This is a genomic window from Arcicella sp. GW821-FHT09D11 (genome assembly GCF_059416265.1).
Map to the genome: position 1 here is coordinate 230,685 of NZ_JBWKOV010000006.1, position 43,291 is coordinate 273,975.

The following is a 43,291-nucleotide window of genomic DNA, read 5'->3' on the forward strand; positions in this document are numbered from 1 at the left end:
AGAATGATTCTGTAGAACGACTTAAAAAGCTGTTTCCTAATAGGAAATTGAAATCATGTTTACCCAAGGTTTTAAGGTAGGTCAAAGTATTCTCCCATGTATAATTTAACACATTAGCACTTTCTATACCTGATTGAGAAATATTGCCAGCCCTAGTGATGGTTTGAGCACCATAGTAATATCCTCTTCTACTATTCTGAATATCTAGCCCCAAAGACGTTTTGAATGTAAGGTTTTTGATAATTTCCCAGTCTAAATACGAAGCATTAAAAATCCTTTTTTCTAATAAATTATTGGTGTAAACCCCTGGCACTTCATCAGCCAATGGCGTAATGTTAAAGCTTTGTCCAGCTATAGGATAAATAATAATATTTCCGTTAGCATCGTAAGGAGTACCATAAGGATTTATTTTATTGGCCTGATTCAAAGGATCTTGTCGGATGTCGTTATCGCGATAAGTATAGAAAATCTTCGAACCAATTTTTACATGTTGGAACAACTGATGATTAATGCCCACACTTCCGTTATAACGGGTCAATTGATCATTTTTAAACAACCCTTTTTCGCCATAAGCACCGAATGAAATATTAAAAGTTGTTTTTTCATTACCACCATTCAACGAAATTTCATGATTTTGTATAGAACCTTTCTTTAAGATTTCTCCTCGCCAGTCTACAAACTTACGGTTTTTGATAGCATCTAATTCTTCAGGGTTAAATATGGCTGCATCATCCGTAATTCCTCTGGTGCGGAACGCCTCTCTTTTGAAAGTAGCATATTCTTCACCATTTTGGATAGCTCCTAAGCCAGCATTGTCTTGTACACCATAATATGAGCTAAATGAGATTTTTGTTTTGCCTGATGTTCCACTGTTGGTTGTAATCAAAATAACTCCATTTGCCCCACGTGTACCATAAATAGCGGTTGAAGAGGCATCTTTCAATACCACCATCGTTTTAATATCCGATGGATTAATTTCTAATGCAGAGGCACTATAAGGTACACCATCTACTAAAATCAAAGGTGAGTTAGAAGCACTTAATGAACGGTTTCCACGTAAAGTAAAGCTCAGTGTTGACCCTGCTTGACCATCGTTTCTGGTTAAATCTAACCCTGCAATTTTTCCTTGTAATGATTCTAAGGCATTACTCGTTGGCGTAGCAACGATATCAGCAGATTTTAATACTGAAACCGAACCCGTTAAATCTTTCTTTTGTACAGTACCATACCCTACTACCACTACTTCACTCAAGGTTTTGTCATCGACTTGTAAAGAAACGTTGATGTTCTTCTGGCCACCTACTAAAACTTCTTTATTTGTATAACCTACAAAACTGAATACCAAAACTGCCTTGTCGTCTGGTACTGCTATTTTATAATTACCATTCGCATCTGAGTTTACTCCTTTATTTGTTCCTTTAATAACAATATTCACACCGGGTAACCCCATGCCTTTTTCATCAATTACCTTTCCTGAAACGGTTTGTTCTACAATGGCTACACTTTCGGCTTGTGCATCAGACACGGAATTATTAGCCGTATTATTAAGTTCTACACTTTTCTGGTTGGAAATATTCTCGGAAGAGGGCGTTACCGAATCACCTCTTCCTTTTTCTTTTTTTCCGTCCATAACCAAATAAGAAGTTTTGTTTACTTTTTTATAGGTCAGCCCGAATGGAGAAAGTAAATGGTCGAGATTTTTTTCGATACTCAAATTATTATTGATGCTTCCAGCTTGAACCATGTAGCGTTCAACCGTCTTTAGTTCAAACATGATTTCTACTTTATACTGGTTTTTTAATTCCGATAAAGCATCTTTAAGTTTCTTACTAGATGAAGGAGCTCTTTCTGCCTGCGAATTTTGAGGCATTTGTTGCACCATAGCAAGGGCTTGCGACAAACCTATTTGCTTACCAAGAAGCATGAGAGTGACCATAAGCCCCATTTTTGAGGCTTTTTGTAATCGTTTTTTCATAATAAATGGAGGAGATGTTTTTAGAAAATGTTTTTAATATTCCGACAATTGCACATGTGTTCCTTGTCTGACCACATTAATGTTTAATAATTCTGAGATTGATTTTAAAAGTTCATCTACATTTTCTGCCCTGAACGAGCCCATCAGCACTCTTTTTGAAAGCTCTGAACCTTTTATTTCTACTTGTAATCCATAATTTTCTTCTAATAAATAGGCGACTTCTTCTAAGGTAGTTTCTTCAAAAACAAAGCGTTTCTCTTCCCATGCCGAATAGGCTTGTGGTTCGGCAGTTTCTTTGATTTGTATATGATTGTGGCGGTCCAGTGTTAGCAATTCACCTGGCTTCATCATTACATTTTTGCTTAGTTTTCCTTCTTGATAACGTAACTGAACTTTGCCTTTATTCAAAATAACTTTTGAGCCTCTTTTTCTAGCATACACCATAAATTCAGTACCTAGAACAACTACTTCAAAATTATTAGCAGACTTTACGATAAACTTCTGATTGTCAACCGTATGCTTTACTGAGAAATTAGCTTCTCCGTTTAAAAAAACCTCTCTGTTAGTTTGGCCAAAACCCCAGCGAAGTAAACGAAGTGATGAATTTGAATTAAGGGTTACTTTACTACCATCTGGCAAAACCAAAGACTGTGTTTCTCCAAAAGTAGTCTGGTAGTTTTGATAGATAATTTTATCTTGAAAAATAAAAGCCGTTAAACCTATCAGCAATACAATTGAAGCGGCAATTAGCCAATTCATTCTTCGACGATTATTCTTTTCTGATACTAGTTCAGTTATTTCTTCTTCATCAAGCAATTCGTCGTGAGGATTACTCTTGATAAAACTAGTAAAACCAGTCAAAGCTTCATCGCTTTCAGCTAAATACTGCGGATGTCTTTTCTCCCATTCTTCTAGCCATTGATAATACAATTCCTCATTGGCTTCATCCTTTAGCCATTCTTCAATAAGATTGCGTTGCAAAGGTGAGGTCTTCCGAGCAAAATGGTCAAAAATTAATTCGTATGTTATTTCTAGTTTCATTGTATTTCAAGACTTTAATAGAATCGGATAATAGTATTAGAAGTTGGTCTATATTATTAAGACACTATTTTTAAAAAATCCCCTTAGTTTTATCTTGTTGAAGCATTTATAATCAGGATATGAATGACCCGACTTTAACGCTGCATTAGGAATAAGACAATACTAATTAACCAATGTTCCTTTAATCCTTTCCGAATAATTGCCAATGCTTTACCAATATGAACTTCAACGGTTTTAATAGAAATATTCAATTCGGTGGCGACTTCCTGATATTTTTTTCCTTCAAATCGATTTAACAGAAATACTTTTCTACATTGTGGTGAGAGCGATTCTACTAATTCTTCTACCTGATGGAATACTTCTTCAAATTGCGTGATGCTATCAGGTCGTTGTCCAAGGGCTGATTCAAAATGGATGGCAGAATCAAGCTCATCTAACTGTTTAAATTCAGACCGAATGTGATTGTAAGCCTCATTCCGAACACATCTAAATAGATAAAAACGATAAGAAGAAGTGATAGTGAGGTAGGCTTTTGTTTTCCAAAATCTACAAAATACTTCACTTACCAAGTCTTCTGCAAGCTCTTTTGAATACACAAAACGCACCGCATGGCTACAAAGAATTTTATGATAACGCCTGAACAACATCTCGCAACCTTTTTGTGGAGATTCCTCAAATGCCTTACGAATAAAAAGCTCAGAATCATTGAACGCAGTTTTCCCTTCAAGTGTAATATCTTGTGCTTCCTCGTCTAAAGCTTTTATCTGAGGAATCGTAAGATTACTTAATTCATCAATGGATTCATGTATTTTTGAGGGACTCATAAGCTATGATTTTAACAAAAAATTCTTTGAATTATTCTATCGTATATAAAGGTAAGACACAATCTATCAAAAAACCCCTTAGTCATTTGGAGATTTTTTTTGAAAAAATTTTAAAATTGGAAGAATTGAAGGAAAAGATAGGGAAATAAATAAGAAAAAATTTATCACTAGTCAGGGACTTAAGTCCCTGACTAGTGATAAGAATAAGAGAGAGAAATTAATCTTAAAGCTTAGGTTCAAGCCATAAGGCTGTTAGAAGCAATACGATTAAAACATACCAAAACCATTCAGGAAGGCTTGTTGAAATACTTTGAGCAGTATTGCCTGTACTATCGATACTTTCTTTTATATATGGCTTGATGCTTTTTGCATTGGCAATATCATTTTGATTTTCTTCCACATATACTGCTAAACTATCTTGAAAGGTGTTCCATCCAGTTTTTCTAAAAGTATATTTTGCTTCCGCAGATAAGGGATTAATGCCCGATTGAGTACTAAAAGCGGTATCATTTGTAATGGCAATCCTATTTTCAGTATTCTGTATCGTTTTAAGGTTTTCTACAACATCTGGGTAAAGAGGAGCATCAATACGGATAGCATTGTCAGAAGATGGATAGAGTGCCTGAAATGTACTCTGCCAGATTTTAGTGTAAGCAATACTATCTCCACTGAGTATTAAAGGAAAGCTTTCGTTCAAAAGGCTAATGCCCACTTTGCCATAATGTTTTTGGATAGCAATAGGATATTCAAAAACGACTTTTTGAAATGCGACAGGTTCAAACTGATAAGGATGAGCCGTCAGGTCTTGCGAAATAACAAGGTTTTCTTGTGTTGAAGTTCTTCTTACTTTCCATTTTGTCCCTAAATGCTGATTAATACTTTTAATAGCAACATCGGGCTCTTCTACATTGATAAACAGAATGCTTTTACCATCTGCAAAGGCCTTTTTTACCAAACTATTCCCTGCATTTGAAGGATCTGTAACGATAATATCTGGCACAAATTTCTTGGTAGCATTAATTGAAAATGTACTTTGTGTATTCTTAGCTACTGTTGTAATGGTTTCCACTTGATTACCATTTTTCCCGAGCCAGTCTGCTAGAGTCTTACTCTCAAAGTCAGGATTTGATAAGATAAACTGGAAATGCTTAGGGTTATTTTTAAGACTAAAAAAATTAATTTCTTGCAAAGGTTTCTCTTCTAGCACTAATGTTAACGCTGTTTTTCCAATAGAAAAATTAGTAAAACGTAACTCAAAACCGTTGAATCCTTTCGTTAATTTTAGACTGTCTACTACTTGATTACCATATTTCAATCGAAGCATTTGTACTTTTGAAGAGTTAATTTTACCATTTATCTGTTGTATTTCTCCTTTATTAAGTACGCCTTTCCAATGTATTTCTTGTAATTCATCGGGCTGAAAATAAGGAATCCAATAAATGGTTTTTTGATTGAGTTTACTTAGTAATTCTGGCGTTGCATCTTCACCAAACAGATAAATTTTTCCAAGCTGACTAATCAATGTTGGATTATCAATTACTTGTCGATTGAAAGCTTTTTGAGAAAATACTTCGCTAATCTTTAAACTATCTTTTACTGCTTGAATGGCTTGTTGAGGAATATTATCACTCACTAATAATATCTTATTTGAATCAATAGATTTTTCTATGGTAGGATTAATGAAAAATAAGCAGACAGTGAGCCAAAGCAACAAATTCAATCCAGTTTTTAACCAAATTCTTGACATTGAAACTGATTTCTTTTGCCATATCGCCACAATTTGTACTAACAGTAAAGCCAACAAGGCTAGTATTATTAGCCAGTCGAAAGTACCGAAAGTATTGAACGTAAATAGATTTAATATCATTGATGAATTTTATTTTTTATAAACTAACATTCTTCCAAAAGGCTTTTTCTAGCTTCTTTTCTCCTAAATATGATGGACTTGAAAGATTGTTTTTACTTGGAAGTGTTTTGTTAAGCAATTGATAGAGCTTATTCTGCAAAGAAATTGTTTCAGTTTTTGATAAATTTTTATCATTAATCATTTTTTGCAAAGCCGTCAGAATAGACCAATTGTTCAAACTACTATTGATGATTTTTGAACTCATTATCGTACTTAGCACCAAAACTTTCTGCTTATTTATCGGGGATAACTTTTGGTTTTCTGCCTTTGTGCTGGCAATGCCTATTACTTCGGACACCAAGCTTTCAATTTGTTGTTGAGAGTAGTTTTTTTCAAATGAAAACTTCTCATTAAACTTTGTCAATTCTCCCGTTAAACGTTTTTCTTTTTCTTTAATCGGCGGTGGGTCAAAACTAGTCTTTTTTACAAAAGTACGCGCCTTATGTTGTGCCGATTTCAGATACTCCAATGCCTTCTTTTCAAACGGAATTGCTTTTTCAGGTTCGTACATCCGTAAGTGTAATTCCGATTGCCACATTTGCTCTAAAGCCATTTTCAATAAACTTCTAGTAGATTGCTCATAAAAGGTATTCGCCTCACCATCATCGTGCGAGTGTACATAATCTGCTAGTAAACCAGCTAATGGGTCTTTATTATCTGTATCTGGTTTATTCCCACCGTGGTCATGTTCTTCATGTTTTTCACCGGCTTCTTGGTCATGTTCGCCTTCGTCGTGTGCGTGGCGGAATCCTTTTAATAAATCTCCCCCTGCTTCGTTTTCATTAGGCAAAGCATTGGCAGAACCAATAGAATTTTCAAATTCTTCTCCTAAGTATTGTCCATAACGTAATCTAAGGGCTTTTTGATCAAACCCAATTTCATTAGAAGTACTATTGAATTCTTTTGAAGGAAGCTTTTTTCTTTTAGCGATTAACTTTTCAGTATCAATAATAATTTGTCTCTGACTTCTGAAATACTCTGGCATGATGTTCATTGCCATTGTTGCCAAATCTGCTTCCTCGACTTGAGTGGTATCTTTGTAAACAATAAAATAAGTATCTGATTTTGTATAGTTTGGCGTTGGGCGTTTATTGTCAAATGCAGCCCAGTAATAATAAAGCTCGTCGCCAGGAGCAAAATTTAAAGCCTTTAAATCAATGTTTTTAATGACATTGGTTTGCTTAAAATTAGTATTGGTAATCGGAATTTTTACTTCTCTGAATTTTACATTTTCACCAGAACCTCTTGCCAAAGTAGCTACAATAAATGCCTGACTTACCAAGAAATCATCTGAAATCTTGGCTGAAATCTGTACATTCTTAGGGTCTTTTAAATAATGTAATTTGTATAGTTCTTTAGACGCTGGCTCAATTTTAGGAGCTAAATCAGGAATGGCTTCCAATCGATAATAGTCAGATTGATAAATCAATGAATCATTCCAATAGGCTTTAAAAGCGTATAAGCCCGAGCTTAAGAGCTGGTCGGAATGCTCAAACAATCCTTTATTATTATTAAAAGCAATTTCATCTCCCTGATTATTAATCAGTTTTACAGAAAGGTGTTCGGTATTAGAAAATTGTATTTGCCACTTTAATAATGAACCTACCATGGCAGATGCATTCATGTTCTGACTTTCAACAATTCCTAAGCTCGTATAAGCAGGTGCTTGAACAATTAGTTTGGCCTTTGAAAAAACAGGAATACTAATTTGTTGAGATGCATGTGGGGCACTTTGTTTTTCTTCTTCAACGCTTTGCGCCTGTTTCTTTAGTAAACTCGGTACAAAAGCATAACAAAGCCAAGAGAACATAAAAACTACAAAATAGGCTATCAAGTTTTTCTTAAAAACCCACGGAGTCTGATAATGGTTCTGTGAAAAAAGGCGTTCTAATTGTAATTGTTGAGCCAAATTAGGCCTTTCTATTTGCAATAATTCAAGGCTGTATTCTGTATTTTCAATTTTTTGATGAATCAAATGAATCGTTTCTGTGCTTTTGTTCTGAAAAAGTTTTGTGATAAATGCCATTACAAGCAAGACTACTACAAAACCAACTATTGCTAAAGCCGAAGACTTTAGTAATAATAACAAACAGAAATATACCGAACCAGCCACCAATAAGCACATCAAACCAGCCATAAGGTATAGCTGAATCTTGACTTTTGTGATAATTTGTTTTAGTTGATTCATGAGTTTTTATAAATGGCAATCCATCTTTCTAAAGCTAACAGTAAAATAAAAATCAAGAGCAATGACTTTGGAAACCAATCATTTGATAATGCTTTAAAGTACTTCTGTGCCTTAAATAATGAATTGAGTTGTTGATGACTTAATGCTTTGTATTCGTTTTGTAACTCAAAATGTTGAATAATTTTTTCTCCTAAAAACTCAGGAAGTAAGCCATTATAAACCATTTCGGTCTTTTGTGGATTTAGCAAATCAGGAATTAATATCTGATTAGACTGTGGCGCTGTTACCTCCCACTTATTGGTATTTGAGAAAAAATACAGAGTATTATTTGTAAGTCCTTTTTTAAGAGGATGGTTGCTAAATACGATGTCGTAAGAAACATTATCTTCTGCTTTTTCACTTAACTGAAATGCCAATTGGTAGGTTTGTGATAACGCTGTAAGCGAAGCCTTTATGTATTGCTTTTCACTGTCATCATTGTTTTCAAGTAGCACCTTTATCAAACCAGTATGCTTTACTGTTCCATTTGCAATGTTATCAGATGTAGCGGTTAATAATTTATTCGAACCAATGAAGACTTTCTTATTATCTGCAAATGCGAGATAAGGATTAGTTTGTTGTTGACTTGAATCTGTTAAGCTGTGTATAGAAAATGTATTTGGCACAAAAATATGTGGCAAATCCCTTAAAGTAGCAGCATTAACGAAATATATATTAATCTGTTCGTTATCAATCAGTTCGCTTAATTGATTTAAGCTATTTTGTATTGTTATACCATCTATCTTTTCATTTTTAGAAATTTGGTTGAAGTCAGTAACAGGTTCCAAGTGTGTATTAAACCAATAGCATTTTTCCCCTTTTTTTAACGCTTCTTCTAGTTCAAATTTATAGTTATTAACAACAAAAGTATTTGCCTGAACCAAATGGACTTTATGAGCTACCTGATGACTGTTTAACACATGTAATAATGGTTTGCTTAATAGCAAACTGAGTATAAGCAATAATAAACACCTGAGTATAAGCAAAAAGATATTGTCTAATCGAATACCTCTAGATTGTTGAAGATTTTTCTCGATTAGCCAATTGGTTGCTGCCCAATCTATAACTTTTCCTTTTTTTTGATGCCAAAAGTGAATGATAATTGGCACTGCAATTGCCAATGCTCCCCACAGCATCAAAGGATTTAATAATTCCATTTTTTTTGCTTTATGCAATAAGCTTTAGGCTTTATGCAAATCAAAGTATATTAAAATTCCAATTCAGAGCAAGATGTTTTAGCCTAAAGCTAATAACCAAAATCACCCTTACCTTCTTTTCAAAGATTCACTGATTACATTAGCAATAGGCTCTTCAAGACTGGTTCTGAGTAGATACACAAAAGGAATTTGTAAAGCCAATGTCAGTTTTTTCAGATAGCTTTCCGCATTTTTCAATACTTCAGCTTTGATACTTTCAGCTTGCAACTCTACTTCCTTCCCTGTTTCTAAGTCTTTAAAGCGAAAAAAGCCTTTCAAATCAAAATCTATTTCTTGTTTGCCCAATACCTGAAAAACCATTACTTCTCGATGTGGATTGGCTAGATTCTTAATCAAATTCAACCATTCTTCATTGATTTGTAAAAAGTCGGAAACAAAAATGACGACCTCTTTTTGCTTTTGTTGAAAGATGGGAAATTTAGGATTTTCGTTTAGCCAATCTCCACTTGCTTCGGCTTTTTCTAAAGCATACAAAATTCTTTGAAAAGACTCTTTCCCTGAACTGACCAATGTTTGTACTTCTCCATTTTGCAAGGCATACAAACTCATCATATCTCCTTGACGATAACCCAGATATGCCAATGAAGCCAATAGGATTTTAGCATATTGCAACCTACTTACGCCATTCTCTGTATAATTCATCGACCCTGATAAATCGATGATAAACCTAAGGTGATAATTACTTTCGGTTGAAGATTCTCTGACTAAATGCTTTTGGGTTCTTGCATACAATTTCCAATCGATTCGCTTAGGGTCGTCGCCAGCTTGATAATGCTTATATTGTTCAAATTCTATTCCGTAACCAAAGCGTTTACTATGATGAATCCCCAACATCAGCTCTTCACTGACCAATTTACCAGCCAGTTGTAGGTTGTTGAGTTTTATTAATTCGGTGGATAATAATGCCATAATTATTTTAAATTTTTCAATAATTCAGCAATCACATCATCCGTAGTAATTCCTTCGGCATCGGCTCTGAAATTGAGTGATACACGATGTCTTAAAATCGGGAATGCAAGGGTGTTGATATCTTCTGGTAAAACGGCAAAACGTTCGTGCAATACTGCTCTAGCTTTAGCACATAATACTAATGCTTGTCCTGCTCTTGGCCCCGCTCCCCATTCACACCATTGTTTAACAAAAGCTGAATCTGAATTAGCGGGACGCGTTGACCTTACGAGTTGATTAATTTTTACAATCAATTCTTCACTAATATGTACCTGACGTGTTAGTTGCTGTAAAGTAATAATATCTTGATCAGTCATGATGGTTTGCAAAGTTTGCTTACCTATGCCTGTTGTACTTTTTAATACTTGTAATTCCTCTGTTTCAGAAGGATACCCCAGTTTGATATATAACAAAAAGCGGTCTAACTGTGCTTCAGGAAGCGGATAAGTCCCCGCCTGTTCGATGGGGTTTTGCGTAGCGATAATTAAAAAAGGCTTGGGCAAATCATAGTTGGTTCCTGCATACGTTACCTTGTATTCTTGCATGGCTTCTAGCAAAGCGGCCTGTGTTTTGGGGGGTGTACGGTTAATCTCATCCGCCAAAACAATGTTTGCAAAAATAGGACCTTTATTGAATTTGAAGAATTTCTTACCAGTTTCATGGTCTTCCTCCAAAATTTCTGTTCCTACAATATCACCTGGCATTAAATCAGGTGTAAATTGTACTCTTTTGAATGACATCTCCAAAGCCTCTGAAATGGTTTTTACCATCAGCGTTTTTGCTAGGCCAGGAACACCTTCGAGTAAGCAATGTCCCCCTGCTAAAAGAGAAATAAGGATTTCATCAATCGCTTCTTCTTGTCCAACAATTACTTTAGCAATTTCTTTTTTTAGTAATGGCAATTTAGCCACCAATGTTTTATAATAAGTAAGGTCTTTATTTTCCAATGTCTAAACTGTTAGTGCGTATTGAATGATATTTACTCCAAATTTTGTATTGTCTTCTGCGAGCCACCGTTTATTTCGGAAGTCATAATCCCATTCACATCCATAATCTTTGTTGCTATACAAAACCCCAATTCGTCCATTAATAGTGATGGCTTTTAGGTAATCATGTACAAGGTCGTCGCCCCAACCATTTAGTTCAAAACTTGTTGTTGGAGGACCGTCAAAGTGAAAGAAGCAATTGTAAATTGGATGAGTATTCGGAATTTTCTGTAAGGCTTTTTCTCCAAATGTTCTTCCCATTTCTTGTTCAAACGATTTGGCGAAAAGTCCATCAATATCATGGTTACAATCATCCACAAATACAAAACCTCCGTTTTCTACATATTTGCGAAAATTGTCTCGTTCTTTACTAGAGAATTCTACTAATTTATGCCCACTCAAATAGCAAAAAGGACTCTTGAAAAGCTCGTTACTGCTCAATAGGACTACTTTCTCTTTATCATCAATGGGTATGGTTGTATATTCTACCAAAGAATTAAGGATATTTGAAGGCATTCGTTGGTCTGTATCCCAATCTCCAGAAGCATATTGAATTCTTGTAAAAATAAATGGTTTCATATTGTTAAGTTGGCTTTCGGATGTCAGCCGTCGGAAGTCGGTTACCAGACATTAGATTTGTTTTTAAATTAATCTAATGTCTAAAATTAGATAACCGATAGCCGACGCCCGAAATCTGAAAGCTAAATATTATACCGCATCCGAAAGTGATGAGAAAGTAAACTCTCTGATTTTCATTGGCGGTACCATGTAATTTTGATTCGATTCTGTGCTGACTACACGCTCAGTTTTACCCAACATCTCAAGGTTATTAAGCATGATAATCGGACTTTCGTTGAATCTGAAATTTTTGATAGGATACTTGATTTTTCCATCTTCAATATAAAAAGTACCGTCACGTGTAAGCCCCGTTTGTAATAACGTTTGTGGATCCACTGAACGTATATACCAAAGTTTAGTAACCAAAATACCTCTTTGTGTACTTTTAATCATCTCTTCTAAAGTAGCCGTTCCTCCTGGCATAATCATGTTATTAGGAAAAGGAACAGGTTTTACACCTTTCTCTTTTGCCCAATACCTTGAATAAGAAAGGTTTTTAACCACTCCTTTTTCAATCCACATTAATTTTTCTTGTGGTTGACCATCACCAGCCCAAGGTGAAGCAGGTAATTCTGGATGGGTTGGGTCAGAGAAAAACGTTACTCTTTCATCTACAATCTTCTCACCTAGTTTTGTTTTGCCACCGGGTTTACTAAAAAATGAACGACCTTCGTCAGCACTACGGGCATCCATATCGTAGTAAATGTTTTCCAATAATACTACAGCTGCCGTAGGTTCTAAAATAACAGTATATTTCCCAGGTTCTAACGCCTTCGCTCCTTTTGACCCTATTGATTTTTGTATAGCAACTTTAGTAGCAGCGGCAGTATCTAATTTATTCACATCACTATACCCCTTGGCTACATAACCAGAACCCGTACCGTCTTCTGTACGAACCGTCAATGAAAAATTCACATTGGTACTTTTGTAATAAGCAAAAAGTCCTTTTGAATTCATCATGGCAGTATAGCCTTTTTGGTCTTCTAAAAAGCCTGCGGCAACTAGCTTTTGTTCTCTAGATAGTTTCAGACTTTTTGCAACGGCCTCTGCACGCGTATCGGGCGTAACGCTACCTGTTGACTCAAAATATCCTGTAGATTTAATATAGGTTTGTGGCCCTAATAAACCTACATATTCAGGGTTTTCAGGGGCAAGCTTTGCTAATTCTTCTGCCCGACGTACTACTTTTTCTAATGAAGCATCATCAAATTCATCAATGGTTGCTACTCCTACTTTTTTCCCATAAGCCGACTGAACAGTAAGGTTTTGGTTAGTCAAAGCTCCACTGGTTGATACTTCATTGCGAGCATAGCGAAGATTCCCACGGGTTTCTCCTAGCAGATTGACCTCGCATTCATCTGCTTTTGAATAGCTTAAAACCTTTGTTAACAAGGCTTTAGCTTCACTTTCAGTTAATATTATTGACATGTTGATTTCGAGATTAAAGAGTTTGATAAGCTGGTTGGCTTTCGGGTATCGGATTTCAGATGTCGGTTTTTAAAAGAATTATTAAATCCGAAGGCTGAAGACCGAAAGCTGATAGCTATATTTTACGTGCTGTATTAATTACATTCACACCATTAAAACGAGCCGTTGAACTACCATGAGAAACTGCACTTGATTGCGAAGGCTGACCTTTACCATCAAAGAACGAACCACCCAAACGATAATCACGATCATCACAAACCTTTACGCAAGAATTCCAGAACTCTTGTGTATTAGATTGATAGGCTACATCTTTTAGCATTCCTACAATTTTTCCATCTTTAATCTCATAATACAATTGTCCGCCAAATTGGAAATTATAACGCTGTTGATCAATCGAGAACGAACCATCACCAACAATATAAATGCCTTTCTTAACATCCTTAATCATTTCATCTACTGACAACGCTTCTTTGCCCGGAGCAAGCGAAACATTTGCCATACGTTGAAATTGTACAGACGACCAGCTATCGGCATAGCAACAACCATGAGATTCTTTTTCGCCAATAATATGTGCTTGGTCACGAATGGCTTGATAATTTACCAAAGTACCTTCTTTTACTAAATCCCATTGTTTGGTTTTTACTCCTTCGTCATCCCAACCTACAGCACCTAGCGAACCTACCTGTATTTTATCAGCAAATAGATTTACTTGTTTACTACCATAATTGAAGTTTTTACTTTGCCATTTGTCAAGCGTAGCGAATGAAGTACCCGCAAAATTGGCTTCATATCCCAACACACGGTCAAGCTCTAATGGGTGACCCACAGATTCGTGAATGGTTAACCATAAGTGTGATGGGTCTAATACTAAATCGTATTTACCTGCTTCAACAGACTTGGCAGTAAGTTTTTCTTTAGCTTGTTTTGAGGCCGCGATAACATCCTCCAACATATCATAACCCTTGTTGTAGCGGGTAGTGATGCCTGTTATTTTATCGCTTGGGTTGGTTTGTAGGTATTCATAACCCATTCCCATCGGAGCACTTAATGTTCTACGCGTCTCAAATTTCCCAGACTTAGGGTCGATAGCCGTCACATTAAAGATAGGCCAAATTCTATGAATATCTTGGTCAATATACGAACCATCCGAAGAAGCAAAATACTTTTGCTCATTTACCAAAAAAAGTACCGAGTTTACATAATTAGCACCATTTTTCATGGCAGCATCATTCACTCCTAGTAATAAATCTACCTTTTCTTTGATAGGTACTTCAAAAGCATTTTTTTGAATAGGAGCTTTCCAGCTTACTTCGCCATAGCCATTCTGAGGAGCCAATTGTACAGGCTGAGTCATCAATTTAGCATTCGCCTTGGCAATAGCAACGGCTTCTTCAGCGGCTCTTGCTGTATCAGCTTCTGATTTGGCATCCACTACGGCTGCAAAACCCCAACATCCATTGGCAATTACTCTCACGCCTACGCCATAAGATTCTGTGTTGACAATGTTCTGAACTTTGTCTTCACGTGTTACAACATATTGATTCAGGTAACGCCCAATTCTTACATCTGTGTAAGTTGCTCCTTTAGCTTTGGCGGCATTGAGTGCAGCGTCAGCTAATCTTTTTTTGACTGCTACATCTACGTAGCCATCCATAAGAGCCTCAGCGGAAACAGGCCTTCCGACGATTGGAATATTGGGAAGCATCAATGCTCCCATACCCAAGCCTGACATTTGAATAAAATCTCTTCTTTTCAAAGCTTTTAGTTTTTTTAGTTGAATAGATAGAGGAAAAGTGCTTAGGAAACAAATAAGAATTTATACTTATTAATGCTTTTGGCTATTACCAAAATATCAATAAATAATCCCTCAAACCTGTTCGATAGGTTTTTCCAAATACCTAAATATATTGTTTTTGATGAAGATATAAATACTTTGAAAAGTATGATTTTGATGAATGGTTAAATAAAGAAGGTGAATGGCTGACAATTCAGACCATCCACCTTCTATTAACTATACAGCATCAGATAAACTACTGAAGGTAAAGTCTCTTATTTTTAATGGAGGAACCAAACTACCTCCTACACGCATCGGAGCACCCATTGCTTCTAAATTATTAAGCATAATTACTGGGCTTTCGTTGAAACGGAAATTTTTGATTGGATACTTAATTTTTCCTTTCTCTATGTAAAAAGTACCGTCACGTGTAAGTCCTGTATACAATAATGTTTGAGGATCAACGGCACGGATATACCAGAAACGAGTAACCAAAATGCCTTTTTCAGTGCCTTTAATCAAGTCAGCTAATGATTCTGAACCGCCAGCCATGATAAATCCTGATGGTGGTGGTGTAGCTTTCACCCCTTTTTTCTCTGCCCAGTATCTTGAATAAGTTAGGTTTTTAACTACGCCATTTTCTATCCAATAGATTTTTTCTTGTGGACGACCATCACCCGAAAACCCTGCTTTAGGAATTTCAATATTAGCTGGGTCTGAAAAAATACTTACTCTTTCGTCAAACAATTTTTCTCCTAGACGTATACCCCCGCCTTTTTTACTCAAGAAACTTCTTCCTTCGTCTGCACTTCTGGCATCCAAACTTCGCATCATGTTTTGCAATAAATCAATCGATGCCGCAGGTTCAAGGATTACAGTATATTTTCCTGGTTCTAATGCCTTTGCTGAACTTGAAGCCAATGCTTTTTGCATGGCTACTTCAGTAGCCGATTTTGTATTCAGTTTTGAAGCATCGTTGAAATCACGAATCGCATAACCAGAACCTAAACCATCTGCTGTACGAACTGTAATTGAAAAGTCGATGGAAGTAGATTTGTTATAACCAAAAAGTCCTTTGCTATTGCCAATGGCATTGAAACCCGAAGAGTCTTCTAAATACCCTGCGGCTGTCAAATTCTTTTTAGAGCATGGATCAATGCTTTCAAAAGCAGCTTTTGCACGGTAATCAGGGTCAATACTTGCTGTACTTTGTGAAAACGTACCAGATTCTATGTATTTCTGTGGACCGAGCATCGGTACATATTCAGGGTTTTCTGGTGCCAATTTGGCTATTTCCTCTGCTCTTCTAACAGTTTTTTCTAATGATTTATCATCAAATTCATTGATGGTTGCTGTACCAGCGCGTTTGCCAAATACTGCTGTTACTGCCAAAGAGAGGTCTAGTGACTCCCCACTTGTAGAAACAGAATTTCGAGCATAACGAATATTTCCTGTGCGACTTCCACTTAGTGCCACACTCATTTCATCAGCTTTTGAAAATGCCAAAACTTTGTCTATTATCTTTTTAGCTTCTTCTTTTGTTAATATAATTGACATTTTTTTTCGAGATTAAGTTGAAAGCTGTAAGCTTCGAGCAATGAGCTTTGAGTTTTAAAATCTCGTAGCTGATAGCTCATGGCTCATAGCTGAACTAAACTATATTTTACGTCCTGTGTTAATCACATTTACACCGTTGAAACGAGTCGTGGCACTTCCATGCGAAACAGCACTTACTTGCGAAGGCTGCCCTTTCCCGTCAAAGAACGAACCGAATGTACGATAATCGTCTTTATCACAAATCTGTGCGCAAGAATTCCAGAACTCTTGTGTATTTGATTGATAAGCTACGTCATCTAACATTCCTACAATCTCTCCGTTTTTGATTTCATAGAATAACTGACCCCCAAATTGGAAATTATAACGTTGTTGGTCGATAGAATATGAACCACGACCAATGATATAAATACCTTTTTCAACGCCCTTAATCATGTCAAAAACACTCAACTTTTCTTTACCAGGACGTAAAGACACATTTGGCATTCTTTGGAATTGTACCGAGTTCCAGTTGTCGGCATAACAACAACCGTGCGATGCATTTTCTCCTAGAATATTTACTTGGTCACGTATAGCTTGGTAGTTTACCAAAATTCCATCCTTAATCAAATCCCATTCTTTACAAGGTACGCCTTCGTCATCATACCCTACTGTACCCAACGTATATGGCTGTGTCTTGTCAGCTACAATATTCACTTGTTTGCTACCATAATTGAAAGACTTCGTTTTCCATTTATCTAATGTTGCAAAGCTAGTTCCTGCATAATTGGCTTCGTAGCCCAATACACGGTCAAGCTCAGTTGGGTGACCTACCGACTCGTGAATAGTCAAACCTAAGTGGTTAGGGTCAAGTACTAAATCATACTTACCAGCCAATACCGATTTAGCCGTCATTTTTTCTTTAGCTTGCTTAGCTGCCATGATAGCATCTTCTACCATGTCGTAAGAATTACGATACCCTATTAAGCCGTTTGGTGCAGCAATTTTTTCGCTTGCTAAGCCATCTAAATATTCATAACCCATACCCATCGGTGAACTAATGGCATCACGTGTTTTGAATTTACCAGCTGCTTTATCAACCGCAGTTACAGTAAAAGTCGGCCAGATACGGTGTACATCTTGGTCAATATAAGAGCCATCTGAAGATGCAAAATATTTTTGCTCGTTCACTAAAAACAGATTGGAAGTAACAAATCCTGCACCATTTTTCAGGGCTTCGCTGTTTACTTTCATCAACAAATCTATTTTTTCTTGAACAGGTACTTCAAATGCATTTTTCTGGATAGGTGTTTTCCATGAAACCTCACCAACACCTTTTTGTGGAGCAAGAATTACAGGCTCTTTCTGGATTTTAGCATTCGCTTTAGCAATGGCTACCGCTGTTTCTGCACATTTGGCAATACCTTCGGGTGTAACATCACTTGTTGCGGAAAAACCCCAAGTTCCGTTAGCAATTACACGGATACCCACGCCATACGATTCAGCATTGACAATGTTCTGAACTTTGTTTTCACGGGTAAACAAGAATTGTTGTAAATATCTACCGATTCGAACGTCGGTATAAGTAGCACCACGAGATTTGGTAGCATTCAAAGCGATGTCTGCCATTCTTTTTTTAAAGGCTACATCTGCAGCAGGTTCTAGCAAACGTTCTGCTGTAACCATATTTCCCAAAACAGGAACGGACGAGCCCATCATGGTTCCTAAGCCCATACCAGATAATTGGATAAAATCCCTTCTATTCATATTGGGGTTTGTTGATTGAAGTTAAAATTAAATGAGGTAAAAATCGTGATAAAATAGACTATTTAACCCTGTTCTAAAAAATGGATAAAACAGTACAATCTAAAAATAGTAAATAAAAACGCAAAAACCATCTCTTTATTCGACAAAAAGCTAAAGTTTATCGACATCTGTTTGCGATTTTATTTAATTTGGCAAAAAACACCATTTTCAGAACAAAAATTTGTCTTTCAAGTTTTCAAGAAAACATCTAGTAAATGATCTTAATAAACCACCTTTTAAAATGATGCTCTTCTTTCAAAGAACATACTATTGATTAATTATTTTAGTAAATCATTTGGATATTTGAAATCAATAAATCAACTTTGCCTATCGAAATGATAGACTTATATTTATTAGCCACCAATAAATATAACCATAACCAAATTTAAATTATTTGAAATGACCTTACAACGAGTAAAGATTAATCAAAGAAGGGAAAAATCTTTCCCTCAAAAAGTGGCATACTCCAATTTATTCACTTCTTGCTGTTGTTGCAATTAAGCAAAATACTACAACTCTTTTAAATAGCTGACTTATTCATCTTATTCATAAATGATGTGTCGATTCTCCATGTCATCTATAAAATCTTGTGATTAAAAAAATACTGTTAAATTGATAGGATTTAGTCCTATAGAAAAAATAGATTATTAATATTCATGAAAATTAAACAAATACTCTTACTAAGTCTTTTCTCGCTAAGTTTTGCCTCGTTTAGTCAAAATAAGAAAAGTAACACCCCTCCGAATATCATTTTAATTATGGTAGATGATATGGGTTATTCAGATATCGGAGCTTATGGCTCAGAAATCAGCACACCTAATATCGACAAATTAGCCTTTGAAGGTTTACGCTTGAAGGAATTTTATAATAATTCTATTTGTGCTCCTACGCGTGCTTCATTAATTACGGGTCAATATCCACATAAGGCAGGCTTAGGCTATTTTAATGTCAATTTGGGTTTGCCTGCTTACCAAGGCTTTTTAAATAAAGAGTCTCTGACTTTTGGGGAAGTACTTAAAACAGCAGGATACAACACTTTTCTTTCTGGCAAATGGCACGTAGGCAACGATAGTTTGTATTGGCCCAACCAGAGAGGGTTTGATAAATTCTATGGCTTCATCGGCGGTGCTAGTAATTTTTATGCCGACGCAAAAGATGCGCCAGTGGAATTGGTAGAAAATAATAAAAGAATCACATTAAAAGATGGAGAATATCTGACCAATACCATTACAGATAAAGCGCTGTCATTTATTGAAGAACAAAACAAGACTTCTAAACCGTTTTTCTTGTATTTAGCTTTTAACGCTCCGCATTGGCCTCTACAAGCTTTACCAGAAGACATTGCCAAATACCGTGGCAAATATAAATTAGGGTGGGATTCTCTAAAAGTCATTCGTCATGCTAAACAAGTACAATTAGGATTGGTAGACCCTAAACAACCTATTGCTACACGTGATGAAGAAGTGCCTAGTTGGGATGCCTTTACGTATGATGAGCAACAATTATGGCAAAAGAAAATGGAAGTATATGCCGCCATGCTCGACCGTGTTGATCAAAATGTAGGAAGAGTATTAGCCAAATTAAAAGAGCTTAAAAAGGATGAAAATACATTAATCATTTTTATTTCCGACAATGGTGCTCAGGGTGGTTTTTCTCCTTTAGGTAGAAAACGTTCTAGAAATTCTGGCCCTATTGGGTCGTCAGGTTCTTATGAATACCAAGACCAAAGTTGGGCTTCATTATCTAATACACCATTTCGTTCTTACAAAAACAATTTCCATGAAGGCGGTATCAGTTCTCCATTCATAGCTTGGTTTCCTAAAAAAATCAAAGCTGGGGGTATCGCTCGTGGTACAGGACATTTAATCGATTTAGCTCCTACTTTTTATGATGTAGCAGGTGCAAAATATCCAGAAAATTATAATGGTGTAAAAACCAATGCTTTAGCAGGTGTCAGCTTGAAAAAGTTATTATTTGAAGGTACAGAAGTAAATCGTGAACAACCCATCTTCTGGGAACGTGGTGGTAACAGAGCCGTAAGAAAAGGAAAATGGAAATTGGTTTCTACTTACCCGCAAACAAATTGGGAATTGTTCGATGTAGATACTGACCGTGCCGAAACAACCGATTTGGCAACAAAAAATCCTGATATAGTAAAAGCATTAATTGCCGACTATGAAGCATGGACAAAGAAAAATAATGTAGAAAATTATGATAAAATAAAGCCTGCGGTTCAAATCGGAAATGGAACGAGGTTTTAAGAAGCTGTGAGCTTTTAGCATTGAGTATTTTACTACAAATATTAAAATATCTTAGGCGTTAGCAGTTTCCGAAATTCCACTGTTTGAGCGGAGCGAGTTTGGAATTTCTTGACTTTCTTTTGTTACTTTTCTTGTGTCAAGACAAGAAAAGTAAGGCCTACATGAGGAAAAATCTTTTTATAGGCATTTGTTAAGGGTTTTAAATATTCTCGCTCACTTACAAATTTTAAAGACGATAAATTAGCATAATCATTCTTATGAAAAATAAAGCATTTACTTGGATAGGGATTTTATTTGCCTTGAGCCTATCTACTCAATATACTTTTGCCCAAAACAAAAAGCCCAATATTATTTTAGTAATGGTAGACGATATGGGTTATTCTGACCTTGGTGCGTATGGTTCAGAAATCAATACACCTAATATCGATAAACTGGCTTTTGAAGGTATCAGACTTAAAGAATTTTACAATAATTCTATCTGTGCTCCTACACGTGCGTCATTGATTACGGGACAATACCCTCATAAAGCTGGAGTTGGCTATTTTGATATAGATTTAGGCTCGCCTCCTTACCAAGGTTTTTTAAACAAAGAATCATTGACTTTCGGAGAGGTACTTAAAACAGCGGGCTATAATACTTATCTTTCTGGCAAATGGCACGTTGGTAAAGACAAATCAGTATGGCCTACCCAAAGAGGCTTTGATCAGTTTTATGGTATTTTAGGTGGTGGCGCTAATTATTTTGATGCGGAAGATATTCCACTTGGACGACCATATCCTGTAAGCTTGATTGAAAATAATCAACAGATTCATCCAAAACCAAACTCATATTATTTTACGGATGAAGTTACGAATCATGCTATAAAATTCATTAGCGAGCCCGCTAACCAAGAAAAGCCTTTCTTTTTATACTTAGCCTATACGGCACCACATTGGCCATTACAAGCTTTGCCAGAAGACATTGCTAAGTATAAAGGCAAATACGATTTGGGGTGGGATGCTCTCAGGAAGAATCGCTTGGCTAAATTAAAATCATTAGGCATTCTAGACGAAAAACAAACCATTGCCGAAAAAGATGTAGAAATTCCTGAATGGGATAATTTAACCTATGATGAAAAAGAACTTTGGAAAGCCAAAATGGAAGTGTACGCTGCCATGTTAGACAGAGTGGATCAAGGCATCGGGAAGTTAATCGCAAGTCTGAAGGCACTTAAACAAGATGAAAACACTTTAATTGTTTTTATTTCTGATAATGGTGCTCCTGCGGAAGATGTAGCACATTTGGGCAATAAAGTAGGCAAAAATGCTGGTCCTGTAGGAACTTCTGGCTCATTTGAATCCCAAGGTAAAAACTGGTCATTCTTATCGAATTCACCTTTTCGTTCATTCAAATCTTTTGCTTTCGAAGGAGGTATCAGTTCTCCATTTATCGCATGGTTTCCAAAGAAAATAAAATCGGGTACTATCAGCAAAGGCACTGCACACTTAATTGACTTAGCACCTACTTTTTACGAATTGGCAGAAGCTAAATATCCTGAAACATTTAATGGGGTAAAAACCAATCAATTACCGGGAAAAAGTTTGACAGGGCTGCTTTTTGACAACAAGGAAATACAACGTGAAGAAGGTATTTTCTGGGAAAGAGCAGGCAACAGAGCCGTAAGAAAAGGCAAATGGAAATTAGTTTCTATTTATCCTTCTTATCAATGGCAATTGTTTGATTTAGATAAAGACAGAGGCGAAACGCAGAATGTAGCAGCCAAAAATCCATTGATAGTAGATGCGCTTTCTAATGACTATTTCAAATGGGCTGCCGCCAATGGGGTAGTAGATTATGATACTATTAAACCAAGTGCTCCGCTTTTACCAGTTAGAAAAAACAAATAATAAATGAAGCGGTGAGTTTTGGGTGTGAAATTTAAAAGTACTTTTGTAAAGTAATCTCAAAGCTTAATATTCAATGCTAAAAAGCTACTATTCAACATGAGAAAAATAATTTATACCGCTTTAGGAGTGAGTGGTTTTGCTTGGCTAATGCTCCAAAGCAATGCCCAGACTGTTCAACAAAAACCTGCTACTGGAGATAAAATTGCCGTTTGCAAAGTAAAAAGTCCAACTTTTGTTAAAAATAAATTTGCTTCTGATAAAACCAATGTTACGACAGGCAAGGCATTAAGCTATCAAAATATGGTAGAAATTGCGGGAGGGACATTTACGATGGGTACTGATGAATATCCAGATGCGCAACCTAAACATGCGGTAACTATAAAAAGTTTTTTGATGGACGAGCATGAGGTAACCAATGCTGAATTTGCAAAATTTATAAAAGCTACTGGCTATAAAACAGTAGCGGAACGTCCTTTAGACCCAGCAGATTATCCAGGAGTACCGATTGATAAATTGGTAGCAGGCTCAGCCGTCTTTACTCCTCCTACTGAAAATGTAGGATTGGATAATCACCTTCAATGGTGGGATTATGTGGCTGGTGCTAACTGGCAACATCCTAAAGGTCCTTCGAGTACTATAAAAGGACATGAAAATGAACCAGTTGTACAGGTTTGTTATGAAGATGCGCTAGCTTATGCTAAATGGGCAGGTAAGCGATTGCCTACTGAAGCTGAATGGGAATTTGCTGCAAGAGGGGGAAAAACTGCTAGTAAATATTATTGGGGAAATGTATTAAAGCCTAATAATAAATGGATTGCTAATATTTTTCAAGGGAATTTTCCGAGTGGAAATACGTTGGAAGATGGTTATAATGATGTAGCACCCGTAAAGTCTTTCCCGAAGAATCCTTATGGATTATATGACATGGATGGAAACGTTTGGGAATGGTGTAGTGATTTGTACAGACCAGATTATTACAAGAATAGCCCGAAAGTTAATCCTAAAGGGCCAAGTTCAAGCTATGACCCTGAAGAACCCAACGTAGTAAAGCACGTGCAAAGAGGTGGCTCATTCCTATGCAGTGATCAGTATTGCATACGCTATATAGCAGGAAGTAGAGGCAAAGGAGAAACGAGTAGTGCTAGTAATAATTTAGGATTTAGATGTGTAAAAGATAAAAACTAATAATCATTGTAATATTAGAAACAATATTTGTACTTTTTGAATATTATTTTTCCATTGCATTGATTATCAGTAAATTAATATTTTTAGACCGAATATTTTTCTAAAAATATTTGGTTTTTTAAAAACATTAAACCATCTTTGTCTATCGAAATTATAGACTTATAATTTCACCGCAATTATCTTGTTAGCCACCAACAATGCATGATTGCCTAATTTACCATAACTTTTAATTAAGCGTTAATCACATGGAATGCTCAAAAAATAATGGTCACGACTTCACACTCAAGGTGGTTCAATCTCTTGCTTCCTTTTCTTGCTGTTGCTGTTGTTGATAGCCAAAAAATCAAATTATTTTCTTAAATAAGATTTACAGTACTTTATATGCTTTATGATTAGAGCACTTAGTATTGGTATGCTTATTCCTTACAATTATTTACATGTAACGTAAACAGATCAAAAAAAAATGAAAGCAAAACTAACAGGACTTTTCCTTTTATTAGGTACGCTTGCAAGCCAAGCCCAAGATAATAAAGTAAGTTTAGGCGGAACTCGCTTTACCTATCCCCTTATCGAAAAATGGATTACTGAGTATAAAAAGATATATCCTAAAGCGGATGTACAATTAGCAAAAAATGTTGGTGAATCTGTTACCATTCAGATCATCGCATATCATGCTGAACCAACTGCCTTTGGTGATGACAAAGAAATTACTCCCGTAAGCAGATTTGCCTTATTACCCGTTGGTAATGAAAAGACTCCTTTAGCTCAGAACTTAGCAAAGAAAGGTGTTAAGAAAGAAGAATTGAAAAAATACTTCTTAGAAGACCCTGAAGATGCACTTGAACAAGACAAAGACGCTCCGAAATATCAAGTATATACGCGTGCTAGCAAAGTTTGTTCTTCAATTTCTTTCGCTAGTTACTTAGGAGACGATGCTGAAAACATTGTAGGAAAAGGAATTACGGGTGATGACAAAAATCTATTAGAAGCTATTAAACGTGACCCACTAGGCATTACGTATAATAACCTAGGTTACTTGTATGATTTACAAACAAGACAGCCTTTGAAAGACTTTACTATCTTCCCGATTGATTTAAACAACAATGGAAAATTAGATAAAGAAGAACAAATTTATGGCAACTTAGATTTGCTTATTTCTTTCCTTGAAAAAAACCCTACCAGCAAAGCTATTCCTACAGAAAACGTCTATTTTATCACGCATAAAAATGCTGAAAATGAAGAATTGAAGCGTTTTGTGAACTGGACAAAACACGAAGGACAAGCTTATGTCAAAGAATTAGGCTTTGTAGGCTTGAATGATGCAAATGATAATAAAAGTGCTTTTGTAGAATCAAACAATTCATTTAAAAGCAAAAACTAGCCTTTTCGTTGTCTTACTTCTTTTCATATCGCTACATCAGCCTATTTTAGGCTGATGTAGTTGAACCTAACTTATACTCAGATGATGACTCTTCAAGATTTTAGCACTATTGGGAAAAAAGTGCTTATCAGTATCCTTGTATTCTTAATTCCAGTGACTATCCTAACAGGAGGTATTCTATTGATAGAACATTTATTAAATTAATCAGCCATTTCCTAAAATCACTCAAAATGACCTTAGAAAAAAGTCTTGCTCGTAAAATTTTTCGAGACTCATTAGTTAGTCTATTCATTTATGCTCTCCCTGTTATTTTACTTTGGGGATGGTTTTATTATAAAGGTGAAAGACCTTGGCTTAATAAAGTAAAAAACACCACAAGTACTTCGGCAAGTGCCAAGGAATAGATAGAGATATGAAGACATGAGATGCTAGACGCTAGACAAAAGATATAAATAATATTTAATCATTGAAAATATTTTGGTTCGTTCCAGATTTCTTGTAATAAGTAAATATTCTCGCCTTTTAATCTATTAAATCTATGTGTTAATATGACTAAACATTTACCTTAAAAATAACAAATAATATGGTACATTTTATCGAAGCAATTTTTAAAAACCTTAACGGTTGGGGACTTACAGCACTAACATTTATTTTAGGCTTTGCAGAATTCTCATTGGGCTTATATGGCAAAAAATGGAATAATAATGAAAAACTATTAGACATCGCTTGCTATACATTACCCAAATTAGTAGTTGGTCCAGTTGTCGCATATTTTGGTTTGAAAATATTGCCATTTGTTTTACCTCATGCTAAAAACGAATTCACTTGGATTCCCTTCGTTTTCGGTGCGTTAATTATTACGATTTATGATGATTTAACACAATATTGGTATCATCGTTTACACCACCAAGTACCCTTTATGTGGCGTTTTCATCGTACCCACCATTCTGCCCCATACATGGGTATGGCTATGGCTTCGAGACAAAATATTATTTACACGATTTTCTTTTCTCAGTCGTATGTAACTACCGTTTTGGTTTACTTAGGCTTGGGATATCCAGCCTTATTCGTAAAAGGGCTGAAATCGTTGATTACGAAATTGGCTCACTCAAGTATTAAATGGGATAAGCCATTTTATGAAAACAGATGGTTACATCCTGTAGCATGGGTATTAGAACGTACTATTTCAACACCTGCTACTCACCATGCACACCATGCTGATTCTACAGATGATGGTGTTGGTCATTACAAAGGAAACTTCGGGAATATGTTCTTTTTATGGGATATTATTTTCGGTACGGCACTCATTACCCGACAATATCCAGCAGCTTATGGTATTAAAAACTATCAAAGTGAAGAATGGTATGCACAGTTATTGTGGCCAATTTTAAAATCTAAAAAAGAAGGAAGTGAATTATCAGCTAATGGACCAGAAGTGGCAGACGAAGAACCAATACCAGTACCAGTAGCATTAGAATACGCTTAATTGATAATCGTTATTCAAATCATAAATCCATAAAAATGATTAAGACCTTAAAATTTATCGTACTATCACTAGTACTGAGTACTACTGTATTGGCACAGAAAAGCGATACAGAGACAAAAAATTTAGTTTCAGCAGATGTTTTTGCTTCAAAAATTCAGCAACAAACAAAGCCACAGATTATTGATGCCAGAAGTGCAGAAGAGTTTACTCAAAACCATATCAATGGCGCAACGAATCTAGTTCCTCAAGATGCATCTTTTATTGAAAAGCTTAACCCTAGCCAACCAGTGTTTGTTTATTCAATCGCTAATGGCAGAAGTGTAGTATTTGCGAAAGATTTAGCCAATAAAGGTTTCAAAGAAGTGTACGTATTGGATGGTGGCATTGGTGCATGGGTAGGACAAGGTAAAACTGTTTTTACAACTGCTAAAAAAGGATTAACTATCAATGATTTCAACAATATTTTAGCCTCTAACAAACTTGTTTTAGTAGATGTTGGGTCAAGATATTGTGGGTCATGTAAAAAGGTAAAGCCAGTATTGGAAACCTTAAGAAAAGAGCATGGTGATGCATTGAAAATTGTGGAAATAGAGCTAGAAGAAAGCCCACAATTAATTGCATCCTTGAAGAAGGTTACTTCATTTCCTTATCTGATTCTATATAAACAAGGAAAAGTGACTTTTGAAAAAAGTGGAATTGCTGAATTGAAAGGTGTTTTGGATACTGCTCTGGCACAAGCCTTGTAGTATTTTCTTAAATCATCGGATAGGTAGTAATTGCTATATCCGATGATTAAATTTTATTAAAATCAAATAACCCTTACTGTTACCCCCCAGTCTTCATTTTGTATAAATGAAACCCTTTAATAGTATATATAATCCATAGAATAAAAATGAAAAACAAATTACTAAAATTAATTTTTATGTTGATGTTAGCTTTCATCTCGATGAAGGCTCAATCTCAACAATTGACAGGAAAAATTATTGATTCCAGAACGAAAGAACCAATCATAGGAGCTGCAATAGCCATAAAGGGAACCTCGATAGGGGTAACTACAGATGTCAATGGTAAATTTATCCTCAAAACCTCTCAAAAACCTCCTTTTACCGTTATTGCTACGTTTGTAGGGTATAAGAAAAAAGAAATAGAAATTATTGAATTTGAAAATCTTAACATTTCTTTGATAGAATCAAAAGGACAACGCCTTGATGAGGTAATTGTAGTTGGATACGGTACTCAGAAAAGAAGTGATATTACAGGTTCAATTGCGTCAGTACCTTTAGAAATAAAATCTCAGCCAGTGGCTTCTGTAGAACGTCTTTTACAAGGTTCTGTTGCTGGTGCAATTGTTACTCAAACCTCAGGACAGCCAGGTGGTGGTGTTAGTGTTCAAATCCGTGGTAATAACTCCATTACGGCTGGTAGTGACCCGCTATACGTAATCGATGGTTTCCCTATCAACAATGATTATTCATTGAATGATGCAGGTGTAACCAATGGTTCAAAAATCAACCCATTGTCATCCATTAATACTGCTGATATAGAATCAATTGATGTATTAAAAGATGCCTCTGCTACTGCCATTTATGGTTCACGTGGTGCTAATGGAGTTGTGATTGTAACTACTAAAAATGGCTCAAAAGGAAAATCTTCTATTAACTATGATGCTTATTATGGTGTTCAAGAAGTAATCAGAACATTACCTGTTTTGAATGCAAGAGATTGGTGGTCACTTAGAAAAGATGCTGCTAAAAACTCAGGTAAGACAACTTCTTTACCTTCGGTTACAGGTTATTCTTTAGATACTTCGGGTGTTGGGACAGACTGGCAAGCAGCCGCTTTCAGAAAAGCTGCTATCCAAAGTCATAGTTTATCAATTCTTTCTGGGTCAGATAAAACAAGATTATCGATTTCAGGAAACTACTTTAAACAAGACGGTGTACTTCAAAATACTGACTTCATCCGCTACTCTGGTAGATTTGGCTTAGACCATGACTATAGCAAACGTTTTAAAATCACGTCGAGCTTATCAGTAAGTAATACTAAATCACAAGTAGCACCAGCGGCTATTGTAGCTAATTTACTACTTACTCCTCCGTCATTACCAGTTTATAAGGACGATGGTACTTTTGTGGTAAACAGCCCGTTTGAGTCAGGCTTACAAAACCCAATTAACTCTTTATACAATCAATTAAACGAAACGATTACCAATCGTATTTTAGGAAACGTAGCAGGTGAATATACGCTTGCTGATGGTTTGAAGGCAAAGGTATTATTTGGTATTGACATCGTTGATAACAAACAAAATCGTTATTTACCAAGTAGCACAGCAGAAGGTTTAGCACTTTCTGGTGACGCTATTGTTGGTACTGCTTTCACTAGCAACTGGTTGAATGAGAATACATTAAGCTACGATAAAGAGATTGACGCTAAAAATAAAATCAATGCTGTAGTAGGTTTCACTGCCCAGCAGTCGAAATCAAAAGGAGCAGTAGCTGAGGCCGCGGGTTTTGCGACAGATGCTTTCTCATATAATAACTTAGGCACAGGGATTACTACTAGAACGCCAAGTTCATTTGCTAGTGAATGGGCATTAGCGTCTTATTTAGGAAGAGTAAACTATGTGCATGATGATAAATATTTAGTAACGCTGACACTTCGTGCGGATGGTTCTTCAAGATTTGGAGATGGTAACAAATGGGGTTATTTCCCTTCGGCAGCCTTTGGATGGAATGTGAGCAATGAAAAATTCTTCCAAAATGTTAAAAATGTAAGCAGCTTTAAAGTAAGATTGAGTGCAGGATCAACGGGTAACCAGAATATTCCTTCATACCAATCATTGTCTCAGTTAAGCTATTTTAGATACAATTTCTCTAATACAACCGTTTCGGGTTATGCACCAAACACAGTACCTAATCCTAATTTAGGTTGGGAAAAAACCTTCCAAATTGATGGTGGTATTGATGTTGGTCTTTTCAATAATCGTATTTCGCTTGTGGCAGATTATTATTACAAAAAAACAACCGATTTGTTGTTGACAAGAACAGTACCGGGTACTTCTGGTTTATCTGATTTCTATAACGGACAAGCTTCTGTGATTTATCAAAACATCGGAGCTGTAGCCAACCAAGGATTTGAGCTATACATCAATTCACACAATATTGATAGCGATTTGAAATGGAATACTACGGTGGTATATTCTAACAACAGCAATAAAATCTTAAATCTTGGCGACGGAGTAGACCAAATAATTCCTTCTATTTCTTCTCCATCTATTGCAAAAGTAGGTTATCCTTTGGGTTCATTCATTGTGTATCAAACAGATGGTATTATTCAATCTGGTGATGCTGCACTTACTCCACAGGCTAACAAAAGTCCAGGAGGGCAAAAATACAAAGACATCAATGGCGATGGTGTAATTACACAAGCTGCTGACAGGGTTATTATTTCAAATCAACCAGCATTTACGGCAGGTTTGACAAATACTTTCAACTATAAAGGATTTGACTTAGCGATTTTCTTCCAAGCTTCAGTAGGTGGTAAAATCTATAACGCCAACAGAGCCAACCTTGAATTAGGGACGGGATATGTAAATAGTTCAACTGAATTATTAAACAGATGGACACCAACGAATACAAATACCGATGTAAAAGCGGCTTACCAAGATCCTGCTATTACGATTTCAGATCGTTTCATTGAAGATGCTACTTACTATCGTCTGAAAAACATTTCCTTGGGTTATACTATTCCTGCTAAAATCGTAAAGAAAGCGAACATCAAAAGCTTAAGAGTATATATCTCAGCACAAAATGCCGCTACTTGGACAAAATATACTGGCTATGACCCAGAAGTAAGTTTGAACGGGCAATCATTGATTAACAAAGGTATTGACTCGGGTGTATATCCAAACAATAAGTCTTATCAAGTTGGGGTATCATTATCATTCTAGCTTTCAGCTATCAGGTGTCGGCTCTCAGATTAAACTATAACATATTTATCCATTAGCCGAAAGCCGATAACTGAAATCCGAAAGCCATTTTATCATTTTAAATTAGATCATCATGAAATTATTCAAATATATAGCACTTGCCAGCATAGGATTTACGGCTAGCTCTTGCGAATCATTTTTAAAAGAAAATCCCGAGTCAATTATTTCAGAGGAACAATTTTATAAAACACAAACTGATGCCATTAATGCTGTAAACGCAGTTTACTTTTCATTAAATTCAGGAGGAAGTAGTATTCAAACGCCTTATAATACCTTGTTTAATACAGGGATGAATTTTGCAGGCGATGATGAAGACCCAGGACCAGGTGCAACCAATGCGGATGTGCGCTCGCTAGCAGTGTTGGCCCATTCATCTTCTAATCTTCGTGTATATGAATTATGGCAACAACACTACGCTGCTATTAAAAAAGCTAATGTAGCGCTAGAAAAAATTCCGTCGATTGAATTTGATGCTACGCTGAAAGCTAGATTATTAGGAGAAACCAAATTCCTAAGAGCTTTATACTATTTTAATTTAGTTCGTTTATATGGCGATGTTCCTTTGATTACTAGTTATCAAAAGTATGTTAACGCAGGAGATTATGCCATTGCTAAATCGCCTACTACGGAGGTTTATCAACAAATTGAAAAAGATTTAACAGAAGCGGCGGCGGCTCTACCAAATTCATATTCATCACCTGATGTTGGAAGAGTGACTTCAGGTGCGGCTAAGTCTTTATTAGCAAAAGTATATTTAACGAAGGCGTCTTTACCGGTTAATTTAACCCAACACTATCAAGATGCTGTTAAAAAAGCAGAAGAAGCATTATCTCCAGCCGACGGTGGTACGGGTGCTTATGGATATGATTTATTCACCAATTATGCGGATGCTTTTTTGCCTGCTTCTAAAAACGGCAAAGAGCATATTTTCTCTGCACAATTTAAATCAAATTCATTAGGTCAAGGAAATAACCAAAATCCACGTTCGATTTTGACTGCTATTCCAGGCTTAACAGGAGCTTATGCAGACATGGTTCGTTTTTATACTGTTGGCACAGATAAATTCTTTAGTGTTTATAAACTTTACCAACCTACTGACAAGAGAAAGAGAGTAACTTTTGTAACGAATTTTACTAGTCCCACAAATGGTAGAAAATACGCTTTGCCAATTGTCAACACTGCCGTACCGAATGACTCGACTCCATTCTTTAACAAAACTTGGGATCCAAACTCGTTATCACCAACCAATGAATCTGCTGCCAACGTAGCCATTATACGTTATGCTGAACTATTATTGATTCATGCAGAAGCTGAAAATGAATTGAACGGTCCGACGACAAAAGCATATAAGTCTTTGAATAAAGTAAGAAACAGAGCAGGCTTACCCAACTTAGCAGAAGGATTGACAAAAGACCAATTCCGCGAAGCCTTATACCTTGACCGTCGTTTAGAATTAGTGTTCGAATACCAACGTTGGTTCGACTTGATTCGCCAAAAAGATGGTTCAGGAAAAAGTACCTTCGTAACCAACTTACATAAAGTAGGTAAAACAAATGCGGCAGACAAGCATCGTTTGTTTCCAATCCCACAGTCAGAGATTGACAACAATCCAAAGTTAGAGCAAAACACGCTTTGGAAATAATTAATATTAAGTGAGTTGTGGATGAATAAAATAACTATTCTTCCATAACTCACAAATTGCTGACTCATCCTTAAAAACTTTTGATTTCATTCATTTATGCAAAAGAATATCATTATTGGTTTACTGTTCTCAGTAACACTTTTCTCATTTGTTAAGAAAACTTTTGATGGAAAAGGCACACACGAAAGTAATCCAGACGTAAAAAAAGAGGTATTTAAAGTATTAGACGACTATATGAATACCTTCAACGCCAAAGATGCAAAGGCTTGGCAGGCTACTTATCATTTTCCACATTATCGCTTAGCAAGTGGCAAAATGTCGGTATTAGAAAAAGCAGGCATTTTAGATTCAACGGTATTTATACAACTTGGTAAAACGGGCTGGCATCATAGCAAATGGAACCATAGAAATATCATTCAGGCATCCGATGACAAAGTACATGTGGATACACAATTTTCACGCTACCGTGCTGATGGTTCATTGATTCAAACATACGAATCTTTGTATGTTGTCACTAAAGAAAATGGGAAATGGGGCGTAAAATTACGTTCAAGTTTTGCTGAATAATTCCTACTTAAAAGTTATCATGAGATTTTCAATTAAAAATATCCTTGCTTTTTCGCTCAGCATATTATCCACTTCGGTTTTAATGGCTCAAAATGCTCCTAGCAAAAAACCAAATTTTGTTATCATTATGGCCGACGATTTGGGTTATGGAGATATCGGTACATTTGGAGCAAAGGATATACGCACGCCCAATATTGATAAATTAGCCACGAATGGCTTGAAATTTACGTCTTTCTATTCAACTTCGCCCGTTTGTAGTCCTTCACGATTTGGTTTATTAACAGGTCGTTATCCTCGTCGTCAGGGAATAGATGGTGTATTTTTCCCAGAAAGTTTCAACGGTATTCCTAAAGAAGAACTAACTATTGCCGAAGCCCTGAAAACCAAAGGTTATTCAACAGGAATTGTTGGGAAATGGCATTTAGGACATCATCGCCAATTTTTACCGCTACAAAATGGCTTTGATGAATACTTTGGCATTCCTTATAGCAACGATATGCAAGGAACTGCTTACTTGCGTGGCAATGATGTAGTTCAATACAATATTGACCAACATTTTACTACCAAAACGTATACTGATGAAGCAATAAGTTTCATTGAGAAACACAAAAAAGATCCCTTCTTTCTCTATTTACCGCATACTATGCCACATTTGCCTTTATACGCCTCGCCAGCATTTGAAGGGAAATCTCAAAGAGGACTATATGGTGACGTGATTGAAGAGTTAGATTGGAGTGTAGGACAAGTAATAGAAGCCTTGAAAAAGAATGGTATCGAAGAAAATACTTTGGTGATTTTTACTAGTGATAATGGTCCTTGGACAATCTTCGATATCGAAGGCGGTTCGGCAGGAAATTTGAGAAATGGCAAAGGTACTACTTTTGAAGGTGGACAGCGAGTACCAACTGTTTTTCAATGGCCTGCTCAAATCAAAGCTGGAAGTGTTTATGAAGACTTAGCCTTGCATTTAGATATTTTCCCTACCATCTTGAAATTAGCAGGCTATCAAACTACTTTACCTAATCCGATTGATGGTGAAGATGTTAGCCAAATTTTGACAGCCAATGGAAAAAGAAAAGGCGATGAATTTATTTATTATTCTAGCGGAAAAATAGAAGCTTTCAGAAAAGGAGATTGGAAAATAAGATTAGCACAAACAGCTTCTAAAAACTACCTAAATGGCAAAGAAGTACCTGCCACTGAACCTTTTTTATTCAACTTAAAAGAAGATGTGAGCGAAACCAATAACCTATACCAAAGCAAACCTGAAAAAGTAGCTGAGTTATTAGCAGCTTTAGACAAAAAGGTAAAAAGTATAGGTCAAACCCCTCAAACGCTTCCCCAAAGATTAGTAGCTGATGATGCCCACATTAAAAAATATTTTCAGCGTCATCCTGAATTGAAGAAGTAACAATTCATATGTTACGCAATATCCTATAGGAAGGCTTTGTTGTCAAATCCTCTTTAAACTTTGTCAATTAATATACAAAATCGATAGATAAAATATTAATACTGAAAAGCATTATGATTAGTCAAAAAAAAGTAAAACGATTTTCTAAACTGACAACATCCTTAGCATTAAGTGGTGTATTAGCCAGTTCAAGTGTTTTTGCACAACACGACCCAACGCTTCCTTTCCAAGGGAAATTGGGTAAAACTTTCCAAGAAACGAAAGAAGTTTGGACAGAACATTCGCCTCAAGCGCCTAAAAATGCTCCTAATGTAGTCTGGATTTTGCTTGATGATGTGGGCTTTGGTGCTGTAAGTACTTATGGAGGTTTAATCAAAACACCTACGTTGGATAGCTTGGCAGCTAACGGTTTGCGTTATACCAATTTTCATACAACTGCTATTTGTTCGCCCACTCGTGCTGCTTTACTGACGGGGCGTAACTCACATTCAGTTCACATGGGCTTATTCCCTCAAACTGGTGGTGGAACCCCAGGGTATGATGGCTTTATGCCTTTTGAAAAAGCTACTATTGCCGAAATCTTACGAGAAAACGGTTATAATACGTATGCAGTTGGAAAATGGCATTTGACGCCAGCCAAAGAATCCACGCCAATTGGACCTTTCAATCGTTGGCCAACGGGCAGAGGATTCGACCATTATTATGGATTTTTAGGGGGTTCAACTGACCAATATTATCCAGTGGTGTGGGAAGATACCAAGAAGATAGTCCCAGAAAAAGGCAAATTATTTAGTACTCAAATGGCAGATAAAGCCATTAACCTAATTGCTGAACAAAAATCACTTGCTCCTGAAAAACCATTCTTCTTATATTTTACCCCAGGGGCTGGTCATGAACCACACCAAGTGGATAAATATTGGAGTGACCAATATAAAGGGAAATTTGATTTCGGTTGGGATAGATACCGAGAAATCGTTATCGAAAATCAAAAGCGTTTGGGCGTAATTCCTAAAGATGCCGTTTTGCCAGAACGTGGACCGGGTTTAAAAGCATGGGACTCACTATCTCCTGATGAAAAGAAAGTTTATGCCAAATTCTTTGAAGTATATGCAGGTTTCTTAACGCATATAGACTTTGAAATTGGGAGAGTACTTAATTTCTTGAAAGAAAGCGATCAGCTAGACAATACGCTCGTGATTGTTTCAGTAGGTGATAACGGGGCAAGTAAAGAAGGGACTTTTGAAGGAAGAGCGCATCGTAATTATGACCCAGATTTGACACCAGAACAACGTTTGAAGAAAAACCTTGCTTTAGTTGACCAAATCGGTACAGAATATTCAAGTCCAAATTATCCTTTGGGTTGGGCTCAGGCTACTAATACGCCTTTCAAACATTGGAAACAAGATGCCAATTCAGAGGGCGGAACGCATAATCCTTTGATTCTTTTCTGGCCAAAAGGTATTAAAGACAAAGGCGGTATTCGTAATCAATATACGCACTTGATTGATATTTTACCAACAACGATTGAATTGACGGGAGCAAAAGTACCGACAGTAATTAATGGTTATCCTCAAGAACCGATTGAAGGAACAAGCTTGGCTTTTAGCATTAATAATCCAAGTTTGCCTTCTCGCCATACCGTACAGCATTATGAAATCATGGGTTCTCGTTCGATTTATAAAGATGGGTGGAAAGCAGGTACTTTGCACGTAAAAAAACAGCCATTCGATAAAGATGTATGGGAATTATATAACCTAAATGAAGATTTCAACGAGCGTAATGATTTAGCAGCTAAGCATCCAGAGAAATTACAAGAATTAAAAGAGTTGTTTGACGCTCAGGCTTGGAAATACAATGTATATCCATTGAAAGACGGTACTGGCTCAGTACCTGCTCCTTCGCCAACCATTTTCGACAACCGTAAACAATTGGTTTTATATCCGCAAACTTCACAGCTATTTGAAGGTTCTGCGCCAAAATTGGGCGGTCGTTCATTAAGCATTAGTGCTGATGTAGTGGTACCAGAAAAAGGTGCTGATGGTGTGTTATTAGCAATTGGAGGAAGAGCAGGCGGATTGAGTTTGTATGTTCAGAAAAATCAATTGTGGTTTACTTACAACAATGGCGAAGAAAAAATATATGCTGCTTCAAGTGAGCCTATCAAAGCAGGAAAAAACATCTTGAAAGTAGACTTCAATTACCAAGGTGCTGAAAATATTAACAATGCTCTTGCAACAGCTATTTTGTATATCAACGATAAAAAAGTAGGTGAAATAAAAATCACAAGAACCTTACCTGCAGTTGGCTTCTATGAAAGTATAGAAGTGGGAAAAGACCAAATTACTGCCGTAACAGAAAAGTACAGTGTGCCTTTTAGTTATGCAGGTAAAATCAACCATGTAACGATTGATTTAAAGTAAACAGGATAGATGATTAGCTGGTAAATGCTATTTGCCAGCTAATCATTTCTTGGCTAAAAATATTCACTAACTAAAATGGAAAATATCAATAGAAGACAATTTTTAACTGCATCACTTATTCTTTCATCAATCCCTTTGTTGAAAGCGCAGACAGTTAATAGCACTGATACAGAAACGTTGGCGATTGCTAAAGAAGCATATATTTATGGTTTGCCTTTAGTCCTGACAGATTTAACAAGAATTGTAGGTAGCAGACCTTCTAATCAATTTCACCATAGCAGGGCTTTTCCTGACCATGCTTTCAAAGCCGTTGTTCGTCCTAATAATGATACTTTTTATTCTTCAGCTTTTCTGGATTTAGGAACAGAACCGATTATTTTAGAGATTCCTGATACACAAGATCGCTATGCTGTTGTACCACTAATGGATGCTTGGACAAACGTTTTTGCTTCATTTGGAAAAAGAACTACTGGTACAAAAGCTCAACGATATATTATAACAGGACCAAAATGGAAAGGTGTATTACCAACAGGTTTTGAAGAAGTAAAATCCCCTACAGATGTAGTCTGGATTATTAGTAGAATACAAGTAAATAGTCCAGAAGACGGAAAAAACTTTGTCAGTAAAATTCAAGATGGTTTGAAATTGAGACCATTAAGTCAATTAGACAAAAATGAGGTTACGACATCATCCAAAATTACTTATTCGGTAGAATCTTCGGAAGCTATCCAAGTATTAAAAGCGAAACGAAATGTAGTAGAAGCCCTCAAAAAATTAACTACTGAAGAATATTTCACTTATTTAAATGAGCTTTTAGTAAAAAATCCTGCTTTAGAAGCAGACAAAAAAGTAGTAGACAGATTTGCCAAAATTGGCATTAAAGCTGGCCAAAAATTCTCGCTAAATACCTTTGATCAAACAACTCAAACTGCTTTACAAAACTTACCTACAGAAGTAATAAACACCTTAGAAAAAGCAAGAACAATTCTTACGAATAACAACGAAAACAAACCTGACGTAACGATTGGACATTATGGAACCAATTATCAAAAAAGAGCAGCAGTAGCCTATTTTGGTTTAGGAGCATTAGGGCCAGAAGATGCGGTTTACCAAGGTTATCGCGAAGATGCTGAACACAAACCACTCAATGGTGAAAATCAGTATATTATACATTTTGAACCTAATAAAACACCTCCAGCTAAAGCCTTTTGGTCAATCACGCTTTATGATAAAGCAGGTTATCTTACCGAAAATGCTATTCGCAGATATGCCATTGGCGACAGGAGTAACCTTAAATATAATGCTGATGGTTCATTGGATATCTATATTCAACATGATAGCCCTGGTACTGATAAAGAAAATAATTGGTTACCTGCTCCTAAAGAAGATTTCAATTTATCTGTGAGAATCTATTGGGCAACAGATGAATATTTAAAAACAGGCAATTGGGTAAAGCCAGCTATAAGGAAAACAGCACTTTAAGCAGTAAACTATAGCCAATTATATTCTCGGCGTATAGCGTATTGCCTAAAGTATAAATATCAAATACTATGAAAAAAATATTAAGTACCATACTCTTCTTAAGCGTAATAAGTGTTGCTTCTGCACAAGATAAAGAAGAGGATGCCTTGTTTGCTACAGTCAAAAAATTTGTTGCTTTGGGAGAACATCGCACTGGTACAAAGGTTGATTTTGCTACTTCACAATGGTTAAAAACAGCATTAGACAAAATAGGTTTCCGCACTGAATTTGTTAATTTTCCAGTGAATCAATTTTTTTTTGAGGGTGGTAATATTATCGCTGATAATAAAAATTTAGACGCATTACCTCTTTGGCCCGTTGATCCAAAAGTTAATCAATCACAAAAAGGAATATTAATTGATGGTGATAGAACAACCGATATCAGCAAGCTGAAAGGAAAATTAGTACTGACTACGCTTCTTGTGTCAGGGGGTGCATTGAGTGAAGCCATCGAAAAACACCTTGAAAAATTCATTCAAGCAGGTGCTAAGGGTATTGTGGCCATCACTCCAAGCAATACTGGTGAAATTATAGCCCATAATACACGAGAAGAGACTAAACCTTGGAGCATACCTGTATGGCAAGTAGCCTCAAAAGATTCAACTGTTTTTAATAATGCAATAAAGTCGGGGACAGAAGTGTCCGTTACGATAAAAGGCTATAGCAAAGCGATTCAAGCCAGAAATATTGTTGGAAAAATTGGCAATGGAAAGCAATATGTAGTGATTTCAACACCTATCAGTGGCTGGTATACTTGTGGGGGTGAACGTGGGCCGGGCTTGGCGACATGGTTAAGCTTAGCGGAATGGGTAAGTAAAAATCGCTCGCAATTTGCTGACTATACTTTTGTTTTTACAGGAAATTCTGGTCATGAGTTAGATAATTTAGGAGCATTAACATTTGCGGAGAAAGCTGCCCCTAAATCCGAAGAAACTCGCCTTTGGATACACCTAGGAGCGGCCATTGCTACACGAGGGTGGAAGAAAGAAAATGGTGTTTTTATCCAGACAGATGAAGTGGATGCTAATAGAGGAATCTATTATGACGAATCGGTTGCTAGTGCTTTTGAAAAAGCCTTTGCTACTATAAAAGCAAGAAAAGGTAAAGGAACAGAGACCAATAAAGCCACGATAAAAGCGGGTGGAGAAGGCGGTTTATACAAAGAAAAAGGGTATAAAAATCTAGTTAGCTTGGCTTATGCCCATCGTTATCATCATGTAAAAACAGATGATGAAAACAATACCTCTCCTGCTTTGTTATTGGAAATTTCCAATGCTTTAAAAACCTTTATTTCGGAAGAATTGAAACATTAATTCCAAGCTAGATAACAGTAATAAAAATTATGAGGAAAGATGTTGTTTAGCCATAAACAACATTAAAATTTAATTGAAAATATAATACTAAATCGATAGAATATATATAATTAAATCGTTATGAAAGCAACTATCACTTCTTTCTCAACAAGATTTATAGGGTTGATTCCTCCCCTTGTCATCTTACTCATTACTGTTATCAGTAATCCAGATTTATTTAAGAAAAAACAACAAAATAAATTTAAAACAACCAATAGTTATCAAGTAAGTAATCAGAATAAACAATATAATTAACCCATTGATAAAATTATGAAAAAAATTAAACCAAAAATGAATCAATATTTATCCCTTTTAGCAGGCACAATATTGGTTACTTCGACAAGTAATGTCTTTGCTCAAGCAGAGCAGGAATGGAAAGGGAAAATTACTAAATCGCATACCACCTCAACGCCTTATAAAATAGACTATTTGAAAAAAGCCAAAGTGGGCTCACCCAATGTAGTTGTAATTATATTAGATGATGTTGGCTACGGTGCTTCTAGTGCTTTTGGAGGAGTAATCAATACGCCAAATTTTGAAGCATTAGCTAAGGGTGGTCTTAGTTATACGAACTTTCATACAACAGGCATTTGCTCGCCTACGCGTTCTGCTTTATTGACTGGTCGTAATCATCATTCAGTGGGCATGGGGCTTTTCCCTCATTTTTATCTTTCGGCTGATTATCCTGGTTATGACGGTCATATCAAACCCACTAAGGGAACCATTGCAGAAGTGCTTCGTGAAAACGGATATAGTACCTATCAATTAGGTAAATGGCACTTAACCCCAGATGAAGAAAGTACAGATTTAGGGCCTTTCGACCGCTGGCCATCAGGCAAGGGCTTCGACCATAATTTTGGTTTCTTGGGTGGTGCTACTGACCAGTACAAGCCTGATTTAGTAGAAGATAACTTGCATATTAAACCAGATGGCAGACACTTAACAGCACAGTTGACAGATAAAGCCATTAGTTATATTACTAAGCAAAAAACGCTTGCTCCTAATAAACCATTCTTTTTATACTTCGCTCCGGGTGCTACTCATGCTCCGCATCAGGTAGATAAAGTTTGGTCTGATAAGTACAAAGGGAAATTTGATGCTGGCTGGGATGCTTTCAGAGAACAAGTCTTTGCCAATCAGAAAAAGTTAGGTGTAATTCCAGCGAATGCTATTTTACCTGACAGAAATGATTTTATCAAAGCTTGGAAAGATTTGCCTGCTGAAGAACAACATTTGTATGCACGCTTCATGGAAGTATATGCAGGTTTCTTGGAATATACTGATTATGAAGTGGGTCGTTTGGTGAATCATTTGAAAGAAACCAATCAATTAGATAATACAGCAATCTTCGTAATCATTGGTGATAATGGAGGTAGCAAAGAAGGTACTGAGTATGGTGTAACCAATAAAAATCTACGTTTTGGAGCAGAAGGAACAACCCGTGAAGAATACAAAAAATATATCTTGACCGAGTACGACAAAATCGGAACACCTAATGTATTAAGTTTAGCAAACTATCCTTTAGGTTGGGCTCAGGCAACGAATACGCCTTTCAAATTCTGGAAAAGTGATGCCAATGCTGAAGGTGCAACACACAACCCTCTGATTGTTCATTACCCGAATGGTATCAAAGAAAAAGGTGCTATTCGTACTCAGTTTGGTCACGTAACTGATATTCTTCCAACGATTGAAGAAATCACAGGCGTTACTCAACCAGAAGTAATTAAAGGCATCAAGCAAGACCCAATTCATGGAAAAAGTTTGGTGTATTCATTCGGTAATGCCAAGGCTCCTGAGCAACATACGCAACAATACTTTACTATTTTTGGTAACAGAGCCATTTATAAGGACGGTTGGAAAGCAGGTGCTGCACATCACCCAAATACATTAGAAACTTTTGGGTTTAAAGGTGAAGCACTGCCTGTTATCGAAAACAATCCTGATAAAGATGAATGGGAATTGTACAACCTCACAGAAGATTTCAATGAAAGAGTAAACCTTGCTAAAAAGTATCCTGAGAAACTAAAAGAATTGAAGGCTCTTTTTGATTCAGAAGCTACTAAATATAATGTTTATCCATTAATTGATGTTCAACATGCTGCTGAACGATTCAGACTTCAATTGAGTGGGGGTGGTAAGTAATTGTGAATTAGTCAATTGTGAGTTAGTGATTATTAATCTTGTAATAATAATCATTAACTCACAATTCTGTGTATAAGGTATTTAGTTGCTCATAGAATAGGCTTTAGTGCTAGTAAAATCATTAACATAAAAAAGGAATAAATGACTTTCAATTATCTAATTTTTAACATTGATTGTCATCAACCCAAAAGAAAATCCACAAAATATATGAAAAAATATCTTTTAACATTCGTCCTTGTTACAACAGTAATCGTGGCTAATGCACAAACGGCAACACATCAGGCGTACACTCAAAAAACTGCTAATAAAGTGGTTGTTACAGAACAATTGAGCAAGAAAATTCTGAAAGAAATCAAAACAGGGAAAGCCTATTTAGTTGATGTCAGAACACCCGAAGAATATAGCACTAAGCACCTACAGTATGCTCAAAACATCAATATTCGTTCTGAAAAATTTGCGGATGAAATCAAGCAGTTAGACAAATCAAAGAAGATTTATCTGTATTGTCGCTCGGGTAATAGAAGTGGCAAAGCAGCAGATACCTTGCAAACATTTGGCTACAATTTTGGCTATAATATTGGAGCATTAGATAGTTTGGTCGTAAAAGGATTACCTGTAGAAAAATAAAAATGCTAAAGAAAATTATACTTATTGGGCTATTGTTTAGCTCGATTCCACAGCTATTATTAGCCCAGAAAAAGCAACCTAATATCGTCATCATCCTAGCTGACGATTTAGGTTTTTCTGATATTGGGGCCTTTGGTTCTGAAATCAAGACGCCTAATTTAGATAGACTTGCCAACAACGGTTTAATACTTACCCAATTTTACAATGCTGGGCGTTGCTGTCCTTCTAGGGCTTCTTTACTAACAGGCTTGTATTCGCATCAAGCAGGTGTGGGTGATATGGTACAAGACAAAGGCTTTCCGTCCTATCAAGGCTATTTGAATGACCATTGTATTACTATCGGGCAAGCGTTAAAGCAAGCAGGATATTCAACCATTGTTTCAGGTAAATGGCACGTGGGTTTAGTACCCTCGGCTTGGGCTGTGAATCGTGGTTTTGATGAGTCTTTTACCTTACAAAATAACGGGAGTAGTTATTTCAACTCGCAACCATTGTATAATGATGGGCGTATAGTTACTTTTTTAGAAGGTGGTAAAGAAATTACTCGTTCAGATACTTCAAAATATCTTACACAAGCCATTACTGATTTTGCTATCAATGCGTTAGACAAACAAAGCAAAAACAAAAAGCCTTTCTTTTTATATCTTACCTATAATGCTCCTCATTGGCCAATTCAAGCTTTGCCCGAAGATATTGAAAAATACAAAGGCAAGTATCTGGCTGGCTGGGATAAACTTCGTGAGAAACGATATAAAGCATTACAAACAAAGGGTATTATAGACCAAAAATGGGCACTATCTAATCGTTTTGAAAATGTGCCCGATTGGGAACAATTAAGCCCTGAGGAAAAAGATAAATGGGATACTCGCATGGCAATTTATGCTGCCATGATTAATAGAATGGATGCTGGTATTGGCGAAGTGTTACAAAAAATAAAACAACTTGGAGAAGACAAAAATACGATAGTATTATTCCTTTCAGACAATGGAGGCAGTGCCGACGATGTAAAAAACTGGAATTACGTAACTCAAAAAAATGGTAAAGCTGGTTCGGTAGCATCTAATTAGCTTTCATGAAATAACCGTTCCTTTGTATTTTGGTTAATGTTTTTACAAATTGTTCCAAGAAAGTTATCTGGG

The 43,291-nt window shown here is 36.2% G+C and carries 32 protein-coding genes (1 of these 32 running past the window's edge); 19 read left to right on the forward strand and 13 right to left on the reverse strand.

Features of this window, described 5'->3' with window-relative positions:
* The 13 genes from AC07N0_RS17975 to AC07N0_RS18035 all read right to left on the reverse strand — a co-directional run.
* Positions 1 to 1,936 carry the 5' portion of a SusC/RagA family TonB-linked outer membrane protein gene (locus tag AC07N0_RS17975; protein ID WP_494590295.1) on the reverse strand. Its footprint begins 1,400 nt before the window's first position, so the window shows 1,936 of its 3,336 coding nt (coding positions 1–1,936); its start codon is at positions 1,934 to 1,936; its stop codon lies off the left edge, out of view.
* 72 nt (positions 1,937 to 2,008) lie between these two features.
* Positions 2,009 to 3,016 carry a FecR family protein gene (locus AC07N0_RS17980; protein WP_494590296.1) on the reverse strand — a complete coding sequence of 336 codons (1,008 nt, stop codon included), beginning with the start codon at positions 3,014 to 3,016 and terminating at the stop codon, positions 2,009 to 2,011.
* 134 nt (positions 3,017 to 3,150) lie between these two features.
* Entirely contained in the window at positions 3,151 to 3,840 is a 690-nt protein-coding gene (locus tag AC07N0_RS17985) for an RNA polymerase sigma-70 factor (protein WP_494590297.1), read from the reverse strand.
* Positions 3,841 to 4,063: 223 nt separating this feature from the next.
* The gene (locus AC07N0_RS17990; protein ID WP_494590298.1) at positions 4,064 to 5,707 is read right to left on the reverse strand and encodes a hypothetical protein; all 1,644 of its coding nucleotides are present in this window, start codon (positions 5,705 to 5,707) and stop codon (positions 4,064 to 4,066) included.
* Positions 5,708 to 5,723: 16 nt separating this feature from the next.
* Entirely contained in the window at positions 5,724 to 7,934 is a 2,211-nt protein-coding gene (locus tag AC07N0_RS17995; RefSeq protein WP_494590299.1) for a hypothetical protein, read from the reverse strand.
* Complete coding sequence (locus tag AC07N0_RS18000) at positions 7,931 to 9,130, reverse strand: BatA domain-containing protein (RefSeq protein ID WP_494590300.1); 1,200 nt, start codon at positions 9,128 to 9,130, stop codon at positions 7,931 to 7,933. The genes AC07N0_RS17995 and AC07N0_RS18000 overlap by 4 nt, the downstream gene beginning before the upstream one ends.
* 108 nt (positions 9,131 to 9,238) lie before the next feature.
* Positions 9,239 to 10,099 carry a DUF58 domain-containing protein gene (locus AC07N0_RS18005; protein WP_494590301.1) on the reverse strand — a complete coding sequence of 287 codons (861 nt, stop codon included), beginning with the start codon at positions 10,097 to 10,099 and terminating at the stop codon, positions 9,239 to 9,241.
* Between the two features lie 2 nt (positions 10,100 to 10,101).
* Complete coding sequence (locus tag AC07N0_RS18010; protein WP_494590302.1) at positions 10,102 to 11,085, reverse strand: AAA family ATPase; 984 nt, start codon at positions 11,083 to 11,085, stop codon at positions 10,102 to 10,104.
* Positions 11,086 to 11,088: 3 nt separating this feature from the next.
* Positions 11,089 to 11,703 carry a DUF4159 domain-containing protein gene (locus AC07N0_RS18015; protein ID WP_492803974.1) on the reverse strand — a complete coding sequence of 205 codons (615 nt, stop codon included), beginning with the start codon at positions 11,701 to 11,703 and terminating at the stop codon, positions 11,089 to 11,091.
* Between the two features lie 129 nt (positions 11,704 to 11,832).
* Entirely contained in the window at positions 11,833 to 13,170 is a 1,338-nt protein-coding gene (locus tag AC07N0_RS18020; protein WP_494590304.1) for a TldD/PmbA family protein, read from the reverse strand.
* Between the two features lie 115 nt (positions 13,171 to 13,285).
* Positions 13,286 to 14,926, reverse strand: a complete 1,641-nt coding sequence (locus AC07N0_RS18025; RefSeq protein WP_494590305.1) for a TldD/PmbA family protein — start codon at positions 14,924 to 14,926, stop codon at positions 13,286 to 13,288.
* 255 nt (positions 14,927 to 15,181) lie between these two features.
* Positions 15,182 to 16,501: a TldD/PmbA family protein gene (locus AC07N0_RS18030; protein ID WP_494590306.1), complete on the reverse strand. Its 1,320-nt coding sequence runs from the start codon at positions 16,499 to 16,501 to the stop codon at positions 15,182 to 15,184.
* A gap of 99 nt (positions 16,502 to 16,600) precedes the next feature.
* Positions 16,601 to 18,244, reverse strand: a complete 1,644-nt coding sequence (locus AC07N0_RS18035) for a TldD/PmbA family protein (protein WP_494590307.1) — start codon at positions 18,242 to 18,244, stop codon at positions 16,601 to 16,603.
* 695 nt (positions 18,245 to 18,939) lie between these two features.
* Here AC07N0_RS18035 and AC07N0_RS18040 point away from each other — a divergent pair.
* The 19 genes from AC07N0_RS18040 to AC07N0_RS18130 all read left to right on the forward strand — a co-directional run bounded on the left by AC07N0_RS18040 (position 18,940) and on the right by AC07N0_RS18130 (position 43,219).
* Entirely contained in the window at positions 18,940 to 20,544 is a 1,605-nt protein-coding gene (locus AC07N0_RS18040; protein WP_494590308.1) for an arylsulfatase, read from the forward strand.
* Positions 20,545 to 20,801: 257 nt separating this feature from the next.
* Positions 20,802 to 22,430 (forward strand): arylsulfatase, encoded by a 1,629-nt coding sequence (locus AC07N0_RS18045; RefSeq protein ID WP_494590309.1) that lies wholly within the window; start codon positions 20,802 to 20,804, stop codon positions 22,428 to 22,430.
* A 96-nt stretch (positions 22,431 to 22,526) separates the two neighbouring features.
* On the forward strand, positions 22,527 to 23,615 hold the full coding sequence (locus AC07N0_RS18050) for a formylglycine-generating enzyme family protein (protein WP_494590310.1): 1,089 nt from the start codon (positions 22,527 to 22,529) through the stop codon (positions 23,613 to 23,615).
* Positions 23,616 to 24,078: 463 nt separating this feature from the next.
* The gene (locus AC07N0_RS18055) at positions 24,079 to 24,996 is read left to right on the forward strand and encodes a hypothetical protein (RefSeq protein ID WP_494590311.1); all 918 of its coding nucleotides are present in this window, start codon (positions 24,079 to 24,081) and stop codon (positions 24,994 to 24,996) included.
* An 81-nt stretch (positions 24,997 to 25,077) separates the two neighbouring features.
* Positions 25,078 to 25,200 carry a hypothetical protein gene (locus AC07N0_RS18060; protein WP_494590312.1) on the forward strand — a complete coding sequence of 41 codons (123 nt, stop codon included), beginning with the start codon at positions 25,078 to 25,080 and terminating at the stop codon, positions 25,198 to 25,200.
* A gap of 26 nt (positions 25,201 to 25,226) precedes the next feature.
* Complete coding sequence (locus AC07N0_RS18065; RefSeq protein WP_494590313.1) at positions 25,227 to 25,400, forward strand: hypothetical protein; 174 nt, start codon at positions 25,227 to 25,229, stop codon at positions 25,398 to 25,400.
* 179 nt (positions 25,401 to 25,579) lie between these two features.
* Entirely contained in the window at positions 25,580 to 26,482 is a 903-nt protein-coding gene (locus tag AC07N0_RS18070; protein WP_494590314.1) for a sterol desaturase family protein, read from the forward strand.
* 35 nt (positions 26,483 to 26,517) lie between these two features.
* Positions 26,518 to 27,228: a thioredoxin domain-containing protein gene (locus AC07N0_RS18075; RefSeq protein ID WP_494590315.1), complete on the forward strand. Its 711-nt coding sequence runs from the start codon at positions 26,518 to 26,520 to the stop codon at positions 27,226 to 27,228.
* Positions 27,229 to 27,374: 146 nt separating this feature from the next.
* Positions 27,375 to 30,431, forward strand: a complete 3,057-nt coding sequence (locus AC07N0_RS18080) for a SusC/RagA family TonB-linked outer membrane protein (RefSeq protein ID WP_494590316.1) — start codon at positions 27,375 to 27,377, stop codon at positions 30,429 to 30,431.
* A 112-nt stretch (positions 30,432 to 30,543) separates the two neighbouring features.
* The gene (locus AC07N0_RS18085; RefSeq protein ID WP_492803951.1) at positions 30,544 to 32,112 is read left to right on the forward strand and encodes a RagB/SusD family nutrient uptake outer membrane protein; all 1,569 of its coding nucleotides are present in this window, start codon (positions 30,544 to 30,546) and stop codon (positions 32,110 to 32,112) included.
* A gap of 96 nt (positions 32,113 to 32,208) precedes the next feature.
* On the forward strand, positions 32,209 to 32,679 hold the full coding sequence (locus AC07N0_RS18090) for a DUF6841 family protein (protein WP_494590317.1): 471 nt from the start codon (positions 32,209 to 32,211) through the stop codon (positions 32,677 to 32,679).
* A gap of 19 nt (positions 32,680 to 32,698) precedes the next feature.
* On the forward strand, positions 32,699 to 34,090 hold the full coding sequence (locus tag AC07N0_RS18095; protein ID WP_494590318.1) for a sulfatase family protein: 1,392 nt from the start codon (positions 32,699 to 32,701) through the stop codon (positions 34,088 to 34,090).
* Positions 34,091 to 34,203: 113 nt separating this feature from the next.
* A complete protein-coding gene (locus AC07N0_RS18100; protein WP_494590319.1) occupies positions 34,204 to 36,510 on the forward strand; it encodes an arylsulfatase in 2,307 nt (768 codons plus the stop codon).
* Positions 36,511 to 36,585: 75 nt separating this feature from the next.
* Positions 36,586 to 37,992 (forward strand): DUF1254 domain-containing protein, encoded by a 1,407-nt coding sequence (locus tag AC07N0_RS18105; protein WP_494590320.1) that lies wholly within the window; start codon positions 36,586 to 36,588, stop codon positions 37,990 to 37,992.
* Between the two features lie 68 nt (positions 37,993 to 38,060).
* The gene (locus tag AC07N0_RS18110) at positions 38,061 to 39,344 is read left to right on the forward strand and encodes a hypothetical protein (protein ID WP_494590321.1); all 1,284 of its coding nucleotides are present in this window, start codon (positions 38,061 to 38,063) and stop codon (positions 39,342 to 39,344) included.
* A 120-nt stretch (positions 39,345 to 39,464) separates the two neighbouring features.
* Entirely contained in the window at positions 39,465 to 39,638 is a 174-nt protein-coding gene (locus AC07N0_RS18115; RefSeq protein WP_492803940.1) for a hypothetical protein, read from the forward strand.
* A gap of 15 nt (positions 39,639 to 39,653) precedes the next feature.
* The gene (locus AC07N0_RS18120) at positions 39,654 to 41,525 is read left to right on the forward strand and encodes an arylsulfatase (protein WP_494590322.1); all 1,872 of its coding nucleotides are present in this window, start codon (positions 39,654 to 39,656) and stop codon (positions 41,523 to 41,525) included.
* A gap of 207 nt (positions 41,526 to 41,732) precedes the next feature.
* Complete coding sequence (locus AC07N0_RS18125; protein ID WP_494590324.1) at positions 41,733 to 42,152, forward strand: rhodanese-like domain-containing protein; 420 nt, start codon at positions 41,733 to 41,735, stop codon at positions 42,150 to 42,152.
* A 2-nt stretch (positions 42,153 to 42,154) separates the two neighbouring features.
* Positions 42,155 to 43,219: a sulfatase-like hydrolase/transferase gene (locus tag AC07N0_RS18130; RefSeq protein WP_494590326.1), complete on the forward strand. Its 1,065-nt coding sequence runs from the start codon at positions 42,155 to 42,157 to the stop codon at positions 43,217 to 43,219.
* The last annotated feature ends 72 nt before the right edge of the window (positions 43,220 to 43,291 follow it).

What these genes read in the sequence shown, in the direction of transcription:
- AC07N0_RS18040 (WP_494590308.1), top strand. Translation starts at nt 18,940, where the DNA reads ATGAAAATTAAACAAATACTCTTACTAAGTCTTTTCTCGCTAAGTTTT.
- AC07N0_RS18090 (WP_494590317.1), top strand. Translation starts at nt 32,209, where the DNA reads ATGCAAAAGAATATCATTATTGGTTTACTGTTCTCAGTAACACTTTTC.
- AC07N0_RS17995 (WP_494590299.1), bottom strand. Translation starts at nt 7,934, where the DNA reads ATGAATCAACTAAAACAAATTATCACAAAAGTCAAGATTCAGCTATAC.
- AC07N0_RS17985 (WP_494590297.1), bottom strand. Translation starts at nt 3,840, where the DNA reads ATGAGTCCCTCAAAAATACATGAATCCATTGATGAATTAAGTAATCTT.
- AC07N0_RS18085 (WP_492803951.1), top strand. Translation starts at nt 30,544, where the DNA reads ATGAAATTATTCAAATATATAGCACTTGCCAGCATAGGATTTACGGCT.
- AC07N0_RS18110 (WP_494590321.1), top strand. Translation starts at nt 38,061, where the DNA reads ATGAAAAAAATATTAAGTACCATACTCTTCTTAAGCGTAATAAGTGTT.
- AC07N0_RS18020 (WP_494590304.1), bottom strand. Translation starts at nt 13,170, where the DNA reads ATGTCAATAATATTAACTGAAAGTGAAGCTAAAGCCTTGTTAACAAAG.
- AC07N0_RS18005 (WP_494590301.1), bottom strand. Translation starts at nt 10,099, where the DNA reads ATGGCATTATTATCCACCGAATTAATAAAACTCAACAACCTACAACTG.
- AC07N0_RS18035 (WP_494590307.1), bottom strand. Translation starts at nt 18,244, where the DNA reads ATGAATAGAAGGGATTTTATCCAATTATCTGGTATGGGCTTAGGAACC.
- AC07N0_RS18060 (WP_494590312.1), top strand. Translation starts at nt 25,078, where the DNA reads ATGATGACTCTTCAAGATTTTAGCACTATTGGGAAAAAAGTGCTTATC.
- AC07N0_RS18015 (WP_492803974.1), bottom strand. Translation starts at nt 11,703, where the DNA reads ATGAAACCATTTATTTTTACAAGAATTCAATATGCTTCTGGAGATTGG.
- AC07N0_RS18030 (WP_494590306.1), bottom strand. Translation starts at nt 16,501, where the DNA reads ATGTCAATTATATTAACAAAAGAAGAAGCTAAAAAGATAATAGACAAA.
- AC07N0_RS18070 (WP_494590314.1), top strand. Translation starts at nt 25,580, where the DNA reads ATGGTACATTTTATCGAAGCAATTTTTAAAAACCTTAACGGTTGGGGA.
- AC07N0_RS18100 (WP_494590319.1), top strand. Translation starts at nt 34,204, where the DNA reads ATGATTAGTCAAAAAAAAGTAAAACGATTTTCTAAACTGACAACATCC.
- AC07N0_RS18125 (WP_494590324.1), top strand. Translation starts at nt 41,733, where the DNA reads ATGAAAAAATATCTTTTAACATTCGTCCTTGTTACAACAGTAATCGTG.
- AC07N0_RS17990 (WP_494590298.1), bottom strand. Translation starts at nt 5,707, where the DNA reads ATGATATTAAATCTATTTACGTTCAATACTTTCGGTACTTTCGACTGG.
- AC07N0_RS18080 (WP_494590316.1), top strand. Translation starts at nt 27,375, where the DNA reads ATGAAAAACAAATTACTAAAATTAATTTTTATGTTGATGTTAGCTTTC.
- AC07N0_RS18105 (WP_494590320.1), top strand. Translation starts at nt 36,586, where the DNA reads ATGGAAAATATCAATAGAAGACAATTTTTAACTGCATCACTTATTCTT.
- AC07N0_RS18000 (WP_494590300.1), bottom strand. Translation starts at nt 9,130, where the DNA reads ATGGAATTATTAAATCCTTTGATGCTGTGGGGAGCATTGGCAATTGCA.
- AC07N0_RS18130 (WP_494590326.1), top strand. Translation starts at nt 42,155, where the DNA reads ATGCTAAAGAAAATTATACTTATTGGGCTATTGTTTAGCTCGATTCCA.
- AC07N0_RS18115 (WP_492803940.1), top strand. Translation starts at nt 39,465, where the DNA reads ATGAAAGCAACTATCACTTCTTTCTCAACAAGATTTATAGGGTTGATT.
- AC07N0_RS18055 (WP_494590311.1), top strand. Translation starts at nt 24,079, where the DNA reads ATGAAAGCAAAACTAACAGGACTTTTCCTTTTATTAGGTACGCTTGCA.
- AC07N0_RS18120 (WP_494590322.1), top strand. Translation starts at nt 39,654, where the DNA reads ATGAAAAAAATTAAACCAAAAATGAATCAATATTTATCCCTTTTAGCA.
- AC07N0_RS17980 (WP_494590296.1), bottom strand. Translation starts at nt 3,016, where the DNA reads ATGAAACTAGAAATAACATACGAATTAATTTTTGACCATTTTGCTCGG.
- AC07N0_RS18050 (WP_494590310.1), top strand. Translation starts at nt 22,527, where the DNA reads ATGAGAAAAATAATTTATACCGCTTTAGGAGTGAGTGGTTTTGCTTGG.
- AC07N0_RS18095 (WP_494590318.1), top strand. Translation starts at nt 32,699, where the DNA reads ATGAGATTTTCAATTAAAAATATCCTTGCTTTTTCGCTCAGCATATTA.
- AC07N0_RS18065 (WP_494590313.1), top strand. Translation starts at nt 25,227, where the DNA reads ATGACCTTAGAAAAAAGTCTTGCTCGTAAAATTTTTCGAGACTCATTA.
- AC07N0_RS18045 (WP_494590309.1), top strand. Translation starts at nt 20,802, where the DNA reads ATGAAAAATAAAGCATTTACTTGGATAGGGATTTTATTTGCCTTGAGC.
- AC07N0_RS18075 (WP_494590315.1), top strand. Translation starts at nt 26,518, where the DNA reads ATGATTAAGACCTTAAAATTTATCGTACTATCACTAGTACTGAGTACT.